The 56,649-nt window shown below is 71.2% G+C and carries 51 protein-coding genes and 5 tRNA genes (1 of these 56 only partly in view); 34 read left to right on the forward strand and 22 right to left on the reverse strand.

The features are described 5' to 3' along the window. Positions 1-123 precede the first annotated feature (123 nt). Entirely contained in the window at positions 124-1,683 is a 1,560-nt protein-coding gene (locus tag AB0N17_RS16320; protein ID WP_366011973.1) for an MFS transporter, read from the reverse strand. A 97-nt stretch (positions 1,684-1,780) separates the two neighbouring features. Between AB0N17_RS16320 and AB0N17_RS16325 the strand changes: the two genes are divergently transcribed. Together AB0N17_RS16325 and AB0N17_RS16330 are read left to right on the forward strand one after the other, a co-directional pair. Further along, complete coding sequence (locus AB0N17_RS16325; RefSeq protein WP_366011974.1) at positions 1,781-2,365, forward strand: TetR/AcrR family transcriptional regulator; 585 nt, start codon at positions 1,781-1,783, stop codon at positions 2,363-2,365. A gap of 78 nt (positions 2,366-2,443) precedes the next feature. Then, positions 2,444-2,602: a hypothetical protein gene (locus AB0N17_RS16330; RefSeq protein WP_366011975.1), complete on the forward strand. Its 159-nt coding sequence runs from the start codon at positions 2,444-2,446 to the stop codon at positions 2,600-2,602. 8 nt (positions 2,603-2,610) lie between these two features. Here the strand turns inward: AB0N17_RS16330 and AB0N17_RS16335 are convergent, their stop codons facing one another. After that, positions 2,611-3,882 (reverse strand): helix-turn-helix domain-containing protein, encoded by a 1,272-nt coding sequence (locus AB0N17_RS16335; RefSeq protein ID WP_366011976.1) that lies wholly within the window; start codon positions 3,880-3,882, stop codon positions 2,611-2,613. 183 nt (positions 3,883-4,065) lie between these two features. Here AB0N17_RS16335 and AB0N17_RS16340 point away from each other — a divergent pair, with 183 nt between their 5' ends. After that, positions 4,066-4,992 carry a proline dehydrogenase family protein gene (locus AB0N17_RS16340; protein ID WP_366011977.1) on the forward strand — a complete coding sequence of 309 codons (927 nt, stop codon included), beginning with the start codon at positions 4,066-4,068 and terminating at the stop codon, positions 4,990-4,992. A 171-nt stretch (positions 4,993-5,163) separates the two neighbouring features. Beyond that, complete coding sequence (pruA, locus tag AB0N17_RS16345; RefSeq protein WP_366011978.1) at positions 5,164-6,795, forward strand: L-glutamate gamma-semialdehyde dehydrogenase; 1,632 nt, start codon at positions 5,164-5,166, stop codon at positions 6,793-6,795. 145 nt (positions 6,796-6,940) lie between these two features. On the opposite strand, the gene AB0N17_RS16350 is transcribed toward pruA, so the two are convergent. Continuing rightward, positions 6,941-7,933 carry an NADP-dependent oxidoreductase gene (locus AB0N17_RS16350; RefSeq protein ID WP_366011979.1) on the reverse strand — a complete coding sequence of 331 codons (993 nt, stop codon included), beginning with the start codon at positions 7,931-7,933 and terminating at the stop codon, positions 6,941-6,943. A 102-nt stretch (positions 7,934-8,035) separates the two neighbouring features. On the opposite strand from AB0N17_RS16350, the gene AB0N17_RS16355 reads away from it, so the two are divergent. The 4 genes from AB0N17_RS16355 to AB0N17_RS16370 all read left to right on the forward strand — a co-directional run bounded on the left by AB0N17_RS16355 (position 8,036) and on the right by AB0N17_RS16370 (position 11,783). After that, positions 8,036-8,944 carry a LysR family transcriptional regulator gene (locus tag AB0N17_RS16355; RefSeq protein ID WP_366011980.1) on the forward strand — a complete coding sequence of 303 codons (909 nt, stop codon included), beginning with the start codon at positions 8,036-8,038 and terminating at the stop codon, positions 8,942-8,944. 234 nt (positions 8,945-9,178) lie between these two features. Continuing rightward, complete coding sequence (locus AB0N17_RS16360; protein ID WP_366011981.1) at positions 9,179-9,310, forward strand: hypothetical protein; 132 nt, start codon at positions 9,179-9,181, stop codon at positions 9,308-9,310. Positions 9,311-9,402: 92 nt separating this feature from the next. Further along, positions 9,403-10,446: a 3-isopropylmalate dehydrogenase gene (locus AB0N17_RS16365; protein WP_366011982.1), complete on the forward strand. Its 1,044-nt coding sequence runs from the start codon at positions 9,403-9,405 to the stop codon at positions 10,444-10,446. A gap of 248 nt (positions 10,447-10,694) precedes the next feature. Continuing rightward, a complete protein-coding gene (locus AB0N17_RS16370; protein WP_366011983.1) occupies positions 10,695-11,783 on the forward strand; it encodes a branched-chain amino acid aminotransferase in 1,089 nt (362 codons plus the stop codon). Positions 11,784-11,794: 11 nt separating this feature from the next. On the opposite strand, the gene AB0N17_RS16375 is transcribed toward AB0N17_RS16370, so the two are convergent. After that, entirely contained in the window at positions 11,795-13,231 is a 1,437-nt protein-coding gene (locus AB0N17_RS16375) for a cytosine permease (protein ID WP_366011984.1), read from the reverse strand. A 143-nt stretch (positions 13,232-13,374) separates the two neighbouring features. Here AB0N17_RS16375 and ureA point away from each other — a divergent pair, with 143 nt between their 5' ends. The 6 genes from ureA to cimA all read left to right on the forward strand — a co-directional run bounded on the left by ureA (position 13,375) and on the right by cimA (position 20,723). After that, positions 13,375-14,085, forward strand: a complete 711-nt coding sequence (ureA, locus tag AB0N17_RS16380; protein ID WP_366011985.1) for an urease subunit gamma — start codon at positions 13,375-13,377, stop codon at positions 14,083-14,085. Next, complete coding sequence (locus AB0N17_RS16385; protein WP_366011986.1) at positions 14,082-15,806, forward strand: urease subunit alpha; 1,725 nt, start codon at positions 14,082-14,084, stop codon at positions 15,804-15,806. Before ureA ends, AB0N17_RS16385 begins: the two co-directional genes overlap by 4 nt. 11 nt (positions 15,807-15,817) lie before the next feature. Further along, positions 15,818-16,858 carry an agmatine deiminase family protein gene (locus tag AB0N17_RS16390; protein WP_366011987.1) on the forward strand — a complete coding sequence of 347 codons (1,041 nt, stop codon included), beginning with the start codon at positions 15,818-15,820 and terminating at the stop codon, positions 16,856-16,858. Positions 16,859-16,875: 17 nt separating this feature from the next. After that, positions 16,876-17,487 carry a TetR/AcrR family transcriptional regulator gene (locus AB0N17_RS16395; protein WP_366011988.1) on the forward strand — a complete coding sequence of 204 codons (612 nt, stop codon included), beginning with the start codon at positions 16,876-16,878 and terminating at the stop codon, positions 17,485-17,487. 38 nt (positions 17,488-17,525) lie between these two features. Then, on the forward strand, positions 17,526-18,827 hold the full coding sequence (locus tag AB0N17_RS16400) for an MFS transporter (protein ID WP_366011989.1): 1,302 nt from the start codon (positions 17,526-17,528) through the stop codon (positions 18,825-18,827). 285 nt (positions 18,828-19,112) lie between these two features. After that, a complete protein-coding gene (gene cimA / locus AB0N17_RS16405; protein ID WP_366011990.1) occupies positions 19,113-20,723 on the forward strand; it encodes a citramalate synthase in 1,611 nt (536 codons plus the stop codon). Positions 20,724-20,773: 50 nt separating this feature from the next. Here cimA and AB0N17_RS16410 read toward each other — a convergent pair whose 3' ends face one another. From AB0N17_RS16410 to AB0N17_RS16420, 3 genes are read right to left on the reverse strand one after another with little or no spacing between them, the layout of a single operon-like run. Beyond that, positions 20,774-21,418 (reverse strand): GPP34 family phosphoprotein, encoded by a 645-nt coding sequence (locus tag AB0N17_RS16410; protein ID WP_366011991.1) that lies wholly within the window; start codon positions 21,416-21,418, stop codon positions 20,774-20,776. A gap of 54 nt (positions 21,419-21,472) precedes the next feature. Further along, the gene (locus AB0N17_RS16415; protein ID WP_366011992.1) at positions 21,473-21,961 is read right to left on the reverse strand and encodes a hypothetical protein; all 489 of its coding nucleotides are present in this window, start codon (positions 21,959-21,961) and stop codon (positions 21,473-21,475) included. Positions 21,962-21,970: 9 nt separating this feature from the next. After that, on the reverse strand, positions 21,971-23,836 hold the full coding sequence (locus AB0N17_RS16420; RefSeq protein WP_366011993.1) for a lectin: 1,866 nt from the start codon (positions 23,834-23,836) through the stop codon (positions 21,971-21,973). A 109-nt stretch (positions 23,837-23,945) separates the two neighbouring features. Here AB0N17_RS16420 and AB0N17_RS16425 point away from each other — a divergent pair, with 109 nt between their 5' ends. Then, a complete protein-coding gene (locus tag AB0N17_RS16425) occupies positions 23,946-26,960 on the forward strand; it encodes a glycoside hydrolase family 3 N-terminal domain-containing protein (RefSeq protein WP_366011994.1) in 3,015 nt (1,004 codons plus the stop codon). A 69-nt stretch (positions 26,961-27,029) separates the two neighbouring features. Beyond that, on the forward strand, positions 27,030-28,421 hold the full coding sequence (locus AB0N17_RS16430) for a hypothetical protein (protein ID WP_366011995.1): 1,392 nt from the start codon (positions 27,030-27,032) through the stop codon (positions 28,419-28,421). 114 nt (positions 28,422-28,535) lie between these two features. Here AB0N17_RS16430 and AB0N17_RS16435 read toward each other — a convergent pair whose 3' ends face one another. Next, entirely contained in the window at positions 28,536-29,144 is a 609-nt protein-coding gene (locus AB0N17_RS16435; RefSeq protein WP_366011996.1) for a YceI family protein, read from the reverse strand. Between the two features lie 273 nt (positions 29,145-29,417). Here AB0N17_RS16435 and AB0N17_RS16440 point away from each other — a divergent pair, with 273 nt between their 5' ends. The 4 genes from AB0N17_RS16440 (at position 29,418) to AB0N17_RS16455 (ending at position 34,257) form a co-directional block, all read left to right on the forward strand. Beyond that, the gene (locus tag AB0N17_RS16440; protein WP_366011997.1) at positions 29,418-29,915 is read left to right on the forward strand and encodes a hypothetical protein; all 498 of its coding nucleotides are present in this window, start codon (positions 29,418-29,420) and stop codon (positions 29,913-29,915) included. Between the two features lie 30 nt (positions 29,916-29,945). Beyond that, entirely contained in the window at positions 29,946-32,252 is a 2,307-nt protein-coding gene (locus AB0N17_RS16445) for a polysaccharide lyase 8 family protein (protein WP_366011998.1), read from the forward strand. A gap of 154 nt (positions 32,253-32,406) precedes the next feature. Then, on the forward strand, positions 32,407-34,002 hold the full coding sequence (locus tag AB0N17_RS16450; protein ID WP_366011999.1) for an acyl-CoA carboxylase subunit beta: 1,596 nt from the start codon (positions 32,407-32,409) through the stop codon (positions 34,000-34,002). Positions 34,003-34,059: 57 nt separating this feature from the next. Further along, the gene (locus tag AB0N17_RS16455) at positions 34,060-34,257 is read left to right on the forward strand and encodes an acyl-CoA carboxylase subunit epsilon (RefSeq protein WP_366012000.1); all 198 of its coding nucleotides are present in this window, start codon (positions 34,060-34,062) and stop codon (positions 34,255-34,257) included. Between the two features lie 59 nt (positions 34,258-34,316). Here AB0N17_RS16455 and AB0N17_RS16460 read toward each other — a convergent pair whose 3' ends face one another. From AB0N17_RS16460 to AB0N17_RS16500, 9 genes are all read right to left on the reverse strand, one after another. Then, positions 34,317-34,751, reverse strand: a complete 435-nt coding sequence (locus tag AB0N17_RS16460; protein WP_366012001.1) for a hypothetical protein — start codon at positions 34,749-34,751, stop codon at positions 34,317-34,319. 86 nt (positions 34,752-34,837) lie between these two features. After that, entirely contained in the window at positions 34,838-35,419 is a 582-nt protein-coding gene (locus tag AB0N17_RS16465) for an ATP/GTP-binding protein (protein WP_071369867.1), read from the reverse strand. Further along, the gene (locus AB0N17_RS16470) at positions 35,400-35,969 is read right to left on the reverse strand and encodes a DUF742 domain-containing protein (RefSeq protein ID WP_366012002.1); all 570 of its coding nucleotides are present in this window, start codon (positions 35,967-35,969) and stop codon (positions 35,400-35,402) included. Before AB0N17_RS16470 ends, AB0N17_RS16465 begins: the two co-directional genes overlap by 20 nt. Positions 35,970-36,063: 94 nt before the next feature. Continuing rightward, the gene (locus AB0N17_RS16475; RefSeq protein ID WP_003993185.1) at positions 36,064-36,477 is read right to left on the reverse strand and encodes a roadblock/LC7 domain-containing protein; all 414 of its coding nucleotides are present in this window, start codon (positions 36,475-36,477) and stop codon (positions 36,064-36,066) included. Positions 36,478-36,487: 10 nt separating this feature from the next. Beyond that, the gene (locus AB0N17_RS16480; protein WP_366012003.1) at positions 36,488-39,718 is read right to left on the reverse strand and encodes a nitrate- and nitrite sensing domain-containing protein; all 3,231 of its coding nucleotides are present in this window, start codon (positions 39,716-39,718) and stop codon (positions 36,488-36,490) included. Between the two features lie 380 nt (positions 39,719-40,098). Beyond that, positions 40,099-40,674: an ATP/GTP-binding protein gene (locus AB0N17_RS16485; protein ID WP_184970470.1), complete on the reverse strand. Its 576-nt coding sequence runs from the start codon at positions 40,672-40,674 to the stop codon at positions 40,099-40,101. Beyond that, positions 40,655-41,053: a DUF742 domain-containing protein gene (locus AB0N17_RS16490; RefSeq protein ID WP_009190816.1), complete on the reverse strand. Its 399-nt coding sequence runs from the start codon at positions 41,051-41,053 to the stop codon at positions 40,655-40,657. The genes AB0N17_RS16485 and AB0N17_RS16490 overlap by 20 nt, the downstream gene beginning before the upstream one ends. 112 nt (positions 41,054-41,165) lie before the next feature. Continuing rightward, positions 41,166-41,579, reverse strand: a complete 414-nt coding sequence (locus AB0N17_RS16495; RefSeq protein WP_014675212.1) for a roadblock/LC7 domain-containing protein — start codon at positions 41,577-41,579, stop codon at positions 41,166-41,168. 9 nt (positions 41,580-41,588) lie between these two features. Next, complete coding sequence (locus tag AB0N17_RS16500) at positions 41,589-45,488, reverse strand: nitrate- and nitrite sensing domain-containing protein (RefSeq protein ID WP_366012004.1); 3,900 nt, start codon at positions 45,486-45,488, stop codon at positions 41,589-41,591. Between the two features lie 548 nt (positions 45,489-46,036). On the opposite strand from AB0N17_RS16500, the gene AB0N17_RS16505 reads away from it, so the two are divergent. From AB0N17_RS16505 to gltX, 3 genes are all read left to right on the forward strand, one after another. Then, positions 46,037-46,228 carry a hypothetical protein gene (locus tag AB0N17_RS16505; RefSeq protein WP_366012005.1) on the forward strand — a complete coding sequence of 64 codons (192 nt, stop codon included), beginning with the start codon at positions 46,037-46,039 and terminating at the stop codon, positions 46,226-46,228. Positions 46,229-46,445: 217 nt separating this feature from the next. Continuing rightward, the gene (locus AB0N17_RS16510) at positions 46,446-47,231 is read left to right on the forward strand and encodes a fumarylacetoacetate hydrolase family protein (RefSeq protein ID WP_366012006.1); all 786 of its coding nucleotides are present in this window, start codon (positions 46,446-46,448) and stop codon (positions 47,229-47,231) included. Then, entirely contained in the window at positions 47,224-48,708 is a 1,485-nt protein-coding gene (gene gltX, locus AB0N17_RS16515; RefSeq protein ID WP_366012007.1) for a glutamate--tRNA ligase, read from the forward strand. Before AB0N17_RS16510 ends, gltX begins: the two co-directional genes overlap by 8 nt. 60 nt (positions 48,709-48,768) lie before the next feature. Here gltX and AB0N17_RS16520 read toward each other — a convergent pair whose 3' ends face one another. Beyond that, positions 48,769-49,053, reverse strand: coding sequence for a hypothetical protein (locus tag AB0N17_RS16520; RefSeq protein WP_366012008.1), 285 nt, complete (start codon positions 49,051-49,053; stop codon positions 48,769-48,771). Positions 49,054-49,094: 41 nt separating this feature from the next. Between AB0N17_RS16520 and AB0N17_RS16525 the strand changes: the two genes are divergently transcribed. From AB0N17_RS16525 to AB0N17_RS16550, 6 genes are all read left to right on the forward strand, one after another. Then, positions 49,095-49,826: an HAD family hydrolase gene (locus tag AB0N17_RS16525; protein WP_366012009.1), complete on the forward strand. Its 732-nt coding sequence runs from the start codon at positions 49,095-49,097 to the stop codon at positions 49,824-49,826. Between the two features lie 90 nt (positions 49,827-49,916). Then, a tRNA-Gln gene (locus AB0N17_RS16530) sits at positions 49,917-49,988 on the forward strand. Positions 49,989-50,009: 21 nt separating this feature from the next. Further along, positions 50,010-50,082 (forward strand) — tRNA-Glu (locus AB0N17_RS16535). A 62-nt stretch (positions 50,083-50,144) separates the two neighbouring features. Then, positions 50,145-50,217 (forward strand) — tRNA-Glu (locus tag AB0N17_RS16540). Positions 50,218-50,238: 21 nt separating this feature from the next. Continuing rightward, positions 50,239-50,310, forward strand: a tRNA-Gln gene (locus tag AB0N17_RS16545). Positions 50,311-50,338: 28 nt separating this feature from the next. Next, a tRNA-Glu gene (locus AB0N17_RS16550) sits at positions 50,339-50,414 on the forward strand. A gap of 50 nt (positions 50,415-50,464) precedes the next feature. Here AB0N17_RS16550 and AB0N17_RS16555 read toward each other — a convergent pair. Next, a complete protein-coding gene (locus AB0N17_RS16555; protein ID WP_366012010.1) occupies positions 50,465-51,109 on the reverse strand; it encodes a MerR family transcriptional regulator in 645 nt (214 codons plus the stop codon). A gap of 80 nt (positions 51,110-51,189) precedes the next feature. Between AB0N17_RS16555 and AB0N17_RS16560 the strand changes: the two genes are divergently transcribed. Beyond that, positions 51,190-51,699 carry a DUF4188 domain-containing protein gene (locus tag AB0N17_RS16560; protein WP_366012011.1) on the forward strand — a complete coding sequence of 170 codons (510 nt, stop codon included), beginning with the start codon at positions 51,190-51,192 and terminating at the stop codon, positions 51,697-51,699. 92 nt (positions 51,700-51,791) lie between these two features. Here the strand turns inward: AB0N17_RS16560 and ndgR are convergent, their stop codons facing one another. Further along, a complete protein-coding gene (gene ndgR, locus AB0N17_RS16565) occupies positions 51,792-52,508 on the reverse strand; it encodes an IclR family transcriptional regulator NdgR (RefSeq protein ID WP_009320373.1) in 717 nt (238 codons plus the stop codon). 206 nt (positions 52,509-52,714) lie between these two features. Between ndgR and leuC the strand changes: the two genes are divergently transcribed. The 4 genes from leuC to AB0N17_RS16585 all read left to right on the forward strand — a co-directional run bounded on the left by leuC (position 52,715) and on the right by AB0N17_RS16585 (position 56,027). Then, the gene (leuC, locus tag AB0N17_RS16570) at positions 52,715-54,139 is read left to right on the forward strand and encodes a 3-isopropylmalate dehydratase large subunit (protein WP_366012012.1); all 1,425 of its coding nucleotides are present in this window, start codon (positions 52,715-52,717) and stop codon (positions 54,137-54,139) included. A gap of 5 nt (positions 54,140-54,144) precedes the next feature. Further along, a complete protein-coding gene (gene leuD / locus AB0N17_RS16575; protein ID WP_366012013.1) occupies positions 54,145-54,738 on the forward strand; it encodes a 3-isopropylmalate dehydratase small subunit in 594 nt (197 codons plus the stop codon). 274 nt (positions 54,739-55,012) lie between these two features. Next, positions 55,013-55,243 carry a hypothetical protein gene (locus tag AB0N17_RS16580; protein ID WP_351240180.1) on the forward strand — a complete coding sequence of 77 codons (231 nt, stop codon included), beginning with the start codon at positions 55,013-55,015 and terminating at the stop codon, positions 55,241-55,243. A gap of 136 nt (positions 55,244-55,379) precedes the next feature. Further along, positions 55,380-56,027, forward strand: a complete 648-nt coding sequence (locus AB0N17_RS16585) for an HU family DNA-binding protein (protein ID WP_366012014.1) — start codon at positions 55,380-55,382, stop codon at positions 56,025-56,027. A 71-nt stretch (positions 56,028-56,098) separates the two neighbouring features. Here AB0N17_RS16585 and AB0N17_RS16590 read toward each other — a convergent pair whose 3' ends face one another. Together AB0N17_RS16590 and cofC are read right to left on the reverse strand one after the other, a co-directional pair. Continuing rightward, positions 56,099-56,302, reverse strand: coding sequence for a hypothetical protein (locus AB0N17_RS16590; RefSeq protein WP_366012015.1), 204 nt, complete (start codon positions 56,300-56,302; stop codon positions 56,099-56,101). Between the two features lie 74 nt (positions 56,303-56,376). After that, on the reverse strand, positions 56,377-56,649 hold the final stretch of the coding sequence (gene cofC, locus AB0N17_RS16595; protein ID WP_366012016.1) for a 2-phospho-L-lactate guanylyltransferase. Its footprint extends 366 nt past the window's final position; only the last 273 of its 639 coding nucleotides appear in the window; its start codon lies beyond the right edge, outside the window; it ends in the stop codon at positions 56,377-56,379.

The raw sequence follows: 56,649 nt of genomic DNA on the forward strand, positions 1-56,649 counted from the left end.
CACAGCCGGTCCTCCAGCTGTCCGGCGACGGTGACGGCGGCGGCCTGCCCGAACGCGACCGCGCCGGTCAGCCAGGTGAACGCCTCGGTGCGGGCTCCTCGGCCCGTCCGGCGTTCTCCAGCTCTACCGCCCGTCCGTCTGCCCTCCCGCCTGCTCGTCGGCCCTGACCTCGATCCGCCGCAGCGTCACCGCCGCTCCGAGCGCCGCCAGCACCAGCAGGACCGCTCCGGCGATCGCCGCCCCCTGCATGCCGCTGGTGAACGACTCCCGCGCCGTGGTGAGCAGGTCCGCACCGGTTCGGCCGGGCAGCCGGGCGGCCGTGGCGAGCGCGTCTCCCAGGGTCTCGCGGGCCGCGGCCGGCGCCGCGGCCGGCATCTCGTGGCGGTAGACCGCCGTACCGATGGAGCCGAGGACGGCCATGCCGAGCGCGCCGCCGAACTCGGCGCTGGTCTCCAGCAGCGAGGAGGCCGTGCCCGCCCGCTCCACCGGGGCGCCGCTCATCGCCAGGTCGGTCAGCTGGGAGACGACCGCGACCATCCCGCAGGCGAGGACCCCGGCGCCGGTCAGCACCAGCCACAGCGAGTCGGTGCCGGTGCAGGCGAGCAGTGCGTAGCCGGCCGCCATGGACGCGAAGCCGCCCGCGACGACGTACCCCCGGTTGACGCCCCGCTGCACGAGCTGCGCGGTGAGCGGCCCGGCGACGCCGATGAACCCCGAGGGCAGCAGGGCCCACAGGGCCGCCGACAGCGGGCTCTTGCCGAGGACCGACTGCAGGTACTGGGTGGTGAAGATGGCCGAGCCCATCATGGCGAGGGCGGCGACGAGGTTCAGGACCAGCGCGGGGGTGAAGCCGTGCCCCTTGAGCAGGGCCGGCGGGATCAGCGGGGAGGCGCTGGTGCGCTGGCGGTGGACGAAGAGGGCCGCGAAGAGCAGGCCGACGGTGACCGAGACGACGTAGAGCGGGTGCCAGCCCTCGGAGGGGATCTCCTTCAGGCCGTAGATCACGGGGAGCACGGCGGCCATCGACAGCGGGACGCTCACCCAGTCGAACCGGCCCGGGGCCGGGTCCTTCGACTCCGGCAGCAGCACGGGGCCGAGGAGCAGCAGCAGCGCCATGGCGGGCAGGTTGACCAGGAAGACCGAGCCCCACCAGAAGTGCTCGACGAGGATGCCGCTCATCACCGAGCCGAGGGCGATACCGCCGGTCATCACGCCGGACCACAGGCCGATCGCCTTCGTCCGCTGGGCCGGGTCGGTGAACATCGTGCGCAGCAGGGCCATCGTGGACGGCATCAGGGTCGCGCCGCCGATGCCGAGGACCGCGCGGGCCGCGATGAGGGTCTCGGCGCTGTCGGCGTAGGCCGCGAGGAGCGAGGCGGCGCCGAAGGCGGCGGCGCCCGCCAGGAGGAGCCTGCGGCGGCCGATGCGGTCGCCGAGCGAGCCCATCGTCATCAGCAGGCCGGCCAGGACGAAGCCGTAGATGTCGAAGATCCACAGCTGCTGCGTGCCACTCGGGTGCAGATCGGCGCTGATCGCGGGAGTCGCGAAGTACAGGACGGAGACGTCCATCGAGACCAGCAGCAGCGGCAGCATCAGCACGCCGAGAGCGGTCCACTCGCGGCGTCCGGCGCGGGCCGGGGAGGGCGGGGGCGCGGTCGGGGTGGTGCTCGTCGGGTTCGTCATGCCGAGGAATGTACGCGCGTCTTAAACGCTTGTCTAGAACGATTGTATAATTCAGGCGTCTAGGACGGTTGTATGGATCGGGAGTAGGGTGGCCGGCATGGGACACCGTGAGGATCTGCTCGAAGGCGCCAAGCGCTGCCTGCTCGCCAAGGGCTTCCTGCGCACGACCGCGCGGGACGTCGTCAAGGAGTCGGGCACCAACCTGGCCTCGATCGGCTACCACTACGGCTCGAAGGACGCGCTGCTGGCGCAGGCGTACATCGCGCTGATCGAGGGCGTGGGGGAGGGCTTCGACCCTTCCCTCGGCGGGGAGATGACACAGCCTCCGGGATCGCTGGAGCGCTTCCGGGAGGTGTGGACGAGCATCATCCGCACCGTGCCCGAGGCGCGGGCGATCTGGATGCTCAGCTTCGAGCTGATGTTCCAGGACGAAAAGATGGCCGAGGTCCGCAAGTTGCTCGCCGAGGCGCAGAAGGAGGGCCGTTCGGGGCTCGTCTCCCTCTTCAGCGGCATCCCGGAGGCCGACCTCGACGAGGAGACCAGCGAGACCGAGGGCCGCCTCTACATGACCCTGCTCAACGGCCTGATGGTCCAGTGGCTGTTCGACCCCGAATCGGCGACCACCGCGGAACAGCTCACCGAGGGACTGCGGCGGATCGCGCGGGCCGCCGCGAACGGCTGACCCCGCCGTCCGGCGCCGCCGTCTCCTGGAGGATCACCCAGTCGGCGCCCCTGTTTCGGCGCGGCCGACCGGGTGCTGGTGGCCGGCAACAGCGGCGGCGGCCCGCTGCCCGAGGAGTCACTGCCCGCCTTCCGGGACAACCGGGTCGAGGGCCCGCTGTCCTGCGCCGGCAACGAACCGGAGCTGCGCCGGAGCGGCAACACCGTGACCGGGCCCCGGTCCGGGCAGTGCGCCTGACGCACCGGCTACAGCCGCGCCCGCTTCAGCGCCATGTGCAGCAGCAGCCGGTCCTCCCCGTCGTCCAGGTCCAGACCGGTCAGCTGCTCCACCCGGGACAGGCGGTAGTACAGGGTCTGCCGGTGGATGCCCAGTTCCGCGGCCGTGCGCCCGGCCTGGCCCGCGCAGTCGAGGTAGACCTCGGCGGTGCGGGCCAGCTCGCGGTGCGCGGGGGAGAGGAGCGGGCCGACCACGGGATCGTGCGCGGCCTGCCCCGGGAGCGCGGTCAGCAGCCGGTACGGCCCGATCCGCGCCCACTCGGCGACCGGCCCGAACCGCGGTTCGGCCAGCGCGGCCCGCGCCGCGGCGGCGGCCTCCTGCCACACCGTCCCCAGCTCGGCGAGCCCGCTGCGCGGTTCGCCCACCCCGGCGGCGCATCCGGTGCCCGCGGCGGCCGGGCCCGGCCCGGTGAAGCCCGCGGCGGCCGCCGCGGCCACCCGCGCCCCGGCCCCGCGCGCCGCGCTCCCCGACGCCCCCCGCGCTCCCTCGGCCTCCTTCAGCAGCCGCGCGGCCGCCGCCAGCGCCGGTGTGCTCGTCTGCGTGGTCCGCAGCCGTACCAGCAGGGCGAGGCTCTGCCCCGACGCCCCCCAGGGCAGCGTGCACAGCGCCGCGGCATGGGGGATCGTCCGGGCGGCCGGGGCGTCGTCCGGGTCGGCCGACGGCCAGGGGGCGACACACACCAGGGTGAGGGGACCGTCCGCGCGGCTGCCGAGCGCGGTGCGGAGTTCGGCCACCGCCATGTCCCGCTGCCAGCCGCGCTCCGCGGTGAGCACCGCCCGCAGCTCACGGCTCAGCCCCGCCCCGGCCTCCGCCTCGTCCGCGAGCAGCGCGCCGATCCGGCCCGCCACCTGCATCGCCGCGGCCAACTGCGCCTCCGTCGGCCCCGGCTCGCCCTCCAGCAGCCAGACGTAGCCGAGCACGACACCCCGATGGCGTACCGGCAGGCAGATCCGGCCGCGGTAGACCCCGGCCTCCGGGCTCGCCGGGATCCGCACCGGTGCGGTCGCGCGCGTGATGCCGAAACCCTCGAACCACGACCGGACGGTGGCCGTGGAGCGCCGCGTCAGGATCGAACGGGTGCGCACCGGGTCCAGCGCGGACGCGTCCAGCTCGTCCTCGCTGTCGTACGCCCCGAAGGCGATCAGCTCGAAGTCACGGTTCTCCAGAGTCGCCGGAACGCCCAGCAGCTCCGAGATCTCGTCCACCAGCTCCTGATAGTCCGCCTTGAATTCCGCCGCCACTCGGGCATTCTCCCCCATTTTCCGGCGCCCTTCATACATCTGTCTGAGATCCCGGGCACGGATGCGTGACAGCTGTCGATGGCCCACGATCGGAGAGATCCTTAGGTTTCACGGTGGTTCTCCGTGCCGTACCCGAATCGTCGGGTAGTGGCCGTATTTGGTCCTTGTCTGTGGAGGTGCCCCGTGCTGGGTCCCGTGATTCTCGCCGCGTCGCGCAGCGACCGGATGCGACGCCTGATCTCGGCGGCCCCGGTGACCAAGCAGGTCGTCGACCGCTTCATCCCCGGTGAGACCGTGGCCGACATCGTGCCGATCATCAAGGACCTGACGGCCAAGGGCCTGGAGCTGACGATGGACGTCGTCGGCGAGGACATCACCACCCCCGAGCAGGCCGCCCACGCCCGCGACGCCTACCTGGCGCTGATCGAGCACCTCGAGGAGCTCGGGCTCGGCGAGCGGGTCGAGATGTCGGTGAAGCTGTCCATGTTCGGGCAGGCGCTGGAGGGCGGCCACGAGCTGGCCCTCGCCAACGTCCGGCCGGTCGTCGAGGCCGCCGCCGCCATCGGCACCACGGTGACCCTCGACGCCGAGGACCACACCACCCTGGACTCGATGTTCGCCATCCACGAGGAGCTGCGGAAGGACTTCCCGCAGACCGGCTGCGTCATCCAGGCCTACCTCTTCCGCACCGAGGCCGACGCCCGCCGCCTGGCGGAGTCCGGCAGCCGGGTGCGCCTGGTCAAGGGTGCCTACAAGGAGCCCGCCGAGGTCGCCTACCAGCAGAAGCACGAGATCGACAAGGCGTACGTCCGGGTCCTGCGCATCCTGATGGAGGGCGAGGGCTACCCGATGATCGGGTCGCACGACCCGCGTCTGATCGCCATCGGTCAGGAGCTGGCCCACAAGGCCGGCCGCAAGCTCGACGAGTACGAGTTCCAGATGCTGTACGGCATCCGCGGCGACGAGCACCTGCGCCTGGCCGCCGAAGGCCACCGCATGCGCGTGTACACCGCCTACGGCACCGACTGGTACGGCTACTTCATGCGGAGGCTCGCGGAGAAGCCGGCCAACCTCCGGTTCTTCCTGAGGAGCATGATCAGCCGTGGCTGACGCAACGAGGCTGTGCCGCGGCCTCGGCCGGGGGTCCGGGGGTCGTCCCCCGGGAAGGCACAGCATGCGGAGGCTCGCGGAGAAGCCGGCCAACCTCCGGTTCTTCCTGCGCAGCATGGTCAGCAAGGGCTAATCCGAACACCCGCTCACGTACAAGGAGTCAAGGATCTCATGGACGCTGTGACCCAGGTCCCCACCCCCGTCAACGAGCCGGTGCACGGCTACGCCCCCGGCTCGCCCGAGCGCGCCCGCCTGGAGGCCAAGCTCAAGGAGCTGGCCGAGAACCCGATCGACCTGCCGATGACCATCGGCGGCGAGAAGCGGATGGGCGGCGGCGAGCCGTTCCAGGTGGTCCAGCCGCACAACCACAAGGCCGTCCTCGGCACCCTGCGGGGCGCCACCCGGCAGGACGCCCAGGACGCCATCGACGCCGCCCTCGCCGCCGCGCCGGCCTGGCGCGCGATGTCCTTCGACGACCGCGCGGCGATCATCCTGCGCGCCGCCGAGCTGCTGGCCGGCCCGTGGCGCGAGACCATCGCCGCCTCCACCATGCTCGGCCAGTCCAAGACGGCCCAGCAGGCGGAGATCGACAGCCCCTGTGAGCTGGTCGACTTCTGGCGCTTCAACGTGCACTACGCCCGCCAGATCCTGGCCGAGCAGCCCCCGGCCAACTCCCCGGGCGTCTGGAACCGCCTGGACCACCGCCCGCTCGAGGGCTTCGTCTACGCGATCACGCCGTTCAACTTCAGCGCGATCGCCGCGAACCTGCCCACCGCCCCGGCGCTGATGGGCAACGTGGTGGTCTGGAAGCCGTCCCCGACCCAGACCCACGCGGCCGTCCTCCTCATGCAGCTGCTGGAGGAGGCGGGCCTGCCCAAGGGCGTCATCAACCTCGTCACCGGCGACGGCATCGAGGTCTCCGAGGTCGCCCTGGTCCACCGCGACCTCGCGGGCATCCACTTCACCGGCTCGACCAAGACCTTCCAGTACCTGTGGAAGACGGTCGGCAACAACATCGAGAAGTACCGCTCCTACCCGCGCCTGGTCGGCGAGACCGGCGGCAAGGACTTCCTGGTGGCGCACCCGAGCGCCGACCGTGCGGTCCTCAAGACGGCCCTCACCCGGGGCGCCTTCGAGTACCAGGGCCAGAAGTGCAGCGCGACCTCGCGCGCCTACATCCCGGCCTCCATCTGGAACTCGGGCTTCAAGGAGGAGTTCGCCGCCGAGGTCGACTACCTCACCATGGGTGACGTCACCGACCTGTCCAACTTCATGGGCGCCGTGATCGACGACCGCTCGTTCGCGAAGAACAAGGCGGCGATCGACCGCGCCAAGGCCGACCCCACCTGCACCATCGTCGCGGGCGGCACCTACGACGACTCGGTCGGCTACTTCGTCCGCCCGACCGTCGTCGAGTGCACCGACCCGGAGAACGAGGTCTTCACGACCGAGTACTTCGGTCCGTTCCTCGCCGTGCACGTCTACGAGGACGACCGGTACGACGAGATGCTGACCCAGATGGAGTCGGTGTCCGACTACGCCCTCACCGGCTCGGTCGTTTCCAACGACCGTGCCGCGGCCGCCTACACGATGGAGAAGCTCCGCTTCGCCGCGGGCAACTTCTACATCAACGACAAGTCGACCGGCGCCGTCGTCGGCCAGCAGCCCTTCGGTGGCGGCCGCTCCTCCGGCACCAACGACAAGGCGGGTGCCCCCCAGAACCTCCTGCGCTGGACCCTGACCCGGGCCATCAAGGAGACCCTGGTCCCGCCGACCGACTACGCGTACCCGCACATGGGCTGATCGGCCCCCCGTGAACACGGGCCGGGAAGCCTGACCCTCGAGCAGGCTTCCCGGCCCGTCGCCATACCCGGGGCACGACCGTGCCCATGAGGCCGGTCCCGACCGGTCCCCGACCGGCGGACGCCGGCCCTCACCTGACGGGCGGTCACACCGCGCGCACCAGGATCTTGCCCGTGTTCCCGCCGCGCAGCATCAGCAGGAACGCCTCCACGATCCGCCCGAACCCGTCGATCACCGTCTCGTCCGCGACCAGCGCCCCGCTCCGCAGATGCGGTACGGCGAAGTCGTACAACTCCTGCTGCACGTCCTGGTGATCGCTCACCAGGAAGCCCTCGATCCGCAGGCGCTTCTCCACGACGTCGGCGTGGTCGAAGACGACCGGCGGGGCGTCGGGGGTGTTGTACTGGCTGATCGTGCCGACCCTTGCCACCCGGCCCCGCTCGTGCAGCGCACCGATCGCCGCCCCGAGGTGGTCGCCGCCGACGTTGTCCACGAAGACGTCGATGCCGGAGGGGGCCGCCGCCGTCAGCAGGCCGGCCACCGGGCCCGTGCGGTAGTCGAAGGCCGCGTCGAAGCCGACCTTTCCGGTCAGGTGGGCGACCTTCTGCGGTGAGCCCGCGCTGCCGATCAGGCGGCCCGCGCCGAGCAGCCGGGCGAAGCGGCCGGTCGCCGTGCCGACCCCGCCCGCCGCACCGGAGACGAACAGGTCCTCTCCCTCGCGCAGCCGGGCGATCCGGGTGAGGGCGACGTACGCCGTCAGGCCCGTGCCGCCCAGCACGCCGAGGTACGCCGAGAGCGGGACGCCGGGGTGGTGGGGGAGCCGGCGCACCTCCTCGGGGCGGACCACCGCGTGGGTGCGCCAGCCCTGGCGGTGGAGGACGATCTCGCCCTCGGCCAGCGCCGGGGTACGGGAGGCGGTGACCCGGCCCAGGGTGCGGCCCTCCAGCGGGGCGTTCAGCTCGAAGTCGCCGTCCATCATCTCCCGGTGGTAGGGGTCCACGGACCAGTAGAGGTTCTCCACCAGGGCCGTGCCCGGGGCCGGTTCGGGGACGGGGGACTCGGCGAAGCGGAAGTGGCCGGGCGTGGGGAAGCCGGTGGGGCGGGCGGTCTGTTGCACGGTGAGCGCGGTCTCGGTCATGCGAAGGACCGTAGGGACGCCCGGCCCGGGTGGGCAGACGGTACGGTTCATGGAACCCGGCGATCCATGAAACGCCCTCATACCAGCAGGTGGGAGCCCCGAGTGACGACAGCCGACCTTGCCCCGCAGGAGCTGCGGACCCTGGTCGCGGTGGCCGACGAGGGCGGCTTCTCGGCCGCCGCCGCCCGGCTCGGGACCACCCAGTCCGCCGTCTCCCACGCGGTCCGCGGCATCGAACGGAAGCTGGGGGCCGTGCTGTTCGAGCGCGGCCGGTTCGGCGCCCGCCCCACGGCCGCCGGGGAGCGGGCCGCGGCCCATGCGCGGCGGGTGCTGCGGATGCTGCGGCTGATGGCCGCCGACGTGCGGGCCGCGGACACCGGCGAGCTCGCCGGCCCGCTGCGGATCGCCGCGTTCCGCAGCGCGGCCCTGCATCTGCTGCCGCCCGCCCTGGAGCGGCTGGCCGCCCTGCACCCCGGCATCGAGGTGACCGTCACCGTCGTACGGGAGCTGGGCGCCGGCACAGCGGGCGAGGTCGCCGCCGGACGGGCCGACCTCGGGATCGCCACCCTGAGCGGGCCGCCGCCGGCCGGGCTGGTCGGCGGGGTGCTGAGGGAGGAGCCGTACTCCCTGGTGCACCCGGCGGGACACCCCGACCCGCGCGCCCTGCCGCTCGTCGACTGGACGGAGAACTGCGGCTCGTACACCCGCGACTGGTGGGCCGCCCAGGACTGGATCCCGGCCGCGACCGTCAGCGCCGAGGACGACGGGGCGGTGCTGTCGATGGTGGGCAGCGGTCTCGGCATGGCGATCATGCCCGCGCTGTCCCTCACCGGGGCGCCGCCCACCGTGGAGATCACCGACCTCGGGCCCGCGCGTCCGCACCGCTCCGTCGGCTACGTCACCACCCCCGAACTGGCCGCCACCACCGCCGTACGGGCGCTGATCCGCGCGCTGCGCTCCCTCGGGCCGGTGACCCCCCAATGCGCGAAAGCCCAGCTCAGGGCGGTGTGAGCCGGTCGACCGTCTCAGATAGTAGGAAGTCCGAGTAATTGTGCAGACAGGGGCGGGCCGCTCCCTTACTTTTGTAGGAGCCGAACGTCTCGCTCGATCAAGCGAAGGGCGGTCGTGAGCCGGGCCCCGTGCAGGCAACCCCTGCGGCCGTCGCTCACCGCCCCATCCGGCGTCTCGTCACCTCTTCCGTGACCCCTCATGCCGCGCTCCATGTCTGCGAAGGAGTCGATTCCCATGGCCGAGACGACCGTCTGCCGCCGAGTCCGCCACGTGTCCCGCACGAGCGAGTCCGACCGCAAGAACGCCGCCGCCGCCCTCCAGCGCGCCCTCGACCGCCGGGACAACGGCGGCGAGACCGGCCACTGAGCCACGCGCCGGGAGCCGTACCCGCCCGACACGGCCTGTCCGGATGGCGGACAGGCCGTGTCATGGGATGGGACGAGGAGTAGGGTGCCCGCATGTCTCGCAGCATCGATCTCGCAGTGATCCCCGGTGACGGCATCGGGCAGGAAGTCGTGGCCGAAGGCCTCAAGGTCCTCTCCGCCGTCATCCCGCAGGATGTGAAGCTGGAGACCAAGGAGTACGACTTCGGCGCCCGGCGCTACCACGCCACCGGTGAGACCCTCACCGACGCCGACCTCGACGCGCTCAAGCAGCACGACGCCATCCTGCTCGGCGCGATCGGCGACCCGTCGGTGCCGTCCGGCGTCCTGGAGCGCGGCTTCCTGCTCAAGCTCCGCTTCGCCTTCGACCACCACGTCAACCTGCGGCCGAGCAAGCTGCTGCCCGGTGTCGCGACCCCGCTCGCCGGCGACCCGCAGATCGACTTCGTCGTCGTCCGCGAGGGCACCGAGGGCCCCTACACCGGCAACGGCGGCACCATCCGCAAGGGCACCGAGCACGAGGTGGCCACCGAGGTGTCCGTCAACACGGCCTTCGGTGTGGAGCGCGTGGTCCGCGACGCGTTCGCGCGTGCCCAGGCCCGCCCGCGCAAGAAGCTCGCACTGATCCACAAGAACAACGTGCTGACCTTCGCGGGTCACCTGTGGACGAACGTCTTCAACAAGGTGGCCGCGGAGTACCCGGAGGTCACCACCGAGTACATGCACGTCGACGCGGCGACGATCTACCTCGTCACCCAGCCCGAGCGCTTCGACGTCATCGTCACCGACAACCTCTTCGGCGACATCGTCACCGACCTCGCCGCGGCCGTCTCCGGCGGCATCGGCGTGGCCGCCTCCGGCAACATCAACCCCAGCCGGGAATTCCCGTCCATGTTCGAGCCGGTCCACGGCTCGGCCCCGGACATCGCCGGCCAGGGCAAGGCCGACCCCACCGCCACGGTCCTCTCCGTCGCCCTGCTGCTGCGTCACCTCGGCTACGACGCCGAGGCCGACCGCATCGACGAGGCGGTCGCCGCCGACCTCACCGAGCGCACGGGCAAGCCCGCCCGCAGCACCTCGGAGATCGGCGACGCGCTGGCCTCCCGAGTAGCCGGCTGACCCGGCGCTCCACCCCAGAAGCCGCCGGGCCGGACGACCGCCCGGCGGCTTTCGCATGTCCCCGCCGGGTGCCACCATCGACCCCTGGGCCGCCTTCACCCCGATTCCATCGGCCGTGCCCGCCGCGCGATAATCGAACGCGGAGCCGCGGTATGAGGGAAAGCTCGGACGTCCTAGCACAAGCCTGCGAAGGCCGGTCACGGGCGTGAGCGCGGCCCGTCACTACAACCGGTGAAGGACAATCACTCATGACGACGCCCACGATCGAGCTCAAGCCCTCCGCCACCCCGCTCGCCGCCGCCGAGCGCGAGGCGATCCTGGCGAACCCGGGGTTCGGCCGCCACTTCACCGACAACATGGTGACGATCAAGTGGACCGAGGGCCGCGGCTGGCACGACGCGCAGCTCGTCCCGTACGGCCCGATCTCCCTCGACCCCTCCACCCACGTCCTGCACTACGGCCAGGAGATCTTCGAGGGCCTCAAGGCCTACCGGCAGCCCGACGGCTCGATCGCGCTCTTCCGTCCCGAGGCCAACGCCCGCCGCTTCCGGGGCTCGGCCCGCCGCATGGCCATGGCCGAGCTGCCCGAGGACCTGTTCATCGCCGCGCTGGACGCGCTGCTCTCCCAGGACGCCGACTGGGTCCCGCCGCACGGCGGTGAAGAGGCCCTCTACCTGCGTCCGTTCATGTTCGCGACCGAGGCCGCGCTGGGCGTGCACCCGGCGAACGAGTACCTGTTCATGCTGATCGCCTCCCCGTCCGGCGCCTACTTCGCGGGCGGCGTGAAGCCGGTCACCATCTGGGTCTCCGAGGACCACGTCCGCGCCGTCCCCGGCGGCACCGGCGACGCCAAGACCGGCGGCAACTACGCCGCCTCCCTGCTCCCGCAGGCCGAGGCCGCCGCGCACGGCTGCGACCAGGTCGTCTACCTCGACGCGGTCACCCGCACCAAGGTCGAGGAGAGCGGCAGCATGAACGTCGCCTTCGTCTACGGCGACCGGATCGTCACCCCGGAGCTGACCGGCTCGATCCTGGAGGGCATCACCCGCGACTCCCTCCTCCAGGTCGCCCGCGACCTCGGCTACACGGCCGAGGAGGGTGTGATCACCCTGGAGCAGTGGCGCGCGGACGCCGCCTCCGGCGCCCTGACCGAGGTCTTCGCCTGCGGCACCGCCGCCGTGGTCACGCCCATCGGTCACGTCAAGACCAAGACGGACGCCTGGACCCACGGCGACGGCAACCCCGGCGAGGTCACCATGCGCCTGCGCCGCGCCCTGCTCGACCTCCAGCGCGGTACGACCGAGGACAAGCACGGCTGGATGCACCGCGTCGGCTGACGGCCGGGCCGCTACAGGCTCAGGGCCGCCTCGGACTCCTCGCTGGGCTCCGTGGCGGCCCTCGTGCGTTCCGCGGCGAGCGTCAGCAGCAGGTACACCAGCCCCCCGGCCGCGCCCGACAGCAGGAAGCTGCAGTCCACCCCGCCGGTCAGGTGCAGGAGCGGGCCCTCGTACGACGGCAGGGACACCGCGAGCAGGCCGACGGCGGCGCCCACCGCCCAGGACGCGGTCGCCCGGACGTTCCAGCCCGCCCGGTACCAGTAGATCCCGCCCCGCGAGCGGCGGTTGAAGACCTGCAGGGCGTCGGCGTCGTAGATCCCGCGGCACCGGACGAAGCCGATGAGGGTGATGACCGCCCAGGGGGTGCCGATGGCGGTGAGCAGCAGGACGAAGGAGGTCATCGCCGACTGCGCGTTCCAGGCGTAGTGCCCGACGAAGACGCAGGCGGTGGCGACGAGGGCGACGGTGTAGGTGGCCCGGGCGCGGGAGGCCCGGGGCAGGATCGCGTCCAGGTCCAGGCCCATGGAGTACAGCATCAGACCCGCGTTGCCGACCGAGCCGGCCGAGGCGGACAGCAGCAGCGGGATCAGGTACCAGGTGGGGGAGGCCGTCACCAGCGGGCCCGCGTAGTCCGTCGCAGCCCGGGCCGCGTACGCCGTGAAGGTGCCGAACAGCTGCGGCACCAGCAGGCCGAGGATCAGGCCGAGCCAGGTGGCGTGCAGCACCCGGCGGCTCTTGTGGCGGACGGGGGAGATGTAGCGGGTGTAGTCGCCGAGCAGGGTGATGAAGGCGATCGGGCCGGACAGACCCGCGGCGACGGCGGCCAGGAACCAGGTCGGCCAGAACGAGCCCAGCAGATAGCCGCCCGCACCCGGCAGCGCCGCGGTGGTGAAGTGCGGGGCGTAGGCGAAGATCCCGAGCGCCAGCAGAGCGGTCATGCCGACGGCCAGCACCTTGGACATGGCGAGCAGCACCCGGTAGCCGTACACCGCGCCCGCGACCGTCGCCGCGGCGAGCACCGCGTAGACGACGGCGTACGACACCCCGTCCGCGGGCAGGCCGATCATCCGGCCGAGGACGCCCAGCATCACGTCACCGCCGATCCACACGGTCAGCGCGGTGTAGCCGAGGGCGAGCAGCAGGCCGACGATCGAGCCGACGAGCCGGCCCCGCACCCCGAACTGGGCGCCGGAGGACGTGGACAGGTTGGTCGCGGTGCGCAGGGAGACCAGCGCCAGCGGGGCGGTGAACAGGGTGCCGACGACCGTGCCCGCGACGACGGCGCTCACCGACGCCCACCAGCCGAGCCCGAAGCTCGGCGGGAGCCAGCCGAAGATGATCACTCCGAGGCAGAGGTTGGAGCCGAGCAGGATCGAGACGAGGTCGCGCGGACCGCTGGTCCGCTCCTCGTCCGGGATGGTGTCGACTCCGCGCTGTTCTATCGGCATGGCTTGGTCTCCTTCGACTGCCGCCTGAGGTTAGAGCGACGTTCAATCTCAGTTACTGGAATCCGGATGTCAATGTTTCCGTTCCATGAATTCGACGTTTAGAGTGATGCTCTAACGTCAGGAAGGCAAGGAGGTGCCGCGTCGTGAGACTGACCCCCACGGAACGTGACCGGCTGCTGCTCTTCGGAGCCGCCGAGCTGGCCCGGGCCCGCCGCGCGCGCGGCCTGCGGCTGAACGTGCCGGAGGCGACCGCGCTGATCGCCGACACCGTGTGCGAGGCGGCCCGGGACGGCAGGCGGCTCGCGGAGGCCATCGAGGCCGCCCGCGCGGTGCTCGGCCCCGAGGACGTGCTGCCCGGCGTCGCCGACGTCGTCACCGAGGTGATGGTGGAGGCCGTCTTCGACGACGGCTCGCGGCTCGCCGTGGTCTCCGACCCGATCGGCGGCGGCCTCGGCGAGGACGCCCCGGGCGCCCTGCTGCCCGGGCCTCAGCACGCCGACCCGGAGCCGGTCCTGCGGCTGGCGGTCACCAACACCGCGACGGTGCCCGTCTCGGTCACCTCCCACTTCCACTTCTTCGAGGCCAACCCGCGTCTGCGCTTCGACCGCTCCGCCTCCTACGGCATGCGGCTCGCCGTACCCGCCGGGTCCTCCGTGCGGTTCGGGCCGGGAGAGAGCGAGGAGGTCGGTCTCGTGCCGATCGGCGGCGACCGCGTCGCGATCGGCTTCGCCGGACTGGTCGACGGGCCGCTGGACGCGCCGGGCGCGAAGGACGAGGCCCTGCGCCGGGCCGCCGCCTGCGGCTATCTCGGAGTCACCCACGTCAGCACGCCGGAAGGAGGCGAGGAGCGATGAGCCGCTCGAAGGGACGAGAGGTGAGCCGGGCGATCCACGTCGACCCGCACGCCTACGCAGCCACCCACGGCCCCCGCGCCGGCGACCGCGTCCGCCTCGGCGACTCCGGGCTCACCGTCCGCGTCGAGTCCGACTCCCAGAAGTACGGCGACGAGTTCCTGGCCGGCTTCGGCAAGACCGCCCGGGACGGACTGCACCTGAAGGCCGCCGCGGTCCGCGAGACCTGTGACGTCGTCATCAGCAACGTCGTCGTGATCGACGCGGCGCAGGGCGTCCGCAAGGTCTCCATCGGCATCCGCGAAGGCCGGATCTGCGGGATCGGGCGGGCCGGCAACCCCGACACCCTCGACGGCGTGGACGTCGTCGTCGGCACCGGCACCTCCATCGTCTCCGGCGAGGGCCTGATCGCCACCGCCGGCGCCGTCGACACCCACGTCCACCTGCTGTCGCCGCGCATCATGGAGGCCTCCCTCGCCTCCGGCGTGACCACGATCATCGGGCAGGAGTTCGGCCCGGTGTGGGGCGTCGGCGTCAACTCGCCCTGGGCGCTGCGCCACGCCTTCAACGCCTTCGACGCCTGGCCCGTCAACATCGGCTTCCTCGGCCGCGGTTCGTCCTCCCACGACGCGCCCCTCGTCGAGGCCCTGGCCGAGGGCGGCGCGTCCGGCTTCAAGGTGCACGAGGACATGGGCGCCCACACCCGCGCCCTGGACACCGCCCTGCGGGTCGCCGAGGAGCACGACGTCCAGGTCGCCCTGCACAGCGACGGCCTGAACGAGTGCCTGTCGGTCGAGGACACCCTTCGCGTCCTCGAAGGCCGCACGATCCACGCCTTCCACATCGAGGGCTGCGGCGGCGGACACGTGCCCAACGTGCTGAAGATGGCCGGTGTCCCCAACGTCATCGGCTCCTCCACCAACCCCACCCTGCCCTTCGGCCGGGACGCCGTCGCCGAGCACTACGGCATGATCGTCTCCGTCCACGACCTCAAGCCCGACCTGCCCGGCGACGCGGCCATGGCCCGCGACCGCATCCGGGCCGGCACGATGGGCGCCGAGGACGTGCTGCACGACCTGGGCGCGATCGGCATCACCTCCTCCGACGCCCAGGGCATGGGCCGCGCCGGTGAGACGGTCCGCCGTACGTTCGCCATGGCCGGCAAGATGAAGGCCGAGCTGGGCCCCATGGAGGGGGACGGCGAGGGCGACGACAACGCCCGCGTCCTGCGCTACATGGCCAAGCTCACCATCAACCCCGCCATCGCCCACGGCCTCTCGCACGAGGTCGGCTCTCTCGAGACCGGCAAGCTCGCCGACATCGTGCTGTGGCGCCCGGAGTACTTCGGCGCCAAGCCGCAGCTCGTCCTCAAGGCCGGCTTCCCGGCGTACGGCGTGGTCGGCGACCCCAACGCGGCCACCGACACCTGCGAACCCCTCGTCCTGGGGCCGCAGTTCGGCTCGTACGGCGCCACGGCCGCCGACATCTCGGTCGCGTTCGTCGCCCGGGCGGCCGTGGACCTGGGCCACGACACCATGCCGACCCGCAGGCGCCGGGTCGCCGTACGCGGCACCCGGGGCATCGGCCCCGCCGACCTGCGGCTGAACGCCCGCATCGGAGCCGTCGACGTCGACCGGCGCACCGGCCTGGTCACCCTCGACGGCGAGCCGCTCAGCTCCGAGCCCGCCGACTCCGTCTCCCTCAACCGCCTCTACTTCCTCTAAGGACCCGCGACATGACCACCCCCGCCGCCGACGGCTTCCGCATGCCCGCCGAGTGGACCCCGCACGAGCGCACCTGGATGGCGTGGCCGGGCCCCAACCCCACCTTCGACGACCCGGACGACCTCGCCGCCTCCCGGGCCGCCTGGGCGTCCGTCGCCCGCGCCGTCCTGCGCTTCGAACCGGTCACGGTCGTGTGCGGCCCCGGCCAGTCGGCCGAGGCGCAGGCCCTCCTCGGCCCCGGCATCGACACCGTCGAGCGCGAGCTGGACGACGCCTGGATGCGGGACATCGGCCCCACCTTCCTCACCGACGGCCAGGGTGGCCTCGCCGCCGTGGACTGGACGTTCAACGGCTGGGGCGCGCAGGACTGGGCCCGCTGGGAGCACGACTCCAAGATCGGCGCGTACGTCTCCGACCTCGCGGGTGCGAAGACGTACGCCTCGAAGCTGGTCAACGAGGGCGGCGCGATCCATGTCGACGGCGAGGGCACCGTGCTGCTCACCGAGACCGTGCAGCTCGGCCCCGAGCGCAACCCGCACTGGTCGAAGGAGGAGGTCGAGGCCGAGATCCACGCCCACCTCGGCACCAGCAAGGCGATCTGGCTGCCGCGCGGCCTGACCGGCGACTACCCGCCCTACGGCTTCGGCACCCTCGGCCACGTCGACATCGTCGCCGCCTTCGCCCGCCCCGGTGTCGTCGTCGCCCACCACCAGCCGGACCCGGCCCACCCCGACCACGAGGTCACCAAGGAGGTCATCGGCCTGCTGAAGTCGGCGACCGACGCCCGGGGCCGCAAGCTGGAGGTCGTGGAGGTGCCGGCCCCGACCGTCCTGGAGGCCGACGGCCACTGGGCCGACTACTCGTACATCAACCACTACATCTGCAACGGCGGCCTGGTGCTGTGCGGCTTCGACGACCCGCGCGACGAGATCGCCGCCGGGATCTTCCGCCGCCTGTTCCCCGAGCGGACGGTGACCCTGGTGGACGCGCGTACGATCTTTGCGGGTGGGGGCGGCATCCACTGCATCACCCAGCAGCAGCCGAAGGCATGAGCGTGTAGGAGTGAGGGATGGCCGGTGCGGCACGGGCGCGGAAGAACGCGCCGCCGCGCGAGGAGGTGCTCGCCGCCGCCATGGACATGATCGCCGAGCGCGGTCTGGAGAAGCTCACCATGGCGGCGCTGGGCCGCGCGGTGGACATGAGCAGCGGCCATCTCCTGTACTACTTCCGCTCCAAGGACGAGCTGCTGCTGCAGACCCTGGAGTGGAGCGAGGGGCGGCTGGGCGCGGAGCGGGGCCGGTTGCTCACCGGTCCCGGAACCGCGCGCGAGCGCCTTTCCGCCTACGTCGACCTGTACGTGCCCGACGGTCACCGCGATCCGCACTGGACGCTGTGGCTGGAGGTGTGGAACCGCTCGCAGAACGCGGACGACGGCGCGCGCGCCCGGCAGGCGGCGATCGAGGGAGCGTGGCACCGCGACCTGGTCGCGCTGGTGGCCGAGGGCGTCTCGCGCGGCGAGTTCCGCACGGTGGACGCGGACCGCTTCGCGGCGCGGCTGCGCGCGCTGCTGGACGGCTTCTCCATCCATGTGGCGATCGGACTGCGCGGGACCGACCGTGAACAAGTGCTGGCCCATGTGCGGGAGTTCATCGCCGACTCCCTCCTGGAACCGGCCGGGTGAAGGAATCGTTCGCTCCGGTGCCGGGCAGGTACCGGCGCATGGGACGACAACACTGGAAGAGGATCTGGGTCGGCTCGGCGGGGAACATGGTCGAGTGGTTCGACTGGTTCGTGTACGCGAGCTTCGCCACCTATTTCGCCGGCGCGTTCTTCCCGAGCGGCAACCCCACCGCCCAGCTCATGAACACCGCCGGCATCTTCGCCGTCGGCTTCTTCATGCGCCCCGTGGGCGGCTGGCTGCTGGGCCGGGTCGGCGACCGCAAGGGCCGTAAGGCGGCGCTGACCCTGACCGTCACGCTCATGTCGGCCTCGGCCGTCCTCATCGCCGTCGCGCCCACCTACGCGGTCGCCGGCTACGGCGGTGCCCTCGTCCTGCTCGTCGCCCGCCTGCTCCAGGGCCTCTCCGTGGGCGGCGAGTACGCGGCCAGCGCCACCTATCTGACGGAGGCCTCCGCCCCCGGGAGCCGTGGCTTCGCCTCCAGCTTCCAGTACGTCTCCATGACCGCCGGCCAGATCGTCGGCCTCGGCCTGCAGATCATCCTGCAGCGCACCCTGTCCGACGCCGCCCTGCACAGCTACGGCTGGCGCATCCCGTTCGTCGTCGGTGCGCTCGGCGCGGCCGTCGTCCTCTATCTGCGCCGCAGCATGCTGGAGACCGAGGTCTACGCGGACGACACCTCCCACACCGAGGAGCGCGGCACCCTGCGCGCCCTGTGGCGGCACCGGCGGGAGGCGTTCCTGGTGATCGCGCTCACCATGGGCGGCACGGTCGCGTACTACACGTACACCACCTACCTGACGAAGTACCTCTCCAACTCGGCCGGGCTGTCCAAGCAGACCGCGACCCTGGTCTCCTTCACCGCGCTGATCGTCTTCGCCGCCCTCCAGCCGCTCGCGGGCCGCCTCTCCGACCGGATCGGCCGCCGCCCGCTGCTGATCACCTTCGCGGTCGGCTCCACCGTCCTCACCGTGCCGGTCATGACCCTGCTGGGGCACGCGGACGGCTACTGGCCCGCCCTCGGGCTCGCCCTCCTCGCCCTGGTCGTGGTCACCGGCTACACCTCCATCAACGCCTGCGTGAAGGCCGAGCTGTTCCCGACCGGGGTGCGCGCGCTCGGCGTGGCCCTGCCCTACGCCCTCGCCAACGCCCTCTTCGGCGGCACGGCGGAGTACGTCGCCCTGTGGTTCAAGAACGCCGGGATCGAGTCCGGCTTCTTCTGGTACGTGGCCGGTTGTGCCGCCGTCTCCCTGGTGGTGTACGTCACCATGCGGGAGACGAAGGACCTGGATCTGGCCAGGGTGCGGGCCGGGGAGACGTCCACCGTGACGACCGCATCCTGAGACGGTCGGTGAGCCGGGGGCAGGGTTGTGCCAGACTGCCTCCGTGCTCTCGTTCGCCATGATTATTGGCAGCAGGCGCGCCGGTCCGCAGTGACCACCTCGTACGACCAAGTGCGGGTGGCCACCGTCGTCCTCGACCCGCGCGCAGACCTCTCGCACCCGCGAGGGGTTTTTTCGTTTTCCGGCCCACCATCAGCCGGGAACGGAGCGCGGGGGAGTATTGGGGGGACGGTGGAGCCGGTCATTCCGGTAAGACCGAAGATCCACAACAGGAGCCTTGAGATCATGACCGAGACGGCAACCAGCGAGCTCGACGACTCGTTCCACGTCTTCGACACCACGCTGCGCGACGGCGCGCAGCGCGAGGGCATCAACCTCACCGTCGCGGACAAGCTCGCCATCGCCCGGCACCTGGACGACTTCGGCGTCGGCTTCATCGAGGGCGGCTGGCCCGGCGCGAACCCCCGCGACACCGAGTTCTTCGCCCGCGCGCAGGCCGAGATCGACTTCCGGCACGCCCAGCTGGTCGCCTTCGGCGCCACCCGCCGCGCCGGCGCCAAAGCCGCCGAGGACCCGCAGGTCAAGGCGCTGCTCGAGTCCGGCGCCCCGGTGATCACCCTGGTCGCCAAGTCGCACGACCGGCACGTGGAACTGGCCCTGCGCACCACCCTCGACGAGAACCTGGAGATGGTCCGCGACACCGTCTCCCACCTGCGCGAGCAGGGCCGCCGGGTGTTCGTCGACTGCGAGCACTTCTTCGACGGCTACCGCGCCAACCCCGAGTACGCGAAGGCCGTCGTCCGCACGGCCTCGGAGGCGGGCGCGGACGTCGTCATCCTCTGCGACACCAACGGCGGCATGCTGCCCGCCCAGGTCCACGCCGTGGTCTCCACCGTGCTCGCCGACACCGGCGCCCGGCTCGGCATCCACGCCCAGGACGACACCGGCTGCGCGGTCGCCAACACCCTCGCCGCCGTCGACGGGGGCGCCACCCACGTCCAGTGCACGGCCAACGGCTACGGCGAGCGCGTCGGCAACGCCAACCTCTTCCCGGTCGTCGCCGCCCTGGAGCTGAAGTACGGCAAGAAGGTGCTGCCCGACGGCAAGCTCCGTGAGACGACCCGGATCTCGCACGCCATCGCCGAGGTCGTCAACCTCACCCCCTCCACCCACCAGCCCTACGTCGGCGTCTCCGCCTTCGCCCACAAGGCCGGCCTGCACGCCTCCGCGATCAAGGTCGACCCGGACCTGTACCAGCACATCGACCCCGAGCTGGTCGGCAACACCATGCGGATGCTGGTCTCCGACATGGCGGGCCGCGCCTCCATCGAGCTGAAGGGCAAGGAGCTGGGCATCGACCTGGGCGGCGACCGCGAGCTCGTCGGCCGGGTGGTCGAGCGGGTGAAGGAGCGCGAGCTCAAGGGCTACACCTACGAGGCCGCCGACGCCTCCTTCGAGCTCCTGCTGCGCGCCGAGGTCGAGGGCCGCCCGCTGAAGTACTTCGACGTCGAGTCCTGGCGGGCCATCGTCGAGGACCGCCCCGACGGAACCCACGCCAACGAGGCCACGGTGAAGCTGTGGGCCAAGAGCGAGCGGATCGTCGCCACCGCGGAGGGCAACGGCCCGGTCAACGCCCTCGACCGCGCCCTGCGCGTCGCGCTGGAGAAGATCTACCCGCAGCTCGCCAAGCTCGAGCTGGTCGACTACAAGGTCCGCATCCTGGAGGGCAAGCACGGCACCCAGTCCACGACCCGGGTGCTGATCTCCACCTCGGACGGCTCCGGCGAGTGGTCCACGGTCGGCGTGGCGGAGAACGTGATCGCCGCGTCCTGGCAGGCCCTGGAGGACGCGTACACCTACGGGCTGCTGCGGGCGGCCGTGGAGCCGGCGGAGTAGCGCCGCCGGTTCGGCCGGGGCCGCCCGCTCCGGCGCGGCTTTCGTCGGCTTCAGGGCGCTCGCCAGATGTTGTCGAAGGCGATGTTCTCGATGCGCCGGCGCTCCCGTACGGCCTCCAGCTCGGTCACCGCGTCGCCGACCGCCACGAGGACGGTGACGACGGCCTCCTCACCGGGCTCCTCCGGGGCGGTCCCCTCACCGGCTCCCTCCTCGCCGGGCTCCTGCTCCACCGGCCGCTCGCCCTGGATGCCCAGGGTGCCGGCGAGCCCCGCGAGGACGGGCTCGTGGGACCACCAGCGGTCGGCCGCGTGCCGCCGCGCCGGGGTGTCGGCCCGGCCGCCGCTGCCGCCGCGCAGGGAGAGCCAGTGCGGGCGCTTCCCGGTGAGCTGTCCCTCGGAGTCCAGGACGTCCCGGTAGGCGGTGGCCAGCCCCTGCCCACGGCGCCACAGCCAGTCCTCGACCGTCTCGTACGGCTCCTGCCGCACGAGCGCCGCCCCGGCCTCGTCCAGCAGCCGGTCACCGGTGGTCAGCGTCGGCCCGGGCACGATGCGGTCGCCGTCCAGGACGAGCGCCCGGACGCCGAGCAGATCGATCAGTTCGGCCCCCGCGAGAGCCAGCGACAGGTCTCCCTGCTCGACGGGGTTCTCGCCGGGGACGTCCAGACTGACGAGGAACAGATCCTGCGGTGTGGTCATACCACCACCATGGGCCGTGGGGAGCCGATGCGCAGCGCGGCACACCGGTCCCGCTCAGCAGGAGTCCGCGGCCAGCCTCTCGAACGCGCGGCGGCTCATCACCCGGCCGTCCGCCCATACCTGGCCGGGCCTCAGCCGGGCGATCCGCTCGGTGGTGAAGTCCACGACCGCGTTGTACGAGTCGCCGGTGACGTAGTGCCCGAACCCGAGGGTGTAGCGGTGCCGGGGCAGCAGCCGCCGCTCGCCCCGGTACCGGGCCCGCCAGCGCGCGGGCGGGGAGAAGAGGGGGAAGCCGGCGTCGCCGTGCAGCCCCTCCTTCCGGCTGTCCCATCCCGTGGTGACGGGCCCCTCCCCGGCGCCGTGCGCCCGCCCGTCGAGGAACGGCCCCTGGTAGGCGTCGCCGCCGCACGGACGGAACACCGCGTACGGCGTCCCGTCCGCGCCGATGCGCACCCCCGCCAGCGGCAGGTCCACGGCCGCGCAGCCGCCGAGCAGCAGCATCGCGCCGGCGACCCCCACCACCACGGCCCCCGTACGCCGCACGTTCGACTCCTACTGCAGATGCCACTTCTGGTTGGCGGCTCCCGTGCACGACCAGATCTGTGCCCGTGCCCCGTTGGCCGACGAGCCGTCGGTCACGTCGAGGCACTTGTTCGCCGCGGTATCGACCACATCACCGGTCGAAGCGTTGTACGACCACTGTTGCGCACCGGTTCCGTTGCAGTCGTACAACTGCACCTTGGCCCCGTCTGCCGTCGATGCCGAGGTCACGTCCAGGCACTTGCCGAGCGCCCGGACCGACCCGTCCGGCTGGACGGTCCACTGCTGGGCGGCGGTGCCGTTGCAGTCGTAGAGCTGCACCGCCGTACCGCTCGCGCCCGAACCGCCCGCGACGTCCAGGCACTTGCCGGCGAGGCCGACGAAGGCGCCGGTGCGGCCGCCGCCGCCGGACTGGGTGCCGGACCAGGTGAAGGTCGCCGACGTCTTCCCGGGCAGCGAGTAAGTGGCGTGCTGGGAACCCCAGTCGATGGTGACCGTCTTCGCCGACGACGCGTCGTTGTACGCGATCAGCGCCTTGCTGCCGTCCGGGTTGCGCCACGCCACGTTCGGCACCGCGGTGGACGCCGTGGAGGCGATCCGCTGGGCGCCGGGCCGCACGAACTTCGTCAGCTGGCCCATGTCGTAGTACTCGACGGTGTAGTCCACGGTCCCGCTCGCGCCGTCCCCGTCATGCACGGTCACCAGACCCGTGCAGGTGCCGCAACCGCCGTTGTGCGGACCGCCGTTCTGGTCCACGGCCAGCGACCACCTGGTCACCGACTTCGCCCAGTTGCGGGTGTAGTCGATGATGTTCGACATGTCCTCGCGCTGCTGGTTCGCGATCCAGGTGCCGCCCGAGTGCTCGGTGCCGAAGGCGTCCAGCGAGGGGTACCGGTCGTGCACCGCCGTCTGCTTGCCGACGTCACCGCCGTAGCCGTGCCAGGCGATCCCGCCGAAGTTCGGGTGGTTGCGGATCGCCGGGTCGTCCACGGACTGGGCGGCGTAGGAGTCGTAGGTGTCCCAGTTCCAGTCGTGCGCGAGGACCTTGGTGTTCAGGCCCGCGGACCGCAGCTGCGGCAGCAGGTCGTTCTTGAGGAAGTAGTCCAGCCCGCTCGCGTTCCAGCTCATCGACGGGTAGCCGGAGCAGCAGGTCGGCTCGTTCTGCGGGGTCACGTACGAGACGTCGATCCCCTGGCTCTTGTACGCCTGGAGGTACTTCACGAAGTACGCGGCGTAGGGGCCGTAGTCCTCGGCCTTCAGCCAGCCGCCGTCGAGCGAGCCGCTGTCCTTCATCCAGGCCGGGGCGGTCCACGGCGAGGCCATCACCGTCAGGGACGGATTCAGCTGGAGCGCCTGCCTGGTGAGCGGTGCCACGTCCGCGAGGTCGTGGGCGATCGAGAACCCGGACAGACTCGGATCCGTCCGACCGGAGGGCACGTCGTCGTACGTGTAGCCGTACCGCGCGAGGTCCGAGGCGCCCATCGGGTTGCGCAGGAACGACAGTCCGATGCCGTCCGCCGGCGAGAACAGCTTGCGCATGGTCGCGTCCCGGGTCGCCTGGGACAGCGCCCCGCTGCTGTTCATCAGCCAGGCCGCGGTGTCCGTGAAGGACGCGCCGCCGCCGGTGAAGGTCTGGTACCGGGTGTTCTCGTCGACGGTGATGTTCTCGCCGCTGCCGCCCGTCCCGGACTGGAAGGCGAACGGCGTCTGCGCCTGCAGTCCGCGCACGACGTGCCGGCCGGCGGAGTCGTCCGTGGTCGTGAGCCAGGCCGTGACCTGTTCACCGACCGCGTGAGCGGGGGGTACCGCGGCGGTGACGCCGGCGGCGGAGAGCAGTCCGGCGAGCAACAGCCGGACTGTGCGGGGGGTTCTCCTCATGGTGCGTCGCCCTTCAACTGACGTGCACTCTTGACGGGTTGGAGAGCCATGAGTTAACTCACGGCGTGATCTAAGTCCTGAGTGAACCACGAGAGCCGAGGGAAGGTCCATGCCGAGAACCGCCCTGCTCGTCTCCGGCGCCATGCTCGCCGCCCTGTTGCCACTGTCGGCCGCGGCCCACGCGGCCGACGACCCCGCGCCGTCCCCCGTCGACCGCTTCGAGGGCGAGGTCCCCTTCGCCTCCCAGCCCGCCGACGGCATCTTCACCTGGGGCGGCGACGCCGACGACCCGCCCACCCTCCGCCTCGCCGACCGCACCGACGCCCCCGAGGGCGCCAAGGTACTCACCGGCACCTACGACATCAGCGGCTACGGAGGCTTCACCCACGACTTCGCCGCCGGGCAGCCCGCCCACGACTGGTCCGCCCACCAGGGCATCCGCTTCTGGTGGGACGGCCGCGACAACGGCCGGAAGATCGCCTTCGAGATCAAGGACGGCGGCGCGAACGGTGAGGCGTCCGAGCTGTGGACGACCTCCTTCACCGACGACTTCACCGGCTGGAAGCAGATCGAGATCCCCTTCACAGACTTCACCTACCGCACCGACTACCAGCCCGTCGGAGGCATCGACCACGTCCTCGGCCTCACGCAGATGTGGGGCTACGCGGTCACCCTCCCGGCCGGCACCAAGGGCGACTTCGCCCTGGACGACGTCGAGCTGTACGGCCGGGCCGACCAGTCGCTGCGCGCCTCGGTCGGCACCGACGCGGCCGTCTACCCGGTCCGGGCCGGTGGCACCGCCAAGGTCGAGGTCACCCTGGCCACGACCGGCGACCGGCCCGTCGACGAACCGGTGACGGTCGCGTACACGACGGAGGGCGGCACCGCCACGGCCGGCCGGGACTACACCCCGGTCACCGGCACCCTCACCTTCCCGGCCGGTACCGCGTCCGGCACCTCGCGGACCGTCGAGGTGCCGACCCGGGCGGTCCGCACCCCCGCACCCGCGAAGACCGTCCCGCTGAAGCTCACGGTCACCGGGGCCAAGGCGCCCGCCGAGACCCCGCAGATCGTCGTCGACGCGCACGGACTGCCGTACCTGAACGCCAGGTTGCCGGTGCGCAAGCGCGTCGCCGACCTGCTCTCCCGCATGTCCCTGGAGGAGAAGGCCGGGCAGATGACCCAGGCCGAGCGCGGCGCCGTGGGCAGCGGCGGCGACATCGCCGCCTACGGCCTGGGCTCGCTGCTCTCCGGCGGCGGCTCCACCCCCACGCCCAACACCCCCGAGGCCTGGGCCCGGATGATCGACGGCTTCCAGCTCCGCGCCCGGGCGACCCGCTTCCAGATCCCGCTCGTCTACGGCGTCGACGCGGTCCACGGTCACAACAACCTCACCGGCGCCACGATCATGCCGCACAACATCGGCATCGGCGCGAGCCGCGACCCCGAACTCGCCGAGCGGACGGGCGCGGTGACCGCCGCCGAGGTCCGCACCACCGGCATCCCCTGGGACTTCGCGCCCTGCCTGTGCGTGAGCCGTGACGAACGCTGGGGCCGCTCCTACGAGTCCTTCGGCGAGGACCCCGCCCTCGTCCAGTCCATGGAGACGGTGATCCAGGGCCTCCAGGGCCGGGCCGACGGCCGGGACCTGAGCCGGAACGACAAGGTGCTCGCCACCGCCAAGCACTTCGTCGGCGACGGCGGCACGGCCTACGGCTCCTCCACGACCGGCACCTACACGACCGACCAGGGCGTCACCACCGTCACCCGGCAACAGCTCCAGGACCTCCACCTGGCGCCCTTCAGGACGGCCGTCCAGCGGGGCATCGGCACGGTCATGCCGTCGTACTCCTCCCTCGACGTCGTCGGCGACGGCAAGGGCGCGGTGAAGATGCACGCCCGCGGCGACATGATCAACGGCGAGCTGAAGGACCGGATGGGCTTCGACGGCTTCGTCATCAGCGACTGGAACGCCATCGACCAGCTCCCCGGCGACTACGCGGCCCACGTCCGCACCGCCGTGAACGCGGGCGTCGACATGATGATGGTGCCGTACACCTACAAGGACTTCGGCTCCACGCTCGTCGACGAGGTGAAGGCGGGCCGGATCGGCGAGAAGCGGATCGACGACGCCGTCTCCCGCATCCTCACCCAGAAGTTCCGGCTCGGCCTCTTCGAGCACCCCGACGCCGACACGTCCGGCGCCGCCGCCATCGGCTCCCCGGCCCACCGGGCGGTCGCCCGCGAGGCGGCGGCCGAGTCGCAGGTGCTGCTGAAGAACAGCGGCGGGCTGCTGCCGCTGAAGAAGAGCGAGAAGGTGTACGTCGCCGGGTCGAACGCCGACGACCTCGGCGACCAGACCGGCGGCTGGACCATCACCTGGCAGGGTGCCTCCGGCACCCACACCCAGGGCACCACCATCCTCCAGGGCATGCGCGAGGCCGGCGGGGACGTCACCTACTCCAAGGACGCCTCGGCCCCGACGAACGGCTACGACGTCGGCGTGGTCGTCGTCGGCGAGACCCCCTACGCCGAGGGCGTCGGCGACGTCGGCAACGGCCACAGCCTGCGGCTGTCGGCGGCCGACCAGGCGGCCGTGGACAAGGTGTGCGCGGCCATGAAGTGCGCGGTGCTGATCGTCTCCGGCCGCCCCCAGCTGATCGGCGACCGCCTCGACGGGATCGACGCCCTGGTGGCCTCCTGGCTGCCCGGGACCGAGGGCGAGGGCGTCGCCGACGTCCTCTACGGCACCCGTCCCTTCACCGGGCGGCTCCCCGTCACCTGGCCGAAGTCCGAGTCCCAGCTGCCGATCAACGTCGGCGACGCGTCGTACGACCCCCAGTTCCCCTACGGCTGGGGCCTGACCACGCTCACCGACGTCCCGCGCGGCGGCACGGGCACGCTGCACCTGCTCGCCGTGGCCGCCTCCGTCGCCGAGCGCAGGGGTGACGACCGGGCCGGACGCGAGCTCGTGGGCCGGGCCCGGCTGATGGTGCAGCACCGGGTGGGGGAGCGGATGACGGCGGCGGTGGCGAAGCCCTTCGCGGACGCCGATCACCTGCTGCTGACCGGACGGTACGGGAAGGCGGTGGAGAAGCTGACGGAGGCGTACCGGGCCGCGTAGGTTCCGCCCAGCCGTCTACCTGCCCAGCCTGTGTGTCCGTATATGGGGGGCTTCGGGTAGCTTCGAAGGATGAAGGCCGTCCTGCGGACCCGAAGCCTGCCGGCACTGCTGCTGGCCGCGTTCGCCCTGGTCATGGCGACCCTGTTCGCCCCCGGGGCCGTGGGGGCGAACGCGGACACCGGCATCTCCACCATCGCCCAGGCCCTCCGCAAGGGCCCCGTCTACGTCGACCCGGCCGCCTCGGCCCAGCTGCCGAAGGCGGACGCGGACGCGCTCGCGAAGCGCATCGAGGACGCGAACAAACCGCTCTTCGTCGCGGTGCTCCCGGCCGGCTACCCGACGGCGAACCTCTTCTCCGGGCTCCGCGCGGCCACCGGCATCACCGGTCTGTACGGCATCCGGCTGGGCGACCGCTTCGACGCCCGCGCCGACTCCTCCGTGATGTCACCGACGGCCCGGCGGAACCTCGTGGCCAGTGTCCGGGGCGAGAGCGCCAAGGCCCAGCTCACCGACTTCACCGACCGCGCGCTCGCCCACATGGGGGGCCGTGCGCCACGGAGCTGGGGCGGCACGTCCGGCACGGGCGGCGGCTCGTCCGGTACGGCGCTGATCGTGATCGGCGCTGTGCTGGTGGCCGCCGGGGCGGGCGCGTACGCGCTGGTCCGGCGCGGCCGCCGGCGTCGCGAGGAGGAGCAGCGGGCCGCCCTGGACCGGCTGCGGGTGGTCGTCGACGAGGACATCACGGCCTTCGGTGAGGAACTGGACCGCCTGGACTTCCATCCGGCCGAACCGGGTGCCGACGACGCGATGCGCGCCGACTACGAGCGCGCCCTGGACTCCTACGAGACCGCCAAGCAGCGCATGGCGGAAGCGGCGAAGCCGGAGGACGTCCGCACGGTCACGCAGGCCCTGGAGGACGGCCGCTTCTCCCTCGCCCAGCTGGCCGCCCGCCGTACGGGCCGTCCCCTCCCCGAACGCCGTCCGCCCTGCTTCTTCGACCCCCGCCACGGCCCCTCGGTCACCGACGCCGCCTGGTCCCCGCCGGGCGGCGCTCCCCGCGAGGTCCCGGTCTGCGCGGCGGACGCCACCCGACTGGCCGGCGGCCGCGACCCGGTGATCCGCGAGGTCGACACGGACTACGGCCGCCGCCCCTACTGGGACGCGGGCCCCGCCTACGGCCCCTGGGCGGGCGGCTACTTCGGCGGCGGCCTGCTGCCCGGCCTGCTGGTGGGGACGGTGCTGGGAAGCATGATGGCGACGCCGTCGTACGCGGCCGCGTACGGGGCGGGGTACGGGGACTTCGGGGACGGCTATGGGGGCGGGGGCGGGTACGAGGGCGGCGACGTCTCGGGGACGGACTTCGATCCCGGCGACTTCGGGGGCGGGTTCGGGGACGGCGGCGGGTTCGACGGCGGCGGGGGAGACGGCGGCGGCGGAGGAGACTTCGGCGGCGGCTTCTGACGCGGGGAGGGGGTGATCGGCAGATGCGTTCCGCTCGGCGCGGCCCGGGGCCATGCCCCGGGCCGGCACGCGTCTGCCCGTTGCGGGCTGCTCAGGCGTTCTTGAGCGCCCTGGTCAGGCGTTCTTGATCGCCGAGATGTCGAACTTCAGCTTGATCTTGTCGGAGATCAGGACACCGCCGGTCTCCAGGGCCGCGTTCCAGGTCAGGCCCCACTCCGAGCGCAGGATCTCGGCGTTGCCCTCGAAGCCGACGCGGTCGTTGCCGAACGGGTCCTTCGCGGCGCCGTTGAACTCCAGGTCGATGCTGATCGTCTTCGTGACGCCGAGGAGGGAGAGGTCGCCGGTGATGCGGTAGTCGTCGCCGCCGAGGGCCTCCGCCTTGGTGGAGCGGAAGGTCATGGCCGGGAACTCGTCGATCTTGAAGAAGTCGGCGGACTTCAGGTGGCCGTCCCGGTCCGCGTTGCCGGTCTCGATGCTCGCCATCTGCACGTCGAGCGTGGCGGTGGAGGCGGCGGGGTTCGCGCCGTCCAGGTGCAGCGTGCCGGTGAAGTCCTGGAAGCTGCCCTTCACATTGGTGACCATGGCGTGGCGGGCCACGAAGCCGATGGTGGTGTGCGCGGGGTCGATCGTGTAGTCACCGGTCAGCGCGGACAGGTCGGCGGCCGGTGCGGCCGGTGCGGCGGTCGTCGTGGCGGTGGTGTCCTTGCGGCTGAAGATGCCCATGATGTGCTCCAGAAAAGTGTCTGCTGATCGGGTCTGCTGCAGGTCTGTTGAACGTTAAACAACCTTGCGTCTTCGACGGTAGACCCATTCGGTTCAGTTTTCAACATCATCCGCAGCGTGTTTCTTCCGTTGCGTGGAGTGACGTCCGTACGCCCTCTGGCGGACGCGCGTAGAGCTCGGGCACCATCTGCGTGCACCGCCTGCACAGCCGCCCCCCCACCAGGAAGCCCGGCCCGACCGCAGGAAAGGTCCCCCATGAAGCTCAGGAAAGCCATGAGGCTCCGCTCCGTCCTGACCGCGCTCGCCCTCGTCGTCGCCCCCGGTGTCGCCGTCGTCGGCACCGCCACCGACGCCTTCGCCGTCACCAAGATCAGCCAGGCCACCGCCGAGTCGATGTTCCGCCAGGTCGGCATCACCTGGTCGTCCTCCGGTAACTGCACCAACCGGAACAACTCCACGTGCACGTCGTTCGACCAGCTGAATCTCGCCACCGCCCAGGGCGCCCAGACCCTGAAGCGGGCCAGCGGCTGCGCCCTCAACATCACCGGCGGCACCGAGACCGGCCACGCCTCCGGCACCTACTCGCACTGGAACGGCTACAAGCTCGACTACGGCAAGAACACCTGCATCACCGCGTACATCAAGAACAACTTCAGCTACATCGGCCTGCGCGGCGACGGCTACCCGCAGTGGCAGTCCGGCTCCGGCAACATCTACGCCGACGAGGGCAACCACTGGGACGCCCTCTACTACAACTGCGGCGGCTGCTGAACCCGGGTGAGAGAGGGCGGTGACCGGCCCATGGGGCTGACCCGACGCGCACTGCTGCTGGCCACCGCCCTCGTTCCGGTCCTCTCCACGGCCGCGCGGGCCGACGGCGGGGACGTCCACGACGCGCTGCGCCGTCGCTGGCTCGGCATCGCGCTGGGGGAGGGGTACGACCCGGGCCGTGAGCCGTACGCCTCACGGCTCGCCCGACTCGGCGGTCAGGCCGTTGAGTTCGCGGCCGGCATGGCCCCGGCCCCGGACTCCCTCTGGCCCGGGCACCCCTTCGACCCGCCCGCCGGCATCACCTTCAGTTACGGCCGGCTGTGGATCATGACGCAGGCCTGTGTGCAGCCCGGCACCGGTGTCACCGGCGACCCCGGGCTCCTCGGCGCCGTGCTGCGGGGGCTCGATCACCTCTCCGCCGTCGCCTACAACGCCTCGACCGCCCGTTACGGCAACTGGTGGGAGTGGCAGATCGGCAGCCCCCGCCTGCTCATGGACATCACCGCCGCCCTGTACGAGCGGCTCGGCGGCGACCGTGTCGCGGCGGCCTGCGCGGCCGTGGACCACTTCATCCCGGACTCCATGCTCACCGACTACTCCGGCACCTCCACCGGTGCCAACCGCGTCGACCTGTGCCGCTCCGTCGCCCTGCGCGGCATCCTCGGCCGGGACGCCGCCCGGATCGCCCTGGCCCGGGACGCCCTCTCGCCGGTCTTCCCCTACGTCACGCGAGGGGACGGCCTGTACGCCGACGGCTCCTTCGTGCAACACGGCCAGGTCGCCTACTCGGGGACGTACGGCCAGGTCCTGCTCGACGGCCTCGGGCGGCTGTTCGCCCTCCTCGCCGGCTCGCCCTGGGACGTCACCGATCCCGCCCGGGAACACGTTCTGGACGGCGTCGAGCACGCCTTCGCGCCGCTGATCCATGACGGGCTGGTGATGGACTGCGTCAACGGGCGCGCCATCAGCCGGGGCCTGCAGCGCGATGACGACGCGGGCGTCATGCGCAGCGATCACTACCACGGGCACGCCCTCGTCGCCGCCGTCGCGCTGCTCGCGGGCGGCGCCGACGAGGTGCGGCGGCAGCGGTGGTACGGGCTGGTGAGAGGGTGGATCGAACGGGACGCGGTGGCCCCGGTCCTGACCTCGCCTCAGTTCGACGTGGCGGATCTCGCGCGGCTGCACGCCGTCGTCGAGTCGGGCGTACCCGCGCTCGCCGAACCCCTCGGGCACCGGCTCTTTCCGGCCATGGACCGGGCCGTTCACCGCCGTTCCCGCTTCACCGCGGCCCTGTCCATGGCGAGCGACCGCATCGCCCACTACGAGTGCGGCAACGGCGAGAACCCGCGCGGCTGGCACACCGGGGCCGGAATGCTGTCCTGGTGGCCGCGGGGGCGCAGCGACCAGTACACCGACTGGTTCTGGCCGACCGTCGACTGGTACCGGCTGCCCGGCACCACCGTGTCCACCCGGCGCCTGCCCGACGGAGCCGGCGGGGAGTGGGGTGCGCCCAAGCCGGACGTGCGGTGGGTCGGCGGTGCCACCGACGGGGAGTACGCGGCCGTGGGCCAGCACCTCAAGGGACTCGGCTCCACCCTGCGGGCCCACAAGTCCTGGTTCTTCCTCGACGACGCCGTGGTGTGCCTCGGTGCCGGGATCTCCTGCTCCGACGGCGTCCCCGTCGAGACGGTCGTGGACAACCGGAATCTGGGCGAGGGCGGCACGCAGGCCTTCGCGCGGGGCCGGGGATGGGCCCATCTGGAGGGCCACGGTGGCTGGATCCTGCCGTGCGGGGGCGAGCTGCGCGCCCTCCGCGAGGACCGCACCGGCGCCTGGTCCGACATCAACACCGGCGGCACCGCCGAACGGCGCACCCGGCGCTGGCAGACACTGTGGCTCGACCACGGCACCGACCCCGCCGACGCCGCCTACGCGTACGTCCTGCTGCCCGGCGCCACCCGCGCCGAGACCATGGCCCGGGCCGCGGGCCCGCACCGGCTGTCCGTCCTCGCCAACGACCCCGGCTGCCAGGCCGTCGCCGCGCCCCGGCCGGGCCTCGTCGCGGCGAACTTCTGGCGGGCCGGTACGGTGGGAGCGCTGACCGCCTCGGCGGGCGCTAGCGTGCTCGTCGTACGCCGCGGCCGGACCGCCACCGTCGGCGTCGCCGAGCCACCCCGCACGGGGACGCCGCTGGAGATCGTCTGGGACCACCCGGTGCGCTCCGTCGTCCGGGCCGGCGACGGGGTCGAGGTGCTGGAGGCGGACCGCCGTCTGAGGCTCCGTGTCACTCCGGGGATGGCATGTTCCACCCGCGTTTGTGAGGTGGCTCTCAGGTGACGCCTTTGTGGCTCCCCTACAACGCCGGTGCCCTCTGAGCAGTCGGAACGGCTGCATGCCGCCCCGGTTCTGTTCACTGGTACCAGGAAAACGGGCCGGAGACTGTACGGAGTCGACGGCTCGCATTCCTTGGTGTCCTTCGTAAGGTCGCTACATGACCGTTTTGGAAGAGACGACGGGTGAGCCGACCGGTGAGCCGACGGACGCGCGCGGACGGGTCGCCGAGCTGCACGAGATTCGTGCCCGGGCCGTTTCCGGCCCCAGCGAGAAGGCGACCGAGGCGCAGCACGCCAAGGGCAAGCTGACGGCGCGGGAGCGGATCGAGCTGCTCCTGGACCCGGGGTCCTTCCAGGAGGTCGAGCAGCTGCGCCGGCACCGGGCGACCGGCTTCGGCCTGGAGGCCAAGAAGCCGTACACCGACGGTGTGATCACCGGCTGGGGCACGGTGGAGGGCCGCACGGTCTTCGTCTACGCCCACGACTTCCGGATCTTCGGCGGCGCGCTGGGCGAGGCCCACGCCACCAAGATCCACAAGATCATGGACATGGCCATCGCGGCCGGTGCCCCGCTGGTCTCCCTGAACGACGGTGCGGGCGCCCGTATCCAGGAGGGCGTCTCGGCCCTCGCCGGTTACGGCGGCATCTTCCAGCGCAACACCAAGGCGTCGGGTGTCATCCCGCAGATCTCGGTGATGCTCGGCCCGTGCGCGGGCGGCGCGGCCTACAGCCCCGCCCTGACGGACTTCGTCTTCATGGTCCGCGAGACCTCGCAGATGTTCATCACCGGCCCCGACGTGGTCAAGGCGGTGACGGGCGAGGAGATCACCCAGAACGGGCTCGGCGGCGCCGACGTCCACGCGGAGACCTCCGGCGTCTGCCACTTCGCCTACGACGACGAGGAGACGTGCATCGCCGAGGTGCGCTACCTCCTGTCGCTCCTGCCGCAGAACAACCGCGAGAACCCCCCGCGGGTGGACTCCTCCGACCCGGTGGACCGCCGCAGCGACGTCCTGCTCGACCTGGTCCCGGCCGACGGCAACCGGCCGTACGACATGACCAAGGTCATCGAGGAGATCGTCGACGACGGCGAGTACCTGGAGGTCCACGAGCGCTGGGCGCGGAACATCATCTGCGCGCTGGCCCGTCTGGACGGCCAGGTGGTGGGCATCATCGCCAACCAGCCGCAGGTCCTCGCGGGCGTCCTGGACATCGAGGCGAGCGAAAAAGCTGCGCGCTTTGTCCAGATGTGTGACGCTTTCAATATCCCGATCGTCACCTTCCTGGACGTTCCCGGGTTCCTCCCCGGCGTCGACCAGGAGCACGGCGGAATCATCCGCCACGGCGCGAAGCTGCTGTACGCCTACTGCAACGCGACCGTGCCGAGGATTTCGCTGATCCTGCGCAAGGCGTACGGAGGTGCCTACATCGTCATGGACTCCCAGTCGATCGGCGCGGACCTCACCTACGCCTGGCCGACCAACGAGATCGCCGTCATGGGCGCGGAAGGCGCCGCGAACGTCATCTTCCGCCGGCAGATCGCCGAGGCCGAGGACCCCGAGGCGATGCGGCAGAAGATGGTCAAGGAGTACAAGGCCGAGCTGATGCATCCCTACTACGCCGCCGAGCGCGGCCTGGTGGACGACGTCATCGACCCGGCGGAGACCCGCGAGGTCCTGGCCAAGTCCCTGGCGATGCTGCACACCAAGCACGCCGACCTGCCCTCCCGGAAGCACGGCAACCCCCCGCAGTAACCGAGCGGACCCGCCGCGGCAACCCCGCGGACCTCACTCTCACGGAGACTGACACCCATGAGCACTCCTGACATCCGCGTCGAGAAGGGCCACGCCGACCCCGAGGAAGTCGCCGCCATCACGGCCGTCCTCCTGGCCCGCGCGGCCGCCCGCCCCGCAGCCGACTCCGCCCAGGCCCACCGGGGCCGCCCCAAGGCCGGCTGGCGCCGTCTGGAGCGCGAGGGCGGCTTCCGGGCCCCGCACAGCTGGCACTGAGCCCTTTCCACGCACGTACGGCCCCGTTCTCCTCCGGGAGGGCGGGGCCGTCGCCGTCATCAGGAAGACTTCTCCAGGAACGTCTCCAGCACCGCGTCGAGGGTCGCGACGCACAGGGGCGGCCACAGGGAGTGGCAGTGCAGGCCCGGGGCGGTGGCGAGGACCAGGCCGGCGGTGAGGAAGGTTCCGGACCAGCCCAGCGCGTAACGCAGGGGCCGGGGCGGGAACACACCGCGCAGCAGCAACCGGACCGGGACCAGCAGCGCCGAGATGACCAGCGCGCTCGGCACCACCCACAGCACGGCCCACCCGACCGCCGCCCATCCGTCCGCCTCGATGACGCCGGGGAACGCCGCCACCGTCGTCAGCACCACGGCCAGCAGGAAGACACCGACGGCTGCCGCCGAGACCAGACCCAGCCCGGTGACCGCCGCCCCGGCGAGCACCTTGCCGCGGCGGTCCAGGGACTCCCAGGTCTCCTCGTCCCGTGCCACCTTCACCCTCCCGCACACATGCCGACGGCCCCCGTTCCTCCCAGGAAGAGAGGCGGGGGCCGTGTCAGGTTGCCTGGCGCGGAGCGTCAGCGCAGGCGCGCCATGAGCGCGTGTTCCACCAGCGTGATCAGCGCCGACTTGGCGTCCGCGCGGTGGCGGGCGTCGGTCGTGATGATCGGGGTGTCGGGGCCGATCTGCAGCGCCTCGCGCACCTCGTCCGGCTGGTAGGGCTGGTTGCCGTCGAAGCCGTTGAGGGCGATGACGAAGGGCAGGCCCGAGTTCTCGAAGTAGTCGACCGCGGGGAAGCAGTCGGCCAGGCGCCGGGTGTCGACCAGGACGATCGCGCCGATGGCACCGCGTACCAGGTCGTCCCACATGAACCAGAAGCGGTCCTGGCCCGGGGTACCGAAGAGGTACAGGATCAGGTCCTGGTCGAGGGTGATACGGCCGAAGTCCATGGCCACCGTGGTGGTGGTCTTGTCCCCGGTGTGGGTGAGGTCGTCGATACCGGCGGACGCGGACGTCATGACGGCCTCTGTGCGCAGCGGGTTGATCTCCGAGACGGCGCCGACGAACGTGGTCTTGCCCACGCCGAAGCCGCCCGCCACCACGATCTTCGCGGAGGTGGTGGAGCGGGAAGGACCGCCGCTAGAGCTTGCGAAGTCCACTGAGCACCCTTTCGAGCAGTGTCACGTCTGGCTGGCCACCGGCGTTCTCGTCGCCGCCGGGCTGATGGATGGCGACCAGGCCCGCTTCCGCCAAGTCGGCGACGAGGATCCTGGCCACGCCGAGGGGGATCGTCAGCAGGGCCGAGATCTCGGCCACCGACTTGATCTCCCGGCACAGGTTGCAGATCCGCTGATGCTCGGGCAGCTGACCCTGCATCTGGTGCGGAGCGGCGGTGGTGTGCACCAGTGCCTCGATGGCGAGCTGGTAGCGCGGGCGGGTCCGGCCGCCGGTCATGGCGTACGGACGCACCAGGGGGTTGTTGGACGCCGAGGCCGGCGCCGGCTCGGGACGGCGCTGGGGCTGTACCGGCTGGATCCGCGGGGCCGGCGGCTGGTCGTACGGCGACGGACCGGGGCCCTGCGGGGCGTACGGCTGGTGGTGGCCGGGGGCGGAGGGGAAGTTGTACCGGTTCGCCGAACCGTCGCCATGGCCCTGGGCAGGGCCGTACGACCAGTTGCCCGAAGACGAACCGCCTGGGGGTGTTGCCACTTTCTCCTCCTCCGACTGTGCCGGGCACCCATCCGTGTGGAGCCGCGTCCCGAAACCTTACGGCCCCGGGACACGAATACGCACCGTCCGATTACTAGTTGAGAAGGCTCCCCTGGAGCTCCGCACGGAGATCCGGGGTCAGGACCGTGCCCGCGCGGTCCACCAGAAGGGCCATCTCGTACCCGATGAGGCCGATGTCCGCCTCCGGGTGGGCCAGCACCGCGAGCGAGGAACCGTCGGATACGGACATGATGAAGAGGAATCCACGCTCCATCTCCACAACCGTCTGATTCACGGCACCCCCCTCGAAGATCCGGGAGGCGCCTGCCGTCAGAGACGTCAGGCCGGAAGCGACGGCCGCGAGCTGGTCGGCGCGGTCGCGGGGGAAGCCTTCGGACATCGCCAGAAGGAGTCCGTCGGCGGAGACCACCACCGTGTGGGACACCCCCGGGGTGTTGTCCACGAAGTTGGTGATCAACCAGTTCAGGTTCTGTGCCGCCTGGCTCATCGGGCTCACACTAACGCTCCTGGTTGTAGGTGCTGTCGGGACCACTGTGCTGATTCCTAGTGGCCTGGCCGTTCGTTTCACTGCCTGCGTTGCGTCCGCGCTGGACGCCTCGACGCAGGTTGCTCAGCCTGCCCCGGACGTCCTCCGGGGCGCGGGAGACCTGGGGGCCTCCCTGGGGGGTGGTTTCGGCGGAACCCTCGACCAGATTGGCCTTGGGCACCCGCCGCGGCAGGCCCGAGGCGGTGACCCCGCCCGCCTTGGGCTTCTTGAGCGCCGAGGCCTGCTGCCACCGCTCGTCGTTCGCCGAGCGCCAGCCGTTGTCGCCGTTGTTCGCCGGAGCGGGGCTCGCCGCGGGAGCCGGCGCGTCCTGCTGCACGTGCGCCGTTCCGTTGGTGCGGCCGGTGCCCTGGGAACCGCTCGCCGCGGATCCGCGACGGGGCAGCCCGGCGTCGGTCAGGCCGTGGGAGGCGGGGGAGGCCGGTCCCGGACGGTCGAAGCCTACGCGGTTCCGCTCACTCGCGTCAGCGGCCTGCTCGGATTCCGCTTCCGGAGCGTACTGGGCCGGGTAGCCGTTCCGGTAGCCGTCCTGCTGCGGCTGCTGGGGCCAGTCGTCCTGGTAGGACGGGGCCTGCGCAGGTTCCGCATAGGTGGGGTCCGGGTAGCCGCCGTTCGGCGCGTAGTACTGCTCGTCGTACGGCTTGTCGTAGGTCTGCTCCGCGTAGGAGGCCTGCTGCGGCTCCGCGTACGTCTGCTCCTCGTACGACGGCTGCTGCGGCTGCTGCTGGTAGGACCGCTCCTCGTACGACGGCTGCGACTGCTCCTGGTAGGCCTGCCGGCCTTCGAAGACCGGGTCGGCGTAGCCGGCGGGGGCCGCCTCCGCGGACTCCTCCGGCTGGCCGTGGGTCTGGGCCTCCAGGGCGGCGCGGCGCTCCTCGCGCATCAGGGAGCGTCCGACGGGGTCCAGGTCGCGCAGGTCGTCGGGGACCTCGGTGTAGCGGCTGTCGTCGAAGCCCAGCTCGGCGGCGGTGCGCATCGGCTGCACCTGGCTGAAGCTCTCACCCTGGAACTGCTGATCCGGGATGATCTGGGAGACCGTGAACTCCTCGCGGTCCAGCGGCGTCTCGGCGCCACCGCCGTGCGTGATCGCGTCCGGCAGCATGACCAGCGACGTCGTACCGGCCTGCTCGCCCGAGGGGCGGAGCTGGACGCGGATGCCGTGCCGGTCGGACAGGCGGCCGACCACGAACAGGCCCATGCGCTGCGAGATCGCGGCGTCGACGGTCGGCGGGTTGGCCAGCTTGTGGTTGATGTCCGCGAAGTCCTCGGCCGTCAGGCCGATGCCCTTGTCGTGGATCTCGATCATGACGCGGCCGTCGGGCAGCCGGGTCGCGGTGACGCGGACCTTGGTCTGCGGGGAGGAGAACGTGGTGGCGTTCTCCAGCAGCTCGGCCAGCAGGTGCACGAGGTCGGTGACCGCGCGGCCGTGGATCTCGGCCTCGGGGACGCCGGACAGCTCGATGCGCTCGTACTGCTCCACCTCGGAGGAGGCGGCGCGCAGCACGTCGACGAGGGGGACCGGCTGGTCCCAGCGGCGGCCGGGCTCCTCGCCGGCGAGGACCAGGAGGTTCTCGCCGTTGCGGCGCATACGGGTGGCCAGGTGGTCCAGCCGGAAGAGGTTCTCCAGCTGGTCGGGGTCGGCCTCGTTGTTCTCCAGGTCGGTGATCAGGGTCAGCTGGCCCTCGATCAGCGACTGGTTGCGGCGCGACAGGTTGGTGAAGATCGCGTTGATGTTGCCCCGCAGCAGGGCCTGCTCGGAGGCGAGCCGGACCGCCTCGCGGTGGACCTGGTCGAAGGCGCGGGCGACCTCGCCGATCTCGTCCTTGGTGGTGATCGGGATCGGCGCGACCCGGGTGTCGACCCGGCCGGGGTCGGTGCGGGAGAGCTGGTCGACCAGCATCGGCAGCCGCTGCTCGGCGATGCCGAAGGCCGCGTTGCGCAGCTGGCGCATCGCGCGGCTCATCTGGCGGGCCACCAGACCGGCCAGGATGAACGCCGCGAGCAGGGCGATCACGACCACGGCACCGGTGGTGATGGCCGAGGTCTTCGCGTCGTCGGCGATGGACGAGGCCTCGTTCACGGCCTTGTCGGCCATGTCCGACTCGATCTGGCGGTAGGCGTTGAACTTGAGCGTGTTGACCGCCCACCAGTTCTGCGGGGTGATGCCCTTGGCCGCGAGCTGCTGGCGCGCGACGGGGTCGGTGGTGTCCAGCTGGGCGAGCTCCGTGACCATGTCCTGCGGGTCGGACGGCGGCGCGACGAAGCGGGGATTCTGGGCCTTGGCCTGCTGCACCAGGGCGGCGGCCTTGCTCTGGATGTCCGCCTTCTCGGCGTCCAGCCGGTCCGCGTCGGCCTGGGTGCCACCGCCGAGGTACTCCTCGACGGCGATGCCCTCCAGGTAGGCGTAGGAGGAGAGGGCGACCCGCTGGCTGGCCAGGTTCGGGGCGTCCGGACCGGGCTTGACCAGCATGTGCGTGCCGATCGACCGGTCCAGCGACAGCGCCGCCTTGGTCAGCGAGATGGCGTAGACGGTACGGCCGTAGGAGGTGATGTTTCCGGTGCCCAGGCCGAGCTCGTTGGCGAACTCCATCAGCGGGTGGGCGACCTTGACGTAGCCCTCCTCGGTCTGCACGCCGGTGAACTTGGAGGTGTACGCGCCCGTGCGCAGCGTCTGGAGGAAGGGCTCGTCCTTGTGGAACAGCGTCAGCCGGCGCTCCAGGCCGGAGGTGTGCGGTGCGTTCTGCGCGGCCTGGTCGAAGACGTCGGCGGCCTTGTCGGTCGCGGCGCGGGCGGCGGCGAGCGTCCTCTTGTCCTCGGCGGTGGCCGCCTTGCCCTTCAGCAGAGGGGCGGCGGTGATGTCCCGCTCGTTCTCCAGGGCGTTGGCGTAGGACAGGGAGGCCCGCACCAGGCGCGCGGTGTTCTCGGCGTCCTGCGCGTTCTGCCAGGTGTCGATCGAGCTCTTCACCTGGAAGCCGCCCATGACGAGACCGACCGCCACGGGTATGAGCAGGATCGCGTTCAGCCGGGTCGGCACCCGCCAGTTGCGCGGGGAGAAACGGCCGCCGCTGGACGCGGGAGTGGCCGCCGGTTCCGCACCGGGCACAGGACTGGGCGCCGCAGCGCGCGGCGGCGGGGTGAAGTTGCCCCGTGCCGACGGCTCGGGACCGTTCTTGCTTCGCCTCACTCGACCAACAACCTCTCGGCGGTCGGCACCTACGTCGTGCCGCAGTCTCTCAGAGCCCGGTACGTCACAGACCACTACGGAGTACGTCTTTGACCATTGGGCAGTTCAGGCATTCCAGCACGTGGACCAGCGCACTTCCAAACAGTGGAAACCGGCGGAGCACGCACTTGTAAGGCCCAGATAAAACGGTCATAAAGAGCGAGCCCCGCCAAAAGGCGGGGCGTTTGTGAGCGCAGCGGCACCACCCGACCGCGTCGCGTGGTGATGACGGGCGATTCCTCTGCCGAACTGTTATGAACACCGGAGCCGACCGTGTCAAAGGCCACAGTCGGCTCCGATCGCCTTACGACAACTGCCGTACGGCAGGTCTTACTTGAGTGCTACTTCAGGCGTGCCATCAGGGCGTGTTCCACCAGCGTGATCAGCGCGCTCTTCGCGTCCGCGCGGTGGCGGGCGTCGGTCGTGATGATCGGGGTGTCCGGTCCGATCTGCAGCGCCTCCCGTACTTCCTCGGGGGCGTAGGGCTGCTGACCGTCGAAGCCGTTGAGGGCGACGACGAACGGCAGGCCGCTGTTCTCGAAGTAGTCGACCGCGGGGAAGCAGTCGGCCAGGCGCCGGGTGTCCACGAGCACCACCGCGCCGATCGCGCCGCGTACCAGGTCGTCCCACATGAACCAGAAGCGGTCCTGTCCGGGGGTGCCGAACAGGTACAGGATCAGGTCCTGGTCCAGGGTGATGCGGCCGAAGTCCATGGCGACGGTGGTCGTCGTCTTGTCTCCGGTGTGGGTGAGGTCGTCGATGCCGGCCGAAGCGGACGTCATCACGGCCTCTGTGCGCAGCGGGTTGATCTCCGAGACGGCGCCGACGAACGTGGTCTTGCCCACGCCGAAGCCGCCCGCCACCACGATCTTCGCGGAGGTGGTGGCCCGGCCCGCGTCAGAGCTTGCGAAGTCCACTGAGCACCCTTTCGAGCAGCGTCACATCCGGAGCGCCGCCGTTGTTCTCGTCGCCACCCGGCTGGTGGATGGCGACCAGGCCGGCCTCGGCGAGGTCGGCGACCAGGATCCGGGCCACACCGAGCGGCATGGCCAGCAGCGCGGAGACCTCCGCGACCGACTTGACCTCCCGGCACAGGTGGCAGATCCGCTGGTGCTCCGGGAGCAGGCCCATGAGCGCTGCCGGGTCGGCCGTGGTGCTGATCAGCGCCTCGATCGCGAGCTGGTAGCGCGGCCGGGTCCGGCCGCCGGTCATCGCGTACGGACGTACCAGCGGCTGGTCGCCCTCGTCCCCGTACGGCTCCGCGTACGGATCATGATGGGCGGTGGGCGGGGTCATGAATCCTCCGGGCGGGACAGCAAGTCGGTCGGTCAAGCCGTCTGTCGGGGGCCGGTGGGGGGATTGTGGCGGCCGGACGGTGTTTTTGTGAGGTGGGTGGTGCCGGGGGCGGTCAGTGAAGCAGACTTCCCTGGAGTTCGGCGCGCAGGTCCGGGGTGAGTACCGCCCCCGCGCGGTCGACGAGCAGTGCCATCTCGTAGCCGACGAGACCGATGTCCGCCTCGGGATGGGCCAGGACCGCGAGGGACGACCCGTCCGAGATGGACATGAGGAAGAGGAAGCCCCGTTCCATCTCGACGACCGTCTGCGCCACCGTGCCGCCCTCGAAGATCCGGGACGCCCCGGCCGTCAGTGAGGTCAGACCGGACGCGACGGCCGCCAGCTGGTCGGCGCGGTCCCGCGGGAAACCTTCGGACATCGCCAGCAGAAGGCCGTCGGCGGAGACCACCACCGTGTGCGACACCCCGGGGGTGTTGTCCACGAAGTTGGTGATCAACCAGTTCAGGTTCTGTGCCGCCTGGCTCATCGGACTCAACTAACGCTCCTGCTGGTGAGTGGGGCTCGGGTAGCTGCCGGTCTGGCCGCTGCCGGCCTGACGGCCCTGAGCGATGCCCCGACGAAGATTGGTCAGCCGTCCGCGTACGTCGTCAGGCGCACGCGAGACCTGCGGACCGGCTTGGTGCTGTTGCTGCTGTGCGGTGCCCGGGACCAGGTTCGCCCGGGGTACGCGGCGCGGCAGGCCGGACGTGGTGATCCCGCCCGACGCGGGCTGCCGGACGCGCTCTGCCTGCCGGACGAGATCGTCGTTCGGCGAGGTACGCCAGGAGCCGGTGGTGGAGCCGTTGCCGGCCGCGGGTCGCTGCGGAGCCGGGGCGGGCGCCTGCGGCTGCTGCGACTGCTGCGGCGCGGGCGCGCTCTCCTGCTGCTGACCGTGGAACCAGTTGGTCTCCAGCGTGTCATACAGCGGGGTACGGCCGTCCACCGGGCCGCTGGCCGGCGGCAGCGCCTCCGGCTCGCGGTGCGCCGGGCGCTGCTGCTGCGGGGCCTGCGGGCGCGGGGTGGCGAAGTCGTTCCGGCCGCCGGGCTGCGGGCGATCGAACTGGCCGGTGTGCGCCGGGTTCTGGCGGCCGGGCAGCGCGTGCTGTCCGGTGGCGCCCGAGTCGAAGCCGCCGTCGTACGCCTGCGGGGCCGCGAACTGGCCGGTGTGGTGGCCGGTGTTCTGCGGGGCGTCGTCCTGCCGTCCGGGCGCCGGCGTGCCGAACACGTCGGAGCGGACGAACGGGTCCGTGCCCTGCTGGGCGGCGGGGCTGTCGAACCGGCCCGGCAGCTGCGGGCTCTCCGGCCGGGCGAACTGACCCGTCTGCTGGGCGTCGTCGGGCCGCGCGTACTGGCCCGTGGTCTGGGCGTCCTCGGGCCGGCCGTACGAGGCGCCGTCGGGGCGGCCGTACTGACCGGTGGTCTGGGAGGCGTCCCGGTGGCCGAACTGGCCCGGCTGCTGGGAGAGGTCCGGGCGGGCGAACTGGCCGGTGCTCTGGGCGCCGTTCAGATCCGCGCGGGGGAACTCGCCCGTGGCGGACGGACCCTGGGCGTCGATCCGGGGTATCTCCGAGGTCGAGCCCGGACCCTGCCGGTCGTCGACGCGCGGCATGCGCGCGGTCTGCGTCGGGTCCTGCTCGTCGTGGCCGCGCGGAGCGTCCAGCGAGGCCCGCGACAGCGGGGCCTGGGACGGGCTCCAGTCCGGGGTGCGCTGCTGGTCGCCGCCGGGCAGCTCGGCCCGCGGGCCGCCGCGCGGCGGCAGCTGGGGCTGACGGCCCCGCTCGGAACGGGCACCGGGCCGCTGCGGGCCACGGCCGCCGAAGGCGTCCTGCTGGGCCCCGCCCGGGTTCGCGGCCTGCAGACCCTGCGTGGCGCCGGGGGCCGGGGAGCCGAAGCCACCCGCTCCCGCACCGGCGGCCGGCCGGCCCTGCTGGGAGGCACCGGCACCGCCCTGCGGACCCCGGGCACCACCCGGCGCACCGGGACGGCCGCCCTGGCCCGCGCCGGGCAGCGCGGCCCGGGGACCCTGGCCGGAGCCGACCTGGCCGCGCGGACCGGGACCGGCACCGAGCAGTCCACCGCCGGACGGGCCGCCACCGAGGGCGCCGCCCTGGCCGTTGCCGCCGTTCGCGCGGCGCGCCGCGGCCGCACCGGCCGCGGCCTGCGCGGCGGCGGGACCACCGGCGACCGGCGCGCCCGGCTTGCCCGGAGCGGGCTTCTTGCCGCCCTGGGCCACGTCCACGGGCAGCATGACCAGCGCGGTCGTACCACCGGAGTCGGACGGGCGGAGCTGGATGCGGATGCCGTGCCGCTGGGACAGACGACCGACCACGAACAGACCCATGCGGCGGGAGACCGACACGTCCACGGTGGGCGGCGAGGCCAGCCGCTCGTTGATCGCCGCGAGGTCCTCGGGGGAGAGGCCGATACCGGTGTCGTGGATCTCGATCAGGACGCGGCCGTCGGGCAGCGCGTGACCGGTGACCTTGACCTTGGTCTGCGGCGAGGAGAACGAGGTGGCGTTCTCGAGCAGCTCGGCGAGCAGGTGCACGAGGTCGTTGACGACCCGGCCGGCGACCTCGGTCGTGGGCACGGCGGCCAGCTCGATGCGCTCGTACTGCTCCACCTCGGACGCGGCGGCACGGAGCACGTCGACCAGCGGGACCGGGCGGGTCCACCGGCGGCCGGGCTCCTCACCCGCGAGGACGAGGAGGTTCTCACCGTTACGGCGCATACGCGTCGCGAGGTGGTCGAGCTTGAACAGCGAGGACAGCTGGTCCGGGTCGGCCTCGCGCGACTCCAGCTCCGAGATCAGCGACAGCTGGCGCTGGATCAGACCCTGGGAGCGGCGCGAGAGGTTGGTGAACATCGCGTTGACGTTGCCCCGCAGGAGGGCCTGCTCGGCGGCGAGGCGGACCGCCTCGCGGTGCACGTCGTCGAAGGCCGTGGCCACCTGGCCGATCTCGTCCCGGGAGTGCACGCCGACCGACTCCACGGAGGTGTCGACGTCCTGCGGGTCGGACTCCGAGAGCTGCTTGACCAGCTCGGGCAGGCGTTCCTGGGCGACCTTGGTCGCGGTCTCCTGCAGCCGGCGCAGCGAGCGGATCATGGAGCGGGCCACGACGAACGCGCCGACCAGCGACACGCCGAGTACGAGCAGGATCAGCGCACCGGAGATGATGGCGTCGCGCTGGGTGGCGCTCTTCAGCTCGCGCGCCTTCTGCTCCATGTCCTCGAGCAGCGTGTGCTCGATCTTCTTCATCTGCTCGATCTTGGTCGAGCTGTCGTCCACCCAGTCGCGGTAGGAACGCGCGGTCTGCTGGCCGAGGCCCTCCGGGGAGGCGAGGGCACGCTTGGCGTACAGGTCGGCGGACTGGATCGTCGGGTTGCCCTGGTCGATCGGCTTCAGCAGCTCCTCGGGGTCCTCCGCGGTGTCGATCTTGCGGAAGATCGAGATTTCGGAGCTCTCGCTCTCGGAGGCCGACTCGCCGTAGAGGCGGTCGTTGTCGGAGAGGTTGCTCTTGCCGCTGGGGGTCGAGGGCAGGGCGGCGGCGATGACGGCGCGCTGCACCGACGCGTACTCCTTGGCGGTGGAGAAGGCCGCCAGGGCGCGGGTGCGCTGGATCATCTCCGGGTTGCTGGACGCCTCGGCCATGTCCTCCGAGAGGCCGATCAGCTGAGTGATCAGCCGGTGGTAGGCCTCGATCGTCTGGGTCGAGTTGTCCTTCTGCTGGTAGGCGTTCTTACGGATCTTGGCCAGCTGGTCCAGCTGGTTGAAGAGGCCGACGAGGTTGTCACGGACGCCCTGCAGGTTGCCCTGCTTGCTGGCGGCGTCGATCTCCTCGGCCGCGTTCTGGAAGTTCGAACGGGCCCGGTCGGTCTTCTCCTGGTAGCCCTTGACCTCGTAGTTGTTCACCGTGAGGCCGTGCGCCAGGGGGCCGGCGGACTGGTCGCGCTCGTCCTGGAGCGCGGCGGCCAGCTCGGTGGCCTGCTTGGTCATGTCCGTCAGCAGCTTCATGTTGTCGAGCTGCTGGATGTCGTTCATGTTGTCGCTGATGCGCAGGGCACCGAGCGAGGTCGCCGCGACCACGGGCAGCGCGAGCAGCGACACCAGGCGCGTGGAGATGCGCCAGTTGCGCAGGGCCATGCGCGAGCCGGGACCGGTGGGGCCCTGCGAGGGCTTCACGGTCGGCGTGGGGCCGGCGGAGTTGGTGGCCGCCGTGGTCGCCGACGAGGCCGACGGGCCGGGGCGTCCGCCGCGCTCACCGCCGTCCCCGGACGGGGCCGAGCCCGGGTTCTGGGCGTGCTGGGGCGAGGAGCTGCCCTTCATGGGGCCAGTCCCGTCGTGCGACTCCGGCTCCGCCGAAGCGCTGCCATCCCTCTTGAAACGTCCCTGCACTAGCGTCGCAACCTCTGGACCAGGCGCCCCTCCGCGCGAACGGAGGAACACGGTGTCGGCGTTCTGGAGAGCGCCCTGAATACGCCCCCCGGTGGTCTGGAGTGACCGGCGCTGGTTCCCCCTATCTCGCCGCCACATCCGGCGCTGCGTTGCGCCCCCTGCGCGCCGGCTCGATCCCGCGGCGGTCCGTGGAATTCCAGCACAGTGCAGGATCTCCAACAAGGGCCGTGTCCCGAGCTGTGACCTCCGTGACGGCGTGTGAGTGACACGTCACCTGCCGTGGACCCTGATCCGGGGCATAACGGGCGTATCCCTGCGAGTCGTCGCCGGGCCTCCGGTGTCCCAGTCGCCATGATCAGGAGCGGAATGGTTGCTTCAGGGGGTCAATGTCCGTTTCGGCGAGGCGATTTGCGGGTCGGATTTGACCGATTCGTCCTTGAGTTCGTGAGCAAACTCACATGCCCAGGGCGGCCAGTTGGCGTCATCGACAGGGAATCGGATGTTTAGCCTGACGCTTTACAAGAGCGACGACTCTGAGGACGACAACGGTGAAGACGACGATGATGTTCCACAAGATCGCAAACCCGCGACGCACGACCCTGGCGCACCTCGAGGACGCCGGCGACCTGCAGACGACCGCGCTCCCGGACCACTCCGTCGACCTTCCCGCCCAGACGGCCAACCCCCGGCGCACCGTCCTGATGGACGTCCCGGTGGGCGCCGGCGCGTCCGGAGAGTAACCCGGCAGACCCGGTCGAGCGCGGCCGGGAGGATCACGCACCCGCGACGATCCTCCCGGCCGCGCTCGCGTTCCGGGCGGTTCCCGGCCCTCGGCCCCGGGCCCCTCAGCCCCGGAAAACACCTGTCCGGCGGCCCTACCGGCCGAACGGCGGGACGCCCGACCGGTTAACCTGGGGCGTCAGTACGCCGGTTCTAGTTGAGGGGCGCAAGGATCCCGTGCGCATCGCCAGGTTCTCCATCGACGGGAACGTCGCCTTCGGCGCGGTCGAGGGCGACAAGCAGGACGAACTCGTCCTCGACATCATCAAGGGCATCCCCTTCGCGGACCACGAGCTGTCCGGTACGAAGGTGCCGCTGAACAAGGTCAGGCTGCTCCCGCCGGTCCTCCCCAACAAGGTCGTGGCGTTCGGCCGCAACTACGCCGAGCACGCGCGTGAACTGGGCAACGACGTCCCGGACGCCCCCTTCGCCTTCTTCAAGCCCTCCACCTCGGTGATCGGCCCCGGCGACGACATCCAGTACCCGTCGTTCTCCGAGGAACTGCACCACGAGGCCGAGCTGGCCGTCGTCATCGGCCGCATGTGCCGCGAGGTGCCGCGCGAGCGCGTCAAGGACGTGATCTTCGGCTACACCTGCGCCAACGACATCACCGCCCGCGACGTGCAGAGGCGCGAGAAGCAGTGGGCCCGGGCCAAGGGCTTCGACACCTCCTGCCCGCTCGGTCCCTGGGTGGAGACGGACATGGACCTGGAGCGCGCGGGCGACCTCACCGTCCAGCTCACGGTCAACGGGCAGCAGCGCCAGCTGGGCCGCACGAGCGAGATGATCCACCCCATCGAGGACCTGATCGTCAACATCTCCGAGGCCATGACCCTGCTCCCCGGCGACGTCATCCTCACCGGCACCCCCGCGGGGGTCGGCCCCCTGAACGTCGGCGACGAGGTCGCCGTCACCATCGAAGGCATCGGCACTCTCACCAACAAGGTTGTCAAGCGTGGCTAGCGCATCCGGCTCCCCCGTACGCGTCCGTTTCTGTCCGTCGCCCACCGGTAACCCGCACGTGGGCCTGGTCCGCACCGCCCTGTTCAACTGGGCGTTCGCCCGCCACCACCAGGGCACGCTGGTCTTCCGCATCGAGGACACCGACGCGGCCCGCGACTCGGAGGAGTCGTACAACCAGCTGCTCGACGCGATGCGCTGGCTCGGCTTCGACTGGGACGAGGGCCCCGAGGTGGGCGGCCCGCACGCGCCGTACCGCCAGTCGCAGCGCATGGACATCTACGCCGACGTCGCCCAGAAGCTCCTGGACGGCGGGTACGCCTACCACTGCTACTGCTCGCAGGAGGAGCTGGACACCCGCCGCGAGGCCGCCCGTGCCGCCGGCAAGCCCTCGGGCTACGACGGCCACTGCCGCGAGCTGACCGAGGCGCAGGTCGAGGACTACCGGGCCCAGGGCCGCACCCCGATCGTCCGCTTCCGTATGCCGGACGAGACGATCACCTTCACCGACCTGGTCCGCGGCGAACTGACCTTCACCCCGGAGAACGTGCCGGACTACGGCATCGTCCGCGCCAACGGCGCCCCGCTGTACACGCTGGTCAACCCGGTCGACGACGCCCTGATGGAGATCACCCACGTCCTGCGCGGCGAGGACCTGCTCTCCTCCACCCCGCGCCAGATCGCCCTGTACAAGGCGCTGACCGAGCTGGGCATCGCCAAGCAGACCCCGCACTTCGGGCACCTCCCCTACGTCATGGGCGAGGGCAACAAGAAGCTCTCCAAGCGTGACCCGCAGGCCTCGCTGAACCTCTACCGCGAGCGGGGCTTCCTGCCCGAGGGACTGCTGAACTACCTGTCGCTGCTGGGCTGGTCGCTCTCGGCCGACCAGGACATCTTCACGATCGCCGAGATGGTCGCCGCGTTCGACATCTCCGACGTGAACCCCAACCCGGCGCGCTTCGACCTGAAGAAGTGCGAGGCGATCAACGGCGACCACATCCGCATGCTGGACGTGAAGGAGTTCACCGAGCGCTGCGCGCCCTGGCTGAAGGCCCCGTTCGCCCCCTGGGCGCCGGAGGACTTCGACGTGGCCAAGTGGGAGGCGATCGCCCCGCACGCCCAGACCCGCCTGAAGGTCCTCTCCGAGATCACGGACAACGTCGACTTCCTGTTCCTCGCGGAGCCGGTCTTCGACGAGGCGTCCTGGGCGAAGGCGATGAAGGAGGGCTCGGACGCTCTGCTGCGCACGGCCCGCGAGAAGCTGGAGTCGGCCGACTGGAGCTCCGCCGAGTCCCTGAAGGAGGCCGTCCTGGCCGCCGGTGAGGCCCACGGCCTCAAGCTCGGCAAGGCCCAGGCCCCGGTCCGCGTCGCCGTCACCGGCCGCACGGTCGGCCTGCCGCTCTTCGAGTCCCTGGAAGTCCTGGGCAAGGAGAAGACGCTGGCCCGCGTCGACGCGGCGCTGGCGAAGCTGAGCGCCTAGCCGGCACATGCGTCAGGGGCGGCATCCGGAGTGTTCCGGGTGCCGCCCCTTTCGCGTCGGTCACTGGGCGTCGGCTTCGTCGATCAGATAGGCGCTCTCGTCGAAGATCTCCAGCACGACCACGACCATGATCGCGCCGGCCACCACGTATTCCAGCATCACGCCGGGGGCCACGTAGGCCCTGCGGAGATGGTCGTCCGGTCCCAGTGGCGCGGTCGATGTCTTCCGGAACGGGTCGCGGGCCAGTATCCGTACGGCCCGGTCCAACTGCGCCCGGCGCTCTGCGGGCAGGGCGTCGAACGTCGCACGGGCCTCGACGGTGAACTGGACGCGGTACTCGCTCATGCGGACCAGCCTGCCAGCCGTTCGGCGGTACCGTCGGTGTCATGACGATCAGAGCCGTGGTCTGGGACGTGGACGACACCCTGTTCGATTACACGACCGCGGACCGTGAGGGCATGCGGGCGCATCTGGCGGTGGAAGGGCTGCTCGCCGGGTACGCGACGCCCGAGGAGGCCCTCCTGCGGTGGCGGGAGATCACCGACCGGCAGTGGGCGCGGTACGCGGCGGGGGAGTGCTCCTTCCGGGACCAGCGGCGCGACCGCGTGCGCGTGTTCCTCGACACGGTGCTGACCGACGCCGAGTGCGACGCCTGGTTCCAGCGGTACATCGGGCACTACGAGGCCGCCTGGAGCGTCTTCCCGGACGTCCTGCCCGCCCTGGAGGCCCTCTCGGCCGGCTACCGGCACGCGGTGCTGTCCAACTCCAGCATCACCGTCCAGGAGCACAAGCTGCGCACCCTGGGCCTCCTCGACCGGTTCGAGGCCGTGCTGTGCGCCGCGGAGCTGGGCGTCTCCAAGCCGGACCCCGGCGCCTTCCTGGCGGCCTGCGAGGCGCTGGGCCTGCCTCCGGGCCAGGTGGCGTACGTCGGCGACCACCCGGAGATCGACGGGCGGGGCGCCGCCGAGGCCGGGCTGCTGTCCGTGTGGATCGACCGCGGGACGGCGTACGCACAGGCCGCGGGCGAGGTCGTCGCGCACCGGATCTCGACCCTCGCCGAACTCCCCGCGCTCGTCCGCGCGCATACCCGTTTTGGAGCCCCGTCCACCTTCGGGTAATGTTCTTCCTGCGCCGAGGGGAGCGGGCCGAAAGGCCGGAGCCCCGAGGAGCAAGCTAGAACGAGGACCCCGCAGGGGCTTGAGTTCCAGTGGCCTATGGTGTAATTGGCAGCACGACTGATTCTGGTTCAGTTAGTCTTGGTTCGAGTCCAGGTAGGCCAGCTCGCAGAGCTTATCTGCAAAGCCCCCGTTGTGTAGCGGCCTAGCACGCTGCCCTCTCAAGGCAGTAGCGCCGGTTCGAATCCGGTCGGGGGTACTGATCCTTCCCGCGAGGACGGCCAGGGTAGCTCCCACCGTCGTCGATGCAGGATCGCTAGGGCCCCCGTTGTGTAGCGGCCTAGCACGCCGCCCTCTCAAGGCGGTAGCGCCGGTTCGAATCCGGTCGGGGGTACTGACTGGTCTAAACCATCATTGGTCTATGGTGTAATTGGCAGCACGACTGATTCTGGTTCAGTTAGTCTTGGTTCGAGTCCAGGTAGACCAGCTCGGACCTGCGGAAACGCAGTGTCCAGGCCCCCGTTGTGTAGCGGCCTAGCACGCCGCCCTCTCAAGGCGGTAGCGCCGGTTCGAATCCGGTCGGGGGTACCACAGGAAGGCCCTTCGCTTCGGCGGAGGGCCTTCGTCGTGCCCGGCGCCGGCTACTCGAAGCCGTACCGCCGCGTCGTCTCCTCCTCCTGGGCCAGCCGGTGCAGCGCCTGCAGCACCGGCTCGTTGAGGATCGCCCCCAGGATCGCGAACTCGACCCTCTCCGCCTGCGACGGATGCGTCTCCATGTTGTCCAGGTCGAGGACGGCTGTCCGGCGCATCAACTCGGCGTACGGCGCGAGCAGTTCGGCCCCGAAGTCGTAGCCGATCCGGCGGAACGCGGCCACCGCCACGACCAGCGAGCGGTAGGCGGGGGAGATGGTCGTGAGTTGCTTGGCGTTCTCCCAGCCGAGCCGGTCCAGGAGCGCGTCGACCTCCTGGTGCGCGGCCTGGACGAACTCGTCGTCCTCGTCCGGCTCGGGCACCTGCGGCAGCGCCCACAGCGCCGCGCCCAGCCGGATCGAGCGGGGCAGGGAGTCGTCGTCCACGTGCCCGAGCACCTCGCGCACCTTCGCCACCGGCACCCGGCCCACCTGGATCATCGCCCGCACCAGCCGCAGCCGGCGCAGATGCTCCTCGTCGTACTCGGCCGTCGTGGCGTTGATCTGGAGGCCCGGCGGCAACAGCCCCTCGCGCAGGTAGTACTTGATCGTCGCGGTGGACACACCACTGCGCTCGCTCAGCTCGGCCAGCCGCATCTCTTGCGCTCCTCATCGGATAACGGCACTATCCAAGCAGAGCACATTGGATAGTGCTGCTCACCGATGAGGGGGAATCCATGGTGTCCCGTACGACCGCCGACGCGCGGGGCGAGGTCGTCGTCCTGCTGATCGGCATGCGCATCAACCGCTTCCGGGCGGCGCACCTGTGGCTGCCGGTCATGCTCGCGATGCTCCGCATGCTCCGGGAACTGGAGAAGGACCCCGGGCGCGGGCTGCGCGCCAAGGTGCTGCTGACGGCGTCGCCGCGCACGTACTACGTCGTGCAGTACTGGGAGTCCAAGGAGAAGCTGTACGCCTATGCGACCGCCCCGGACGCGTTCCACCACAAGGCGTGGGCCGTGCTCAACCGCAAGGAGCGCACCGGCAGGCTGCGCGGACAGGTCGGGATCTGGCACGAGACGTACGTCGTGCCCGAGGGGTCGTACGAGGCGATCTACGGGGACATGCCGGCGTTCGGCCTCGCCGTCGCGCACGGCCAGGTGCCACTGGAGAAGCGGGGCCGGTACGCCAAGGACCGGTTCTCCTACCGCTCGCGGCAGGGCACGGTGACGGAGAAGGCCGACTGACCCCAGGGGACCGGGGGAGCGGGGGAAACGGGGGAAGCGAGGAGGGCCTGCCGCGGCGTTGGGGCAGGCCCTCCTCGGTGTTCCCGCGGGGTTCAGCCCGAGCGGCGCAGGGCCTCCGAGAGGCGGGCGGCCGCGTCGATGACCGCCTGGGCGTGCATACGGCCCGGGTGGCGGGTCAGGCGCTCGATGGGGCCGGAGACCGAGACGGCGGCCACCACGCGGTTGGAGGGGCCGCGCACGGGAGCGGAGACGGACGCCACGCCCGGCTCGCGCTCACCGATGGACTGGGCCCAGCCGCGCCGCCGTACGCCCGACAGGGCCGTCGCCGTGAAGCGGGCGCCCTGCAGGCCGCGGTGCAGCCGCTCGGGCTCCTCCCACGCCATCAGGATCTGCGCCGAGGAGCCGGCCTTCATGGTGAGCGTGGAGCCGACCGGGACCGTGTCCCGCAGGCCGGACAGGCGCTCCGCCGCGGCCACACAGATCCGCATGTCACCCTGGCGTCGGTAGAGCTGCGCGCTCTCGCCGGTGACATCGCGGAGGTGGGTGAGCACGGGGCCCGCCGTCGCGAGCAGGCGGTCCTCGCCGGCCGCGGCGGCCAGCTCCGCGAGGCGCGGGCCGAGAATGAACCGGCCCTGCATGTCACGCGCGACCATGCGGTGGTGTTCCAAAGCCACGGCCAGGCGGTGAGCCGTGGGTCGTGCCAGTCCGGTGGCCCCGACCAGACCCGCGAGGGTGGCCGGACCGGACTCCAGAGCGCTCAGGACGAGGGCCGCCTTGTCCAGAACGCCGACGCCGCTACTGTTGTCCATGCAACGATACTCGCGTCTCACTCTGTGAAACGCAAGTTCAATTTTCCGTGGAACGCGCCACCCTGGAATCACACAGCGGCCCGCGGACCAACGGGCCTGGCGGTAGGCGCCCGAAATCACCGGTATCCCGGCGGCAGGGGCGTGGGCGCCGCTTCCTCAAGATCTCTAGTTGGGCCGGTGCACGCTTGCCGGCCGGAGGGAAAGCGATGGGTAGGACACTCGCGGAGAAGGTCTGGGACGACCACGTCGTCCGGCGCGCCGAGGGCGAGCCCGACCTCCTCTTCATCGATCTGCACCTGCTGCACGAGGTGACCAGCCCGCAGGCCTTCGACGGGCTGCGCAAGAACGGCCGCCAGGTGCGCCGCCTTGACCTCACCATCGCGACCGAGGACCACAACACCCCGACCCTCGACATCGACAAGCCCATCGCCGACCCGGTCTCCCGCGTCCAGCTGGAGACGCTGCGCAAGAACTGCGCCGAGTTCGGGGTGCGCCTGCACCCGCTGGGCGACGTCGAGCAGGGTGTCGTGCACGTGGTCGGCCCGCAGCTGGGTCTGACCCAGCCGGGTACGACGGTCGTCTGCGGTGACTCCCACACCTCCACGCACGGTGCCTTCGGCGCGCTGGCGTTCGGCATCGGCACCTCCCAGGTCGAGCACGTGCTCGCCACCCAGACGCTGCCCCTGGCCCGCCCGAAGACCATGGCGATCACGGTCGACGGCGAGCTGCCCGAGGGTGTCACCGCCAAGGACCTGATCCTGGCGATCATCGCCAAGATCGGTACGGGCGGCGGCCAGGGCTACATCCTGGAGTACCGCGGCTCCGCCATCGAGAAGCTCTCGATGGAGGCCCGGATGACCATCTGCAACATGTCGATCGAGGCCGGTGCCCGCGCGGGCATGATCGCCCCCGACGAGACCACGTTCGCCTACCTCCAGGGCCGCCCGCACGCCCCCGAGGGCGCCGACTGGGACGCGGCCGTCGCGTACTGGAAGACTCTGAGGACCGACGAGGACGCCGTCTTCGACGCCGAGGTCGTCATCCGCGCCGACGAGCTGTCCCCGTTCGTCACCTGGGGCACCAACCCGGGCCAGGGCGCACCGCTTTCGGCGTCCGTCCCCGACCCGGCTTCGTACGAAGACGCTTCGGAGCGCCTGGCCGCCGAAAAGGCCCTGGAGTACATGGGGTTGGAGGCCGGCCAGCCGCTGCGCTCCATCAACGTGGACACCGTCTTCGTAGGCTCCTGCACCAACGGCCGCATCGAGGACCTGCGCGCCGCCGCGGACCTGCTGCGCGGCCGCAAAGTCGCCGACGGCGTACGGATGCTGGTCGTCCCGGGTTCCGCGCGGGTCGGTCTGCAGGCCGTCTCCGAGGGCCTGGACGTGGTCTTCAAGGAGGCCGGCGCCGAATGGCGGCACGCGGGCTGCTCGATGTGCCTCGGCATGAACCCGGACCAGCTGGCCCCGGGCGAGCGCTCCGCCTCCACCTCCAACCGCAACTTCGAGGGCCGGCAGGGCAAGGGCGGTCGTACGCACCTGGTGTCGCCGCAGGTCGCGGCGGCCACCGCCGTCCTGGGCCACCTGGCCTCGCCCGCCGATCTGTCCGACGCCCCCGTGCCCGCTGGAGTCTGAGAATCATGGAAGCCTTCACCACCCACACCGGCCGGGCCGTCCCGCTGCGCCGCAGCAACGTCGACACCGACCAGATCATCCCTGCTCACTGGCTCAAGAAGGTCACCCGCGACGGGTTCGAGGACGGTCTGTTCGAGGCCTGGCGCAAGGACCCCGAGTTCGTCCTCAACCGCCCCGAGCGGCAGGGCGCCACGGTCCTGGTGGCCGGCCCCGACTTCGGCACCGGCTCCTCCCGCGAGCACGCCGTCTGGGCGCTGCAGAACTACGGCTTCAAGGCCGTGATCTCCTCCCGCTTCGCCGACATCTTCCGGGGCAACTCGCTGAAGAACGGCCTGCTCACGGTGGTCCTGGACCAGAAGATCGTCGACGCGCTGTGGGAGCTCACGGAGGCGGACCCCACGGCCGAGGTCACGGTCGACCTGGAGGCGCGTGAGGTGCGCGCCGAGGGCATCACCGCCTCCTTCGAGCTGGACGAGAACTCCCGCTGGCGGCTGCTGAACGGCCTGGACGACATCTCCATCACGCTGCAGAACGAGGCGGACATCGCCGCGTACGAGGCCGAGCGGCCGTCCTACAAGCCGCGGACGCTGCAGAGCTGATCCACTGGGCCCCCAGGGCCCGGACAGGTCGAGATTCGGCCACCCCAACACCCCCTCTGTACCCCCGATCGCCACGATCGGGGGTACAGCCATGTCTGCACCCGAACGGCCCCGCCCACCTTGTGCGCTCGCCTCAACTTCCCACGTTACGAGGGGCGTTGCGCGGGTACGTGAGTGCTGCGATCGCGCCCACCGCAAGTGCCTGGAAGGCCATTTGAGGCGGCAGTTGCCCCCTGCGCAGGCGACAACTCGCCCCAGATGGCACAATCTGTGCATGGAACACGACGGCCAACTCCAGCTCTATACGGCGGTCGCGAACCAACTGAAGGAAGCGCACGCAAGAGTGCGCGCACTGCAAGTCCCGGAGGGCGTACGGATGGCGCTGACCCGGAAGCTGCTGGTCATTACGGCCGCGGCCAAGCACGATCTCGCCGCTGCGGCAAGGCGGCTCGAGCGGTTCAACACGGACCTGGACGAGGGTCGGATCCCCGACGAGGACCACTGAACAGCCCGGGACCACCGAGTCGGTTGCGGCACAAGGGTGATAAGCCCGTTTCGTGTTTGATTTGCGGTATATATCTGCCTAACGTGCGAAAAAGCTTGAACACTTTCGTTCTGGCGATGTCTCCGAAGGGGAAGACGTGAACAAGGCGCAGCTCGTAGAAGCGATTGCCGAGAAGGTCGGTGGCCGCCAGCAGGCCGCCGAGGCTGTCGATCATGTCCTGGACGCCATCGTCCGCGCGGTCGTCGCGGGCGAGCGGGTCTCGGTCACCGGCTTCGGCTCCTTCGAGAAGGTGGACCGCCCCGCTCGCTACGCCCGCAACCCCCAGACGGGCGAGCGGGTTCGGGTCAAGAAGACCTCCGTGCCGCGCTTCCGCGCCGGTCAGGGCTTCAAGGACCTGGTGAGCGGCTCGAAGAAGCTGCCCCGGGGTGGCGAGGTCTCGGTCAAGAAGGCGCCCAAGGGCAGCCTGACCGGAGGCGCCGCGGCGACGGTCAAGAAGGCCGCCGCGAAGAAGACCACCAAGGCCGCCGCGAAGAAGGTCACGGCGAAGAAGGCGACGCCGGCGAAGAAGACGACGGCCACCGCGAAGAAGACGACCGCGAAGAAGGCGCCCGCCAAGAAGACCACGGCGACCGCCAAGGCCGCGGCGTCCAAGACCGCCGCGAAGAAGACCACGGCGAAGAAGGCTCCGGCGAAGAAGGTCACCGCCAAGAAGGCCCCGGCGAAGAAGTCGACGGCCCGCAAGACCACGGCGAAGAAGGCCACCGCGCGCAAGGCGCAGTCGTAAGCCCGGCAGGGCACCCACGCGCCGGGCCGGACTCCCCTCGGGAGCCCGGCCCGCGGTGTGTGTAAGGGCAGTTACAGGGTCTGAAGGGTTACGAGGGTGATGCGCAGGCCGTCCCCGGCCCCCTCGGTCTCGATCCGCACCCGCTGTCCGGGACGCAACAGCCTCAACCCGCCCGCGTCGAACGCCGCCGCGTCGAACGGAACCGGTGTGCCGTCGTCGAGCAACACCTGCCCGCTGCGGGTCTCGACGTCGTACGTGTATGCGGTGGCCTGCATGGCAGCCAGCCTACTGGTCGTGGCCGGTCGCGCCACACGGCACAGCCGCACACCGCCCCGGCCCCGCGCCCCTTTCAGGCCCCCGGGATCAGCAACCCCACCGACACCGCCGCCGTGTGCGGGCCCACCCCCAGGGCCAGCGCCGCGCGCAGGTCCTCACCGGTGTCGACGTCCTGCCGTACCGAATCCACGTCCGCGAGCCCGAGTTCCACGGCGCCCGACGCCCGGTGCCGGGCACGGGACTCCGTACCGAAGGCGGGCTCCAGTTCACGGCCCCCCGCCGCCGCCAGAAGCGTCGTTCCCAGCGCCGCCGCGTCCGCGAGAAACGCTCGCGGGAATTCCGCGGC

Origin of the sequence: Streptomyces sp. NPDC051133 (assembly GCF_040682635.1) — a bacterium.
In the GTDB taxonomy this organism is placed as follows: Bacteria; Actinomycetota; Actinomycetes; order Streptomycetales; family Streptomycetaceae; genus Streptomyces.

Coding starts and splice junctions, on each gene's coding strand:
- AB0N17_RS16455 (WP_366012000.1), top strand. CDS start 34,060: ATGAGCACTCCTGACATCCGCGTCGAGAAGGGCCACGCCGACCCCGAG.
- ndgR (WP_009320373.1), bottom strand. CDS start 52,508: ATGGACAACAGTAGCGGCGTCGGCGTTCTGGACAAGGCGGCCCTCGTC.
- AB0N17_RS16520 (WP_366012008.1), bottom strand. CDS start 49,053: ATGAGCGAGTACCGCGTCCAGTTCACCGTCGAGGCCCGTGCGACGTTC.
- AB0N17_RS16490 (WP_009190816.1), bottom strand. CDS start 41,053: ATGACCCCGCCCACCGCCCATCATGATCCGTACGCGGAGCCGTACGGG.
- AB0N17_RS16590 (WP_366012015.1), bottom strand. CDS start 56,302: ATGCAGGCCACCGCATACACGTACGACGTCGAGACCCGCAGCGGGCAG.
- AB0N17_RS16440 (WP_366011997.1), top strand. CDS start 29,418: ATGAGGCTCCGCTCCGTCCTGACCGCGCTCGCCCTCGTCGTCGCCCCC.
- AB0N17_RS16350 (WP_366011979.1), bottom strand. CDS start 7,933: ATGACCGAGACCGCGCTCACCGTGCAACAGACCGCCCGCCCCACCGGC.
- AB0N17_RS16445 (WP_366011998.1), top strand. CDS start 29,946: ATGGGGCTGACCCGACGCGCACTGCTGCTGGCCACCGCCCTCGTTCCG.
- AB0N17_RS16525 (WP_366012009.1), top strand. CDS start 49,095: ATGACGATCAGAGCCGTGGTCTGGGACGTGGACGACACCCTGTTCGAT.
- AB0N17_RS16375 (WP_366011984.1), bottom strand. CDS start 13,231: ATGCCGATAGAACAGCGCGGAGTCGACACCATCCCGGACGAGGAGCGG.
- AB0N17_RS16365 (WP_366011982.1), top strand. CDS start 9,403: ATGTCTCGCAGCATCGATCTCGCAGTGATCCCCGGTGACGGCATCGGG.
- pruA (WP_366011978.1), top strand. CDS start 5,164: ATGGACGCTGTGACCCAGGTCCCCACCCCCGTCAACGAGCCGGTGCAC.
- AB0N17_RS16360 (WP_366011981.1), top strand. CDS start 9,179: ATGGCCGAGACGACCGTCTGCCGCCGAGTCCGCCACGTGTCCCGCACG.
- AB0N17_RS16450 (WP_366011999.1), top strand. CDS start 32,407: ATGACCGTTTTGGAAGAGACGACGGGTGAGCCGACCGGTGAGCCGACG.
- AB0N17_RS16580 (WP_351240180.1), top strand. CDS start 55,013: ATGGAACACGACGGCCAACTCCAGCTCTATACGGCGGTCGCGAACCAA.
- AB0N17_RS16555 (WP_366012010.1), bottom strand. CDS start 51,109: ATGCGGCTGGCCGAGCTGAGCGAGCGCAGTGGTGTGTCCACCGCGACG.
- AB0N17_RS16370 (WP_366011983.1), top strand. CDS start 10,695: ATGACGACGCCCACGATCGAGCTCAAGCCCTCCGCCACCCCGCTCGCC.
- leuD (WP_366012013.1), top strand. CDS start 54,145: ATGGAAGCCTTCACCACCCACACCGGCCGGGCCGTCCCGCTGCGCCGC.
- AB0N17_RS16475 (WP_003993185.1), bottom strand. CDS start 36,477: ATGAGCCAGGCGGCACAGAACCTGAACTGGTTGATCACCAACTTCGTG.
- AB0N17_RS16395 (WP_366011988.1), top strand. CDS start 16,876: ATGGCCGGTGCGGCACGGGCGCGGAAGAACGCGCCGCCGCGCGAGGAG.
- AB0N17_RS16435 (WP_366011996.1), bottom strand. CDS start 29,144: ATGGGCATCTTCAGCCGCAAGGACACCACCGCCACGACGACCGCCGCA.
- AB0N17_RS16425 (WP_366011994.1), top strand. CDS start 23,946: ATGCCGAGAACCGCCCTGCTCGTCTCCGGCGCCATGCTCGCCGCCCTG.
- AB0N17_RS16420 (WP_366011993.1), bottom strand. CDS start 23,836: ATGAGGAGAACCCCCCGCACAGTCCGGCTGTTGCTCGCCGGACTGCTC.
- cimA (WP_366011990.1), top strand. CDS start 19,113: ATGACCGAGACGGCAACCAGCGAGCTCGACGACTCGTTCCACGTCTTC.
- AB0N17_RS16325 (WP_366011974.1), top strand. CDS start 1,781: ATGGGACACCGTGAGGATCTGCTCGAAGGCGCCAAGCGCTGCCTGCTC.
- leuC (WP_366012012.1), top strand. CDS start 52,715: ATGGGTAGGACACTCGCGGAGAAGGTCTGGGACGACCACGTCGTCCGG.
- AB0N17_RS16320 (WP_366011973.1), bottom strand. CDS start 1,683: ATGACGAACCCGACGAGCACCACCCCGACCGCGCCCCCGCCCTCCCCG.
- AB0N17_RS16495 (WP_014675212.1), bottom strand. CDS start 41,579: ATGAGCCAGGCGGCACAGAACCTGAACTGGTTGATCACCAACTTCGTG.
- AB0N17_RS16410 (WP_366011991.1), bottom strand. CDS start 21,418: ATGACCACACCGCAGGATCTGTTCCTCGTCAGTCTGGACGTCCCCGGC.
- AB0N17_RS16385 (WP_366011986.1), top strand. CDS start 14,082: ATGAGCCGCTCGAAGGGACGAGAGGTGAGCCGGGCGATCCACGTCGAC.
- AB0N17_RS16390 (WP_366011987.1), top strand. CDS start 15,818: ATGACCACCCCCGCCGCCGACGGCTTCCGCATGCCCGCCGAGTGGACC.
- AB0N17_RS16560 (WP_366012011.1), top strand. CDS start 51,190: ATGGTGTCCCGTACGACCGCCGACGCGCGGGGCGAGGTCGTCGTCCTG.
- AB0N17_RS16430 (WP_366011995.1), top strand. CDS start 27,030: ATGAAGGCCGTCCTGCGGACCCGAAGCCTGCCGGCACTGCTGCTGGCC.
- AB0N17_RS16400 (WP_366011989.1), top strand. CDS start 17,526: ATGGGACGACAACACTGGAAGAGGATCTGGGTCGGCTCGGCGGGGAAC.